Annotated in this window: 43 protein-coding genes and 5 pseudogenes; 24 read left to right on the top strand and 24 right to left on the bottom strand. The window is 68.8% G+C overall.

The features are described from left to right. Positions 1-90 precede the first annotated feature (90 nt). The 3 genes and pseudogenes from GA0070560_RS26025 to rocD form a co-directional block, all read right to left on the bottom strand. Positions 91-569 (bottom strand): annotated as a pseudogene (locus GA0070560_RS26025) (IS5 family transposase); the annotation flags it as partial. 314 nt (positions 570-883) lie between these two features. Next, positions 884-1,648 carry an SDR family NAD(P)-dependent oxidoreductase gene (locus GA0070560_RS26020; RefSeq protein ID WP_091302459.1) on the bottom strand — a complete coding sequence of 255 codons (765 nt, stop codon included), beginning with the start codon at positions 1,646-1,648 and terminating at the stop codon, positions 884-886. A gap of 69 nt (positions 1,649-1,717) precedes the next feature. Continuing rightward, a complete protein-coding gene (gene rocD, locus GA0070560_RS26015; RefSeq protein ID WP_091302457.1) occupies positions 1,718-2,920 on the bottom strand; it encodes an ornithine--oxo-acid transaminase in 1,203 nt (400 codons plus the stop codon). Between the two features lie 476 nt (positions 2,921-3,396). Between rocD and argC the strand changes: the two genes are divergently transcribed. From argC to GA0070560_RS28905, 4 genes and pseudogenes are all read left to right on the top strand, one after another. After that, a complete protein-coding gene (gene argC, locus GA0070560_RS26010; RefSeq protein ID WP_211566015.1) occupies positions 3,397-4,425 on the top strand; it encodes an N-acetyl-gamma-glutamyl-phosphate reductase in 1,029 nt (342 codons plus the stop codon). Between the two features lie 97 nt (positions 4,426-4,522). After that, on the top strand, positions 4,523-4,876 hold the full coding sequence (locus tag GA0070560_RS26005; RefSeq protein ID WP_211566013.1) for an adenylyl-sulfate kinase: 354 nt from the start codon (positions 4,523-4,525) through the stop codon (positions 4,874-4,876). Positions 4,877-4,925: 49 nt separating this feature from the next. Beyond that, positions 4,926-5,620 (top strand): annotated as a pseudogene (cysD, locus tag GA0070560_RS30170) (sulfate adenylyltransferase subunit CysD). A gap of 211 nt (positions 5,621-5,831) precedes the next feature. Continuing rightward, positions 5,832-5,987, top strand: coding sequence for a hypothetical protein (locus GA0070560_RS28905; RefSeq protein WP_170839590.1), 156 nt, complete (start codon positions 5,832-5,834; stop codon positions 5,985-5,987). An 83-nt stretch (positions 5,988-6,070) separates the two neighbouring features. On the opposite strand, the gene GA0070560_RS25995 is transcribed toward GA0070560_RS28905, so the two are convergent. The 8 genes from GA0070560_RS25995 to GA0070560_RS25960 all read right to left on the bottom strand — a co-directional run bounded on the left by GA0070560_RS25995 (position 6,071) and on the right by GA0070560_RS25960 (position 12,858). Further along, a complete protein-coding gene (locus GA0070560_RS25995) occupies positions 6,071-6,940 on the bottom strand; it encodes a [LysW]-aminoadipate kinase (protein ID WP_091302451.1) in 870 nt (289 codons plus the stop codon). A gap of 62 nt (positions 6,941-7,002) precedes the next feature. Further along, positions 7,003-7,176, bottom strand: a complete 174-nt coding sequence (locus GA0070560_RS25990; protein ID WP_091302449.1) for a lysine biosynthesis protein LysW — start codon at positions 7,174-7,176, stop codon at positions 7,003-7,005. Between the two features lie 158 nt (positions 7,177-7,334). After that, the gene (locus GA0070560_RS25985; RefSeq protein ID WP_091302447.1) at positions 7,335-8,270 is read right to left on the bottom strand and encodes a transketolase family protein; all 936 of its coding nucleotides are present in this window, start codon (positions 8,268-8,270) and stop codon (positions 7,335-7,337) included. Continuing rightward, positions 8,267-9,109, bottom strand: a complete 843-nt coding sequence (locus GA0070560_RS25980) for a transketolase (protein ID WP_091302445.1) — start codon at positions 9,107-9,109, stop codon at positions 8,267-8,269. Before GA0070560_RS25980 ends, GA0070560_RS25985 begins: the two co-directional genes overlap by 4 nt. Continuing rightward, positions 9,106-10,416: a DegT/DnrJ/EryC1/StrS family aminotransferase gene (locus GA0070560_RS25975; protein ID WP_211566011.1), complete on the bottom strand. Its 1,311-nt coding sequence runs from the start codon at positions 10,414-10,416 to the stop codon at positions 9,106-9,108. Before GA0070560_RS25975 ends, GA0070560_RS25980 begins: the two co-directional genes overlap by 4 nt. Before the next feature lie 28 nt (positions 10,417-10,444). Beyond that, entirely contained in the window at positions 10,445-11,482 is a 1,038-nt protein-coding gene (locus GA0070560_RS25970; protein WP_091302443.1) for a BtrH N-terminal domain-containing protein, read from the bottom strand. A gap of 1 nt (position 11,483) precedes the next feature. Further along, complete coding sequence (locus GA0070560_RS25965) at positions 11,484-12,071, bottom strand: hypothetical protein (protein WP_091302470.1); 588 nt, start codon at positions 12,069-12,071, stop codon at positions 11,484-11,486. A gap of 55 nt (positions 12,072-12,126) precedes the next feature. Continuing rightward, positions 12,127-12,858: a sulfotransferase-like domain-containing protein gene (locus GA0070560_RS25960; RefSeq protein ID WP_091302441.1), complete on the bottom strand. Its 732-nt coding sequence runs from the start codon at positions 12,856-12,858 to the stop codon at positions 12,127-12,129. Between the two features lie 290 nt (positions 12,859-13,148). Between GA0070560_RS25960 and GA0070560_RS25955 the strand changes: the two genes are divergently transcribed. From GA0070560_RS25955 to GA0070560_RS29190, 4 genes are read left to right on the top strand one after another with little or no spacing between them, the layout of a single operon-like run. Next, on the top strand, positions 13,149-14,111 hold the full coding sequence (locus tag GA0070560_RS25955; RefSeq protein WP_245675725.1) for a RimK family alpha-L-glutamate ligase: 963 nt from the start codon (positions 13,149-13,151) through the stop codon (positions 14,109-14,111). Continuing rightward, the gene (locus GA0070560_RS25950) at positions 14,008-15,132 is read left to right on the top strand and encodes a M20/M25/M40 family metallo-hydrolase (protein WP_091302438.1); all 1,125 of its coding nucleotides are present in this window, start codon (positions 14,008-14,010) and stop codon (positions 15,130-15,132) included. Before GA0070560_RS25955 ends, GA0070560_RS25950 begins: the two co-directional genes overlap by 104 nt. Next, positions 15,129-19,232: a non-ribosomal peptide synthetase gene (locus tag GA0070560_RS25945; protein ID WP_091302436.1), complete on the top strand. Its 4,104-nt coding sequence runs from the start codon at positions 15,129-15,131 to the stop codon at positions 19,230-19,232. The genes GA0070560_RS25950 and GA0070560_RS25945 overlap by 4 nt, the downstream gene beginning before the upstream one ends. Before the next feature lie 10 nt (positions 19,233-19,242). Then, positions 19,243-21,468 (top strand): acyl-CoA dehydrogenase family protein, encoded by a 2,226-nt coding sequence (locus GA0070560_RS29190; protein ID WP_211566009.1) that lies wholly within the window; start codon positions 19,243-19,245, stop codon positions 21,466-21,468. A gap of 11 nt (positions 21,469-21,479) precedes the next feature. Here GA0070560_RS29190 and GA0070560_RS25935 read toward each other — a convergent pair whose 3' ends face one another. The 4 genes from GA0070560_RS25935 to GA0070560_RS25925 all read right to left on the bottom strand — a co-directional run bounded on the left by GA0070560_RS25935 (position 21,480) and on the right by GA0070560_RS25925 (position 24,084). After that, positions 21,480-22,187 (bottom strand): response regulator, encoded by a 708-nt coding sequence (locus GA0070560_RS25935; protein ID WP_091302433.1) that lies wholly within the window; start codon positions 22,185-22,187, stop codon positions 21,480-21,482. A gap of 166 nt (positions 22,188-22,353) precedes the next feature. Beyond that, on the bottom strand, positions 22,354-22,515 hold the full coding sequence (locus GA0070560_RS28900) for a hypothetical protein (RefSeq protein ID WP_170839589.1): 162 nt from the start codon (positions 22,513-22,515) through the stop codon (positions 22,354-22,356). A gap of 142 nt (positions 22,516-22,657) precedes the next feature. Then, the gene (locus GA0070560_RS25930) at positions 22,658-23,419 is read right to left on the bottom strand and encodes a YqcI/YcgG family protein (protein WP_091302431.1); all 762 of its coding nucleotides are present in this window, start codon (positions 23,417-23,419) and stop codon (positions 22,658-22,660) included. Between the two features lie 293 nt (positions 23,420-23,712). Next, on the bottom strand, positions 23,713-24,084 hold the full coding sequence (locus GA0070560_RS25925) for a VOC family protein (protein ID WP_091302429.1): 372 nt from the start codon (positions 24,082-24,084) through the stop codon (positions 23,713-23,715). 102 nt (positions 24,085-24,186) lie between these two features. Between GA0070560_RS25925 and GA0070560_RS25920 the strand changes: the two genes are divergently transcribed. The 4 genes from GA0070560_RS25920 (at position 24,187) to GA0070560_RS25905 (ending at position 28,675) form a co-directional block, all read left to right on the top strand. Beyond that, entirely contained in the window at positions 24,187-24,789 is a 603-nt protein-coding gene (locus tag GA0070560_RS25920; RefSeq protein WP_091302427.1) for a CGNR zinc finger domain-containing protein, read from the top strand. A gap of 400 nt (positions 24,790-25,189) precedes the next feature. Then, positions 25,190-26,386 carry an ATP-grasp domain-containing protein gene (locus GA0070560_RS25915; RefSeq protein ID WP_281185184.1) on the top strand — a complete coding sequence of 399 codons (1,197 nt, stop codon included), beginning with the start codon at positions 25,190-25,192 and terminating at the stop codon, positions 26,384-26,386. Continuing rightward, on the top strand, positions 26,383-27,663 hold the full coding sequence (locus GA0070560_RS25910) for an MFS transporter (protein ID WP_091302424.1): 1,281 nt from the start codon (positions 26,383-26,385) through the stop codon (positions 27,661-27,663). The genes GA0070560_RS25915 and GA0070560_RS25910 overlap by 4 nt, the downstream gene beginning before the upstream one ends. A gap of 226 nt (positions 27,664-27,889) precedes the next feature. Beyond that, the gene (locus tag GA0070560_RS25905) at positions 27,890-28,675 is read left to right on the top strand and encodes a class I SAM-dependent methyltransferase (RefSeq protein WP_170839588.1); all 786 of its coding nucleotides are present in this window, start codon (positions 27,890-27,892) and stop codon (positions 28,673-28,675) included. Between the two features lie 668 nt (positions 28,676-29,343). Here the strand turns inward: GA0070560_RS25905 and GA0070560_RS25900 are convergent. After that, positions 29,344-30,137 (bottom strand): IS5 family transposase gene (locus GA0070560_RS25900; RefSeq protein WP_139131606.1). Its coding sequence is split into 2 segments (ribosomal slippage): positions 29,344-29,801 and positions 29,801-30,137, totalling 795 coding nucleotides; the frame shifts between segments, so codons are not numbered across the junction. 498 nt (positions 30,138-30,635) lie between these two features. Here GA0070560_RS25900 and GA0070560_RS28435 point away from each other — a divergent pair. From GA0070560_RS28435 to GA0070560_RS25865, 7 genes are all read left to right on the top strand, one after another. Then, on the top strand, positions 30,636-30,818 hold the full coding sequence (locus tag GA0070560_RS28435) for a hypothetical protein (protein WP_139131604.1): 183 nt from the start codon (positions 30,636-30,638) through the stop codon (positions 30,816-30,818). Positions 30,819-31,136: 318 nt separating this feature from the next. Then, complete coding sequence (locus GA0070560_RS25890) at positions 31,137-32,405, top strand: ATP-grasp domain-containing protein (protein WP_211566005.1); 1,269 nt, start codon at positions 31,137-31,139, stop codon at positions 32,403-32,405. Between the two features lie 201 nt (positions 32,406-32,606). Then, a complete protein-coding gene (locus tag GA0070560_RS25885; RefSeq protein ID WP_091302419.1) occupies positions 32,607-33,854 on the top strand; it encodes an ATP-grasp domain-containing protein in 1,248 nt (415 codons plus the stop codon). A 190-nt stretch (positions 33,855-34,044) separates the two neighbouring features. Next, positions 34,045-35,256 (top strand): tetratricopeptide repeat protein, encoded by a 1,212-nt coding sequence (locus GA0070560_RS25880; RefSeq protein ID WP_091302418.1) that lies wholly within the window; start codon positions 34,045-34,047, stop codon positions 35,254-35,256. A 38-nt stretch (positions 35,257-35,294) separates the two neighbouring features. Continuing rightward, positions 35,295-36,317, top strand: a complete 1,023-nt coding sequence (locus GA0070560_RS25875) for a class I SAM-dependent methyltransferase (protein WP_211566003.1) — start codon at positions 35,295-35,297, stop codon at positions 36,315-36,317. Continuing rightward, positions 36,318-37,541: an acyl-CoA dehydrogenase family protein gene (locus GA0070560_RS25870; RefSeq protein ID WP_091302416.1), complete on the top strand. Its 1,224-nt coding sequence runs from the start codon at positions 36,318-36,320 to the stop codon at positions 37,539-37,541. A gap of 143 nt (positions 37,542-37,684) precedes the next feature. Continuing rightward, the gene (locus GA0070560_RS25865) at positions 37,685-38,236 is read left to right on the top strand and encodes a flavin reductase family protein (protein WP_091302414.1); all 552 of its coding nucleotides are present in this window, start codon (positions 37,685-37,687) and stop codon (positions 38,234-38,236) included. A gap of 89 nt (positions 38,237-38,325) precedes the next feature. Here GA0070560_RS25865 and GA0070560_RS30165 read toward each other — a convergent pair whose 3' ends face one another. The 3 genes from GA0070560_RS30165 to GA0070560_RS25850 all read right to left on the bottom strand — a co-directional run bounded on the left by GA0070560_RS30165 (position 38,326) and on the right by GA0070560_RS25850 (position 41,135). Next, positions 38,326-38,562 (bottom strand): barstar family protein, encoded by a 237-nt coding sequence (locus GA0070560_RS30165; protein WP_425412718.1) that lies wholly within the window; start codon positions 38,560-38,562, stop codon positions 38,326-38,328. 769 nt (positions 38,563-39,331) lie between these two features. Further along, a complete protein-coding gene (locus tag GA0070560_RS25855; protein ID WP_091302410.1) occupies positions 39,332-39,712 on the bottom strand; it encodes a hypothetical protein in 381 nt (126 codons plus the stop codon). Between the two features lie 382 nt (positions 39,713-40,094). Next, entirely contained in the window at positions 40,095-41,135 is a 1,041-nt protein-coding gene (locus GA0070560_RS25850) for an inosamine-phosphate amidinotransferase 1 (protein ID WP_091302408.1), read from the bottom strand. A gap of 502 nt (positions 41,136-41,637) precedes the next feature. Between GA0070560_RS25850 and GA0070560_RS29650 the strand changes: the two genes are divergently transcribed. From GA0070560_RS29650 to GA0070560_RS25830, 4 genes are all read left to right on the top strand, one after another. Next, positions 41,638-42,114: an AbrB/MazE/SpoVT family DNA-binding domain-containing protein gene (locus tag GA0070560_RS29650; protein ID WP_245675722.1), complete on the top strand. Its 477-nt coding sequence runs from the start codon at positions 41,638-41,640 to the stop codon at positions 42,112-42,114. Then, a complete protein-coding gene (locus tag GA0070560_RS25840; RefSeq protein ID WP_245675721.1) occupies positions 42,111-42,695 on the top strand; it encodes a hypothetical protein in 585 nt (194 codons plus the stop codon). Before GA0070560_RS29650 ends, GA0070560_RS25840 begins: the two co-directional genes overlap by 4 nt. After that, a complete protein-coding gene (locus GA0070560_RS25835; RefSeq protein WP_091302406.1) occupies positions 42,607-43,299 on the top strand; it encodes a DUF7710 domain-containing protein in 693 nt (230 codons plus the stop codon). Before GA0070560_RS25840 ends, GA0070560_RS25835 begins: the two co-directional genes overlap by 89 nt. Before the next feature lie 181 nt (positions 43,300-43,480). Then, positions 43,481-44,581: a hypothetical protein gene (locus tag GA0070560_RS25830; RefSeq protein ID WP_091302404.1), complete on the top strand. Its 1,101-nt coding sequence runs from the start codon at positions 43,481-43,483 to the stop codon at positions 44,579-44,581. A 104-nt stretch (positions 44,582-44,685) separates the two neighbouring features. Here GA0070560_RS25830 and GA0070560_RS25825 read toward each other — a convergent pair. After that, positions 44,686-45,507: pseudogene (locus GA0070560_RS25825) on the bottom strand (IS5 family transposase); the annotation flags it as partial. Between the two features lie 453 nt (positions 45,508-45,960). Here GA0070560_RS25825 and GA0070560_RS25820 point away from each other — a divergent pair. Next, on the top strand, positions 45,961-49,473 hold the full coding sequence (locus GA0070560_RS25820; protein WP_139131603.1) for a LamG-like jellyroll fold domain-containing protein: 3,513 nt from the start codon (positions 45,961-45,963) through the stop codon (positions 49,471-49,473). On the opposite strand, the gene GA0070560_RS25815 is transcribed toward GA0070560_RS25820, so the two are convergent. The 4 genes and pseudogenes from GA0070560_RS25815 to GA0070560_RS25800 all read right to left on the bottom strand — a co-directional run. Further along, entirely contained in the window at positions 49,455-50,528 is a 1,074-nt protein-coding gene (locus tag GA0070560_RS25815; protein WP_245675720.1) for an ISAs1 family transposase, read from the bottom strand. The two genes, GA0070560_RS25820 and GA0070560_RS25815, sit on opposite strands and share 19 nt — an antisense overlap. Positions 50,529-50,808: 280 nt before the next feature. Continuing rightward, positions 50,809-51,707: pseudogene (locus GA0070560_RS25810) on the bottom strand (IS256 family transposase); the annotation flags it as partial. A gap of 264 nt (positions 51,708-51,971) precedes the next feature. Continuing rightward, positions 51,972-52,445: a hypothetical protein gene (locus tag GA0070560_RS25805; RefSeq protein ID WP_245675719.1), complete on the bottom strand. Its 474-nt coding sequence runs from the start codon at positions 52,443-52,445 to the stop codon at positions 51,972-51,974. A 69-nt stretch (positions 52,446-52,514) separates the two neighbouring features. Continuing rightward, positions 52,515-52,822: pseudogene (locus GA0070560_RS25800) on the bottom strand (IS982 family transposase); the annotation flags it as partial.

The following is a 52,822-nucleotide window of genomic DNA, read 5'->3' as shown; positions in this document are numbered from 1 at the left end:
CTTCCGCAACCCCGAGAACCAGCGCCTACGCACCCGCACCGCCACCACCCGACGCCACCGCGGACAACTCAACCCCGCTTAACTTCGATGAGCCGCCATGACGACGATGGCCAGCAGTACTCCGAGAGTGTCAGTGACTACGCTGCGTTTACGTCCGACGATCTTTTTGGCCGCGTCGGTTCCTTGCGTGGCGGTCGGCGGGTTCGTGGATGTCTTCACGCTCTGTGTGTCGATGACCGCAGCGGTGGGCTGCGCGTCAGGGCCGGCCTTCACTCGGGCCAGGGCGGTCAGATCGACGTTGAGCTGGGCGAAGATGCCTTCGTCGCGCCAGGCGGCATAGTAGTAGTACACCGTGGTGTGTGGCGGAAAGTCATGAGGCAGGTATTTCCAGGCGATCCCGGTGCGGTTGACGTACAGGATGGCGTTGAACACTTCCCGGACGTCGGTACGGGCCGGCTCGCCGGTGGGCCGCCGGTCGATGCGGGCCTCTGCCAGGCGAGCAGTGTCGGTGCGATCAGTGCCCAACGGGCGTCGGAGATGTCGCTGGGGTAGGCGCGGCGAGCGGTCACGTCACAGATCTACTCTGGACGGTACCGCTCGAGTCGCAGCCCGACAGAAGCGGCGATTCCCGTTCGGGTCTACGTCAGACGGAACCCGAGGAGCATTCCGCCTTGAAACGGAACTGTGCCCGCTTCCCCGTCGGTGGATGCATCGCCCCGGATCGGGCAAATAACGCCAATAGTACGGCAGGCGAAACCGAAAAAGCGGGCAGGACGTCATCGAATGCCCTCTGAAAGAGCGCACTCAACGCCTTCGACATCACCTTCGACGGCCGCCTCTCCACCGGCCGCAAGTAGAAGATCAACCAACTCCAGTTGCACCGTCAACTCGACAAACCCGGCCCGGGACGCAGGCGCAGGCCGTGCATGCCGTTGTCCACGGCCAGTACGGTGCCCACCGACGCGCTGGACAGCGGGCTCGCCAGGTAGGTGATGGCGCTCGCAACCTCGTCCGCCGTCACCAGGCGGCCCGTGGGCTGGAACGCTTCGAGCGCGGCCCGGGCGGCCGCCGGGTCCGGTGCCTGCTCCAGCGACCTGCCGATCCACGGCGTGTCCGCGGAGCCGGGAGCCACGCAGTTGACCCGGATGCCCTCGCGGACGTGGTCCGCCGCCATGGCCAGCGTCAGCGCGTAGACCGCGCCCTTGCTGGCCGAGTACAGGACCCGCTGCTGGACACCCGCCCACGCCACGATCGAGCAGGTGTTGACGATCGATGCGGCGGTTGAGCGCCGCAGGTGCGGGACGGCGTGTCGGGCGACCCTGACCATCCCGACCACGTTCACGTCCAGAACGCGCAGCCATTCGTCGTCGCTGTTCACGGTGACGTCCCCGATGGCGCCGATGCCGGCGTTGTTCACCACGACGTCCAGCCCGCCGAAGCGGTCGACCACGGCCTCCACTGCGGACTTGACCTGGAGATCGTCGGTGACATCGGCCTGCACGCCCAGGATGCCGTCCGGCAGCCCTTCTGGTTTCAGGTCGAGGGCGGCGACCCGGGCTCCTCTGCTGCTGAGCAGCCTGGCCGTGGCCAGGCCGATGCCCGACGCGCCGCCGGTGACGATCGCGACCCGTCCTTCGAAGTCGTTCATCCATGCACTCCCGTTCACTCGGTGGTCGCGTACAGCCCGGTACGGGGACCGGTGTGCCGCGGCTTCAGCTCAGGCCAGCACGTCGGCGATCATGTTGACGCCGAGGTCGATCTCCTCGCGAGTGACGACCAGCGGGGGCGCGACCCGCAGATGCCCCTTGGCCTCCTTGCACAGCAGGCCGCGCTCGGCCAGCCTCTCGGTCACCCGGCGCCCGGCCACCTGCTCCTCGGCGATCTGTACACCGGCCCATAGACCGCGTCCGCGGACCTCGGTCACCCCGTCCAACTCGTTGAGCCGCGCGTGCAGATGCGCGCCGAGCTCGCGTGAGCGGGCCTGGAACTCCCCGGTGGCCAGCAGCCGGACCACCGCGCGGCCGACCGCGCAGGCCAGCGGGTTGCCGCCGAAGGTCGAGCCGTGGCCGCCGGGCGTGATGACGCCGAGCACGTCGGCGCGGCCGATCACCGCGGACACCGGCATCAGTCCGCCGCTAAGGCTCTTGCCCAGGGTGTACAGGTCCGCACGGACACCCTCGTGGTCCAGCGCCAGGGTCGTACCGGCCCGAGCCAGTCCGCACTGGACCTCGTCGGCGACGAGCAACGTGTCGGTCTCGTTGCACAGATCACGTACCTCGGCGAGATAGCCCTTTGGCGGAACGACTATGCCGGCCTCGCCCTGGATCGGCTCCAGCAGGATCGCCGCCGTGTTCGCGGTGACCGCTGAGCGCATGGCGTCGATGTCGCCGAACGGCACCACCCTGAAGCCGGGCGTGAACGGGCCGAAGCCGGCGCGGTGGTTGGGGTGCGTGGAGAACGAGACGATGGTCGTGGTGCGGCCGTGGAAGTTCGCGCCCGCGACTATGATCTCGGCGGCCCCGTCCGGCACGCCCTTCACCTGGTACGCCCACTTCCTGGCGATCTTCACTGCCGTGTCGATGGCCTCGCCGCCGGAGTTGGAGGGCAGCACCATCTCGGTACCCGTGAGCTCGGCCAGTTCGCGACAGAACGGCCCGTACTGGTCGTTGTGGAATGCCCGGGTGCTCAGCGTCAGCCGGTCGAGCTGCGCCTTGGCGGCGGCGATGAGGTCGGGGTGCTGGTGGCCGAAGTTGACCGCGGAGTACCCGCCGTGGAAATCCAGATAGCGGCGACCTTCCAGATCGCTCACCCACGCGCCTTCCCCGTGACTGAGCACCACGGGGAAGGGCACGGAGTCGTGGGCCCCCCAGCGCTCGGCGAGGGCCATGTGGTCCTGAGAGGTGAGGACGTCCGCATGCATGGCGAAGCTCCTTTTGCCGGTTTCCAGTGGCGCCGTCGTCGTGGGGAAGGGCGCGCACGTCGGAGGCGCGGAGCATGAACCGTACTGACCCGCCCGCCCGGCACGCGTCCGCGGGAAACGCATGCCGGGGGAAGCGTCCTGCTGACTTTCCCCCGTGCGGCTACGCGGTGAGTGGAGAGCCGTCGCTCCGACGGCCCGTACAGGCCGGCCGCTGCTCCCGGTGCCCGACATGAACGCGAACGCCGCTGTCGTACCGGCTCGGGGCGACGTTCGGGCGGGCTGGGTCCACGGTGGGTAATCGGAGCGCTTAGCCACGCGGTGCGAAAGCAGTTCTGGTGCCTCCCCGGGAATGTGTGTACCGCGGACGCGGACACGGCGGGTGGGTTCGTAGGTTCCAAGCGCAGGAGTGGCTGGTTCGGGCGGGAAGGAGTCGTGATCGTGGACCGGAATGCAACGGTGCGGAGGGTGCTGCCGTGATGCGGGTGGCGGTGGCCGGTGCGGCCGGCTACATCGGTGGGGAGTTGCTGCGACTGCTGCTGGGACATCCCGAGGTCGAGGTAGTGGGCGCGGTCTCGTCCCGCTTCCCGGGGAAACGCGTCGACGGCGTGCACCCGAACCTGCGGGCCGTCACCGATCTGAAGTTCTGTTCGGTGGACAACGTCGGAGAGTGCGACGCGGTCTTCCTGGCACTGCCGCACCGGGTGGCGATGACCCAGATCGGCGACTGGGTCCAGCGGTCCAAGCTCGTCGTCGACCTGACCGGGGACTTCCGGCTCGACGAAGCCGAGGTCTTCCGGCGCTACTACGGCGAGGAGCACCAGGCCCCGCGACTGCTGGGTGATTTCGTGCCCGGCCTGCCGGAGCTGCACCGCGAGAGGCTGCGCACCGCGGACCTGATCAGCGTGCCTGGCTGCATGGCCACGGCCGGCGTACTCGCCCTGTACCCGCTGGTGGCCCGTGACCTGATCGATCTGGAGAGCGGGGCCCAGTTCGACGCCCGCACCGGCTCCAGCGGCTCGGGTGCCACGGCCGGCCCGGCCAACCTGCACGCCGAACGCAGCGGCGCCATGCGCGTGTTCGCGCCGACCGGGCACCGGCACGAAGCCGAGATCTCCCGGCATCTGGGCCTGTCGGCCGCGATGACCGCCACCGGCGTCGAGGCGGTCCGCGGGGTGCAGACCATCTGCCATGCCACTCTGCGTCCCGGCGTGGACAGGCAGACCGTGCGCCGGGCCTTTCGCGAGCAGTACACCGACGAGCCCTTCGTCCGCGTCGTCGCACATCAACGGGGCATCTTCCGCTACCCCGAGCCGAAGATCCTCCTGGGGTCAAACTACTGCGACGTGGGGTTCGCCGTCGACGAGGGCACCGGCCGCCTGACCACGATCGCCGCCCTGGACAACCTCGTCAAAGGCGGCGCCGGCAACGCCGTGCAGTGCTTCAACATCCGCATGGGCCGGCCCGAGACCCTCGGCCTGACCTTTCCCGGTCTCCACCCCCTGTGAGCCCGCACCTCGCGCGAAAGGCAGATGCGCACATGAGCGAGCCGAACAGCACCCCGGGCGAGTGGCAGGGCGGGCGGCACGGAGGACCGGGACCAACGTGCGGCGCATCGGCTACGTGGCCGGACTGCTCGCCGAGCACGGCGTCACGGTGCTGGTGCCGGTCATCGCTCCGTACGCGAAGACCCGCACGCTGGTCCGGGACCTGCACGCGGCGGGTGGCGTCCGCTACGTCGAGGTGCATGTGGCGACTCCGGTGGAGGTCTGCGCCGACCGGAACGTCAAGCGCCTGTACGCCCGGCAGGCGGCGGGTGAACTTACCGGCCTCACCGGCGCGGTCGACCCGTACGAGGTGCCCGTCAACCCCGATCTCCGGGTCGACACCCAGCACCAGACGGTGAACCATTGCGTCCGGCAGGTATGGGCGCTACTCACGGCCCGAGGTCTGTCATGAGCGTCGTCGCACGGCCGGGCGCCGCTGTTGCCGCCCAGGCGGGGGACGATTGCCCGCAGGGCGCCCCGGCCCGCAGGAGGATCCGCTGCCGCACCTCGACCTGCTGGAGGCCGGGGCGGCGCACAACTTCCGCGAGGTCATCGCCTACCGGGACCGGATCGTCGAGAACCACGGCCTCCGGCTCGACGTGGCATCGGTGCAGTCGTACATCGACGACGGCACACTGACCGAGCGGGCGGACGACACCCGCAACCCGCTGCAGACCCTCCCGCTGCTGGACGCGATCCGCGAGGGCCGCTTCGGCGCGGTGTTCGGCGGCGGGCGGCGCGACGAGGAGAAGGCCCGCGCCAAGGAACGGAGGTTCAGCCTGCGCGACGCGTTCGGCACCTGGGAGCAGCTCCGGCAGCGGCCCGAGCTGTGGCAGCTCTACAACGGCCGCCACCTGCCCGACGAGCACTTCCGCGTCTTCCCCTGTCCAACTGGACCGAGTTGGACGTCTGGCAGTACATCGAACACGATGGCATCGAGCTGCCGGAGATCTACTTCGTGCACTGGCGGAAGGTGTTGCAGCGCGACGGCGTGCGGCTGGCGCCCGGCGTGTGGGGCGGCCCCCCGGGACGAGGAGTCCGTGCGCGAGCGCCGGGTCCGGTACCGCACGGTCGGCGACATGTCCTGCACGGGTGCCGTCGACATTTCGCGAGTTGGGCCTCACGGACGTCACTGCCATCCCGATGTCGGCGCTGACTGATGACAACGTGGTGGAGCCGTCGACCAGGATGGACTGGTACGGGTCCGGCGCGCTGCTGGCGCACCTCGAGAGCGTGCCGGTCGGAGCGGACCCGGTCGGCAAGCCGCTGCGCCTGCCGGTGCCGTACGTGATCCGGCACCGGTCGGAGCGCCGGCAGGTGGTGGAGCGCTGGCTGGCCGGACAACTCGCCTCCGATCGCCTCACCGTGTGCGGATCCGCATCGCCGAACCGCTCGCCGTCGACGATGACGCCGACAACCGGCGAATCGGTCCGTTCCTGCTCATCGACCCGCAGGACGGGGCGACGCTCGCGGCGGGAATGGCCGACGCGCGAGCGGGGGACCGGGGAACTGGTGCCCTGTAACCGAGCGGAACCGACGACGCGGCCCTGCTCAGTCGGAGTGCTGAGCAGGGCCGCGTCGTCGGCGACGTTCCCCGGGGAGGGCGTCAGTTCCCGGGCACGGAGCTCCGGTCGGCCGTGGGAACGGGGAGCGGACTCATCGTCACCGCCGTGCCCGAGCCGGCCAGTGCCCGGCTCACAGGCCCTGGTACCCGCCCGTCCGCGATGCGCACCGACGCCACGCCGCCGGCCAGCGCCTCACGTGCCGCAATGAGCTTCAGCGCCATGCCGCCGCGGGCGAACCGGCCGGGCGCCCCGGTCGTGGGTACCTCGTAGGTGTCCAGCACGCTGGTGTCGTCACCTGGATCGGTGAGCACCCCCGGCGCGCCCGTCAGCAGCACGAGCCGGTCGGCGCCGAGCGCCGCCGCGAGCGCGGCCGCCGCGCGGTCGGCGTCGACGTTCACCGGATGACCGTGCTCGTCGGCCGCGGGCGGCGAGACCACCGGCACGAAGCCGGACTGCAGCAGGGTCTCGGCGAGTCGGGGACGCACCTCGTCGAGGCGGCCGCTGAGGTTGTCCCGGATCAGGATCGTCTTGCCGTCCACGACGGACCGCACGACCGACTTACGGCGGGCCCGCAGCATGCCACCGTCCAGGCCGGTGAGGCCGACCGAGGGCACCCCGAGCCGGGACAGCTCCGCGACCAGCTTCGGTTTGACCCCGCCGGCCAGCGCGAGGACCACCACTTCCAGCGTCGCCGGGTCGGTGTAGCGGGTGGCTACGTTGTCGGGGGAGACGAGGGTGCGCTGCGGGATACCCAGCTTCCCCGCCAGCCGTGTGATCTCCCCGGAGCCGCCGTGCACCACGAGGACCGACTGCCCCGCAGCGACGAGCCCGGCGACGTCGGCGCAGATGCCGGCGGAATCGACGGACGGGTTGCCGCCGCACTTGACGACCGTCAGCGGTCCGGTGGTCACGGTGTCTCCAGTTCGCCGGGAATCAGGTGGGAGTCAGCGGGGGTACGGGCCGCGCGCTACCCTCACTCACCCCAGTCCTCTTCGACCTCGGGTGCGCAGGCGAGCACCGCCGGGCACAGCGACAGGATCTCCAGTTCGGTGCTGCAGCCCGCGCAGTCGATGATCTCGTTGAGGCGCGCCGAGGGACTGATCTCCACGTCGTCCTCGCACTCGGGACAGGCCAGTATGGTGGACATGTGACCGTTCTCCTTCCCTTGCGTGTTCCGGAGCGGACACCGGTCTGCTCCGCCGAGTAGGGACGGTACGACCGTTCCGAAGCCTCGGGCATCCGCGACAACTGCAGGCACGAGGACACCTCGTGCGGATCCGTGTTACCGGCGGCTACTCATCGCGCCTACCTGGCGGCCGGACTGAGGGCGCTGTGCACCGTCCGGACGAGGCGTTCCGCCGTGAGGTCGTAGTGTGCGACCAGGTGTTCATGGTTGCCGACCTCGGTGACGAACTGGTCGGGCACGCCCAGCCGCAGCACCCGGGTGGGCGCCGCCTCCGCCAGGGTCTCGGCTACGGCGCCGCCGAGACCGCCGTGGCACCAGTGCTCTTCGATGGTCACCACGAGCGAGGCCGGCCGTGCCGCAGCCACCAGCGTCTCCGTGTCGAACGGCCGCAGCGTGTGCATGTTCAGCACGGTGGCCTCGATGCCCTCGCCGGCCAGGGCGTCCGCTGCCGCGAGGCAGGCGAGCACCGGGTACGGGCCGCAGCCCGCCAGCACCACGTCACCGCCCTGCCGCAGCGTCTGCGCCCGTCCGATGACCGGGGCCGGGGCCAGCGGCAGCGGTGGTGTCGGCTTTCGGCCGAGCCGGACGTAGAGCGGCCCGCCCAGTCCCAGGCTCTGCTCGACGAAGGCCTCCGTGGCCGCGGCGTCGGCAGGCACCACCACGGTCATCCCCGGCAGGACGCGCATCACCGCGAGGTCCTCCAGCGCCTGGTGGGTGGGGCCGAGATGGCCCGCGGCGAGACCACCGTGCGTGGCCATGATGCGGACGGGCAGTCGGTTGTAGGCGATGTCGATCTTGATCGCCTCCAGCGCCCGGGACGCGGCGAACGCGGCCATCGTGTTGACGAACGGCACCCGCCCGCACGCGGCCAGGCCGGCGGCGATCCCCATCAGGTTGTGCTCGGCGATACCGAGGTTGAGGTACTGCTCGCCGGCCTCTTCCGCGTACGCGGCGTTGAACAGGCCGGTGTCGGAATCCAGGCAGATCAACTCGGGGTGGCGGTGCAGCAGCGGGAGCAGGCTGTCCCGGTACGCCTCCCGGGTTGCGCGGCTCATCCGGCGTCCTCCGTGGTGCGCAGGGCGCGGACCGCCCGCGCGTGGTTGCGCGGCGAGAGCGTCACGTAATGGCTGGAACTGCGGCCCTCCAGGAAGGGCAGGCCGCGTCCCTTGACCGTGCGGGCGATCAGGACGCTGGGCCGGCCCGGCTCCCACGGCCCGGCATCGAGGTGCCGGGCCAGCTCGTCAGGGTCGTGCCCGGCGACGTCGCGGACCGCCCAGCCGAAGCTGCGCCAACGGTCGGCCAGCGGTTCCAGCGGGGCGATGCCGTCCGTGGCGCCGGTCAGCTGCAGCCCGTTGCGGTCGACGATCACGGTCAGGCGCTCCAGGCGCAGCGACGCGGCCGCGATGGCCGCCTCCCACACCGAGCCCTCCTGGAGCTCGCCGTCGCCGAGCAGGACGAAGGTGCGCGCGTCCCGCCCGGCGTACCGGTGGGCGAGCGCAAACCCGCAGCCGAGCGCGAGTCCGTGGCCGAGCGAGCCGGTGGGCAGCTCCACCCCGGGCACCGCGCGCACCGGATGCCCCATCAGCCGGCTGCCGGGCCGCCCGTACGTGGTGAGCTCCTCGACCGGGAAGTAGCCCCGTTCGGCCAGCGCCGCGTACAGGCCGACGGCGGCATGGCCCTTGCTGAGGACGAAGCGGTCGCGGTCCGGGTCGTCCGTCCGCTGCGGATCCACGTTCAGCACCGAGAAGTACAGCGCGGCGAGGATGTCGGCGCTGGATAACGCGCCGCCGAGATGGCCGCCTTCGGGTCCCGCGCACATGTCGACGACGTGCGCGCGGATGCGTGCGGCGACCAGCTCCAGGGTGCTCTGCCGGCGCGCTCGTGTCGACGTCACGAGGCCGCCTTCGCGAGCGTGGCGACCATGTCCCTGTTCGCCCAGACCTTCTCGAAGGCGTCCCCGTACAGGCCGAGCAGTGCGCCCGCGCCCGGATGCAGGTGGCGCTTCTGGAGGGTCAGCGAGTCCGCGATGACCGCGCGGGTCACCGGGTAGCCCTCGTTCGCCGTCGTGCCGGGTGCACCGGTCACCGACCACGGGTAGCCGGAGCCGAAGCCGATACGGTCGGTGAACACCTTCTGGTCGGGCAGCGGCATCAGCTGGTACTGCGACATCGGCACGCCTTCGGCGCGCAGCAGACGGCGCAGCGTCGAGCGCAGCGCCTCGGGCCGCACCCCGTGCAGGCCGAACGCGGCCGGGTCGAACCGGAAGCGCAGGATGTGCCAGGCGTGGGTGGTGTCCGGCAGCGGGGCCGGCACCCGCAGCCCAGGCAGCTCGGCGAGCCGGGCGAGGAAGCCGGTGACGTTCTCCTGCCGGGCCCGCTCGTAGTCGTCGTAGCGGTCGAGCTGGGCGAGGGTGAACGCGGCCTGCAGAGCGCTCATCTTGTAGTTCCAGCCCAGGCCGTACGAGATGTAGTCGCGGTCGCGGCCGGCCTCGATCACCTCACCGAACTGCCGTCCTCTGCGCATCGCCCCGGCCAGTTCGGCGTCCTGGGTGACCAGCAGGCCGCCCTCGCCGCAGGTCGGTATGTTCTTGCTGACCTGGAGGCTGAAGGCGCCCGCATCGCCGATCGAGCCGAGCGGTCGCCCGCGGTGGGTCGCGCCGGGAGCCTGGGCGGAGTCCTCGACGACCGCGATGCCGTGCCTGCGGGCGATCGCGGTGAGCCGGTCCATGTCGGCGGGTGCGCCGTGCAGGTGGACCGGGATGATCGCCTTGGTACGAGCCGTGATCCGACGCTCCACATCGTCCGGGTCGAGAGTGAAGGCGACCGGGTCGATGTCGGCGAAGACCGGCACCGCCATCTGGTGCACCGGCGCCAGCCCGGTGGCGATGAAGCTGAGCGCGGGCACGATCACCTCGTCGCCGGGGCCGACGCCGAGCGCGGCGAGGGCGAGAGCGAGGGCCGTCGTGCCGTTGGACACCGCGACGCAGTGCTCGTGGCCGAAGCGGCAGGCCCAGGCCTCCTCGAGTCGGGACACCGCGTTCGCGCCGTCGGTGTCGGACACCAGACGCGGTCCGTCGAGCGCGTCGAGGACGGCCTTGCGGTCCTCGTCCGTGATCAACGGCCACGGCACATGGCGCCGGTCCCTGGGCACGGCCGCCGTGCCGCCGAACGCTGCCAGCTTGCTCATCATTCTCCAGTCCACTCGGTCACGATGGTCGCTCAGGTTGCGGTCACCGCCGTGCCGCCACGGCACCGACGGCGTCGACCGCGCGCGCGTAGGCGCCGCGCAGACGCGTGGCGTGGTGCGCGATGCCGGACGCGGCCGACCGCGGGTCGGCGAGGCCGTGTGCGCCGGTGAACCGCAGCCCGGTCCACGCGTGGGCCACAGACTCGACCCTGCGGCCCGCCCCGGCCAGCGCCGGGTCGCCCCAGTCGCGGCCGGAGCGGCGCAGCAGTTCGCCGTGGAGCGAAGCCTGCGCCTGCATGGCCCAGCCGAACGGGTACAGCTCGCGCAGCGCGCCGGCGTCGCCGGCCCGGCACCGCTCCACCAGTTCTGCGGCGAACACGTCGTAGCCGGCGAGGCCGGTACGCGCCGGGGTCTTCGTGGTGAAGCCCTCGGTGTTCGTACGCAGGAAGCCACCGAGCAGCTCCGGGGTGAGGTCCGCGGGCTGAGCGTTCAGGCGGACGTCGAGGCAGCGCCGGCCGATCCTGGAGTCGCTGAAGAAGGCGTCCTGCACATCGATCGGGTTCGCCGACCCCCAACTGCTCAGGAAGTCCCGGATCGGGACGGCGCCGCGGAAGGCGGGTGGCATGGCGTCCGAGACGTGGACCACGCCCCGCCGCTCGTCCAGGCCCCAGACCAGCACGAGATGCGCGGCGTGCACGTCCCCGTAAGCGGGCCGGAACGGCAGGTGGAAGTTGTCCACGGCGGCGATGACGAGCCGGTCGTCGGCCAGTGCCTCGCGCACCTCGCGCCAGACGTCGCCCTCGTCGGCGGGCTGCCACCAGCGGGCGCTCAGGTCGTGGTGGGGTGCCAGGGCGGCTCCCTGCTCCCCCTCGGCGCACGGGTAGTAGAACTCCTCGGAGCGGACGTCACCCGGCAGGTGCAGGAACTGCCAGCCGGCGCCGAGCACGGCCAGCGGGTCGGCGCCCGCGCGGGCGAGCACGGAACCGACCGTGGCGTGAAGGCAGCTAACCAGATCGCGGTACCACCACTCCGGTTCCGGCCCGGTGATCATGTACGTCCGTGCGGTCGCGTCGACGGTCATCTCAAGACTCCGTCCGCTGGAGGGTGACCGCGAAGACGTGCACCGCGACGTTGCGGGGCAGCAGGATGCCGGTCAGGTCGGCGCGCCGGGTGACCGGGACCCGCTGCGCCCACATGACTGCGGGAACGCCCCGCTGTACGTGGTGCGGGTAGTGCATGACCAGGCTCTGGAACGCCTTGACCTCGCCGAACCACGCGGGCGCCGCCCAGAAGTCGGAGACCCGCAGCGCTTCGGCGTCGACCGAGCCGTCGGCGAAGTTCAGGTCGACGGTGTCCTCGCAGCGCCGTTCAGACGCCGCCAGGACGTGGACCCAGTCGTAGCGGCCCTCAGGCACCTCAATGAACTGCCCGGCGCAGCGGATGTTGTCCGGCCCTTCGCAGACCGGAGGAAAAAGAAAGGGGACACCGTCCACATGGACGGTACTCCTGCCCTTCGGCAGGTATTCCGCCGCGAACGAGTTTCCCCACACATTGAATTCCCCCGCCTTCGTCTCCGTCGCCGCGGAGACAGCCGTGTTGTTGCGATGGCCGGAGATGTCGACCGGATCGCACAGCCTGGTGATGGCGGAGGTCACTGGAGTAGCCGTCAATTGACCCACCTCTCTAACAGGGCGCTGCGGTTCCCCACGTGATCCGGCCGGCACCTCATGGCCGGAGCGCGACGGCCCGCAGCCTCTCGTAGTACGGCTGGTGGTAGTCGCGGTAGGCGCGCAGCACCGGGTCCGCCGCGACCGTCTCGGCACCGCCGGTCCTGCCGGGCGTGAAGCCGGCGGTCTCGCTCGTCGACTGGTGCCACCTGCTGGTCGACCGCCATTCCGGCCGCATGCCCGGCTCCCAGCTCAGCGCGTCCGGGAGGAAGGTGATCCCCACCGCCTCGCAGTACGCCCGCACGGTCTCGGCCGGACGGGCGAGGAGGTCGTCGGAGTCGACCACGACCGGCGTGGTGCCGGTGGCGTCCTGCACCGCGGTGAAGATTTCGTAGAGCCACGCGAAGCCGATCTCATCGCGGCCGAGACGTGGGTTGAGCGCATGGTGCGACGCGATGGCCTCGGCCGGGTCGCGGATGATGAAGGTATGCGTCGCGGCCGAGAGGAAGTCCTCGTCGGCGAGCAGCGCCGGGTAGTGGAAATCGGTGGTGTCCTTGAAGAACACCGGCTGCGTGCACGCGAGGGCGCGCAGCGCCGCCAGCACGTCCTGCTCGTCGTTCGCGGTGCGGTCGCCGACCTCCACCGCGCCGAAGTCGACCACGCGGGAGAACGGTTCGTGTACGACGGCGCGGTCCCCCCGCTCCGTCATCATCCGGGCGAACGCGGTGGAGCGGCAGCGCGGCGCGCTCCACAGGGCGAGCACCTGGATCCGCTCCGGATTGTGTCCCACAATTCCCTCATCTTCATCTGACGGTAGTGAACTGCTGCGACAAGCAGGAATGCGGTCAAGAGTGGCACAGCGGGTGCCGGAGACGGGTAATCAGAAATCGCAGCCGCAGGCGGCAGAAGTCAACGCACCGCGCGCCCGCGCATGAACTTGCTGCGGACGCCCGCACTGCCGGCCGGCCCGTAGTCTCCGTGCCACACGACGGATTTCCTTTCCGTTCGGCCAACAAGTGGTCCCAATACGGAGGTCACGTGTCAGCGACACCAGAGGGACCGGGTGACCGCAGGATCGCGGTGCTCGCCAGCAGGATCGGCGCGGACGAGAAGCGGCTGTTCGACACGCTCGACCGGCGCGGCATCCCCTTCGACCATGTCGACACACGCCGGCAGTGGTTCGCGGCCGGTCAGCCGGGCCGGCCCTGGGCGGTCGCGCTGAATCGAGAGATCGGCCAGGTCCGGGCCGCGTACGGGGCCCACTGCCTCACCGCGGCGGGAGTGGACGTGGTCAACAGCGCGGAGTCGACCGAGGTGTGCGGCGACAAGTGGCGCACCACTCTGGCCCTGGAGGCGGCAGGGATACCGACGCCCCGCACTGCACTCGGCCTCACTCCGCAGGCCACGCTGGACGCCCTGGAGTCGATCGGCTACCCGGCACTGATCAAACCGCTGGTCGGCTCCTGGGGCCGGCTGGTGGTGCAACTGCCCGACCGCGCCGGTGCGGAGGGCCTCCTCGAGTACGTCGCCGCGCTGCCTAACCCGCAGTCGCACCTCGGCTACGTGCAGGAGCTGATCGACAAGCCTGGACGCGACATCAGGGTGGTCGTGGTCGGCGGCCAGGTGCTGGGCGCCGTCTACCGGACCGGCGTGTCCCTGCGGACGAATGTGGCACTCGGCGGGCAGACCCGGCCGTGCGAGGTGACGCCTGAGATCGCCAGGCTCTCCCTTGAGGCGGCCTGTGCTGTCGGCACCGACATCGCGGGTGTCGATCTGATCGAGGACCGCGACGGCCGGTTGCTGGTCCTGGAGGTCAACCACCGGGTCGAATTCACCGGCTTCCAGTCCGCGCTCGTCGGCCGGGTCGATGTCGCGGACCGCATCGTCGACCTTTTACTGCAGCGGGCAGACCGTCACCTTCTACTTGAGCGGGTACACGATGAACTGGGCGTTCACCACGTCGGGCCGCGTCACCGAGACGTACGCCGCCGGGCTGCTGCGGGTGATGCTGGAGATCCCCTCCCCGTCCTACCAGGAGCGTGACCTGGCCGGCTTCCTGGCCGACACGATGGCGCAGCTGGGTTTCCAGACGCACATCGACTCGGTGGGCAACGTCATCGGCGTCATCGACCGCGGCGCCGGTCCCACGCTGATGCTGCTGGGCCACCTGGACACCGTCGCGGGCGGGCCGCCGGTCCTCTCCGAGGACGGCCGGCTCTACGGCCGGGGCGCGGTGGACGCGAAGGGACCGCTCGCGGCCATGATCTGCGCCGCGGCCGGCGCGGTCGGCTTCCCCGGCCGGATCGTGGTGGTCGGCGTCGTCGAGGAGGAGACCCCGCGCTCGCGCGGCGCGATGGCGATCCGGGCCACCCTGACCCGGCCCGACGCGCTGATCATCGGCGAACCCAGCGGCTGGTCGAGCGTGGTGCTCGGCTACAAGGGCAAGCTCGACCTGCGCTACAGCGTCACCTGTCCAGCCACCCACCCCACCAATCCGGTGCCGAAGGCGTCCGAACTGGCCGCGGTTTGCTGGGAGTCGCTGCTCGACCTGCTCGGGCCGGACGCGAGTCATGTCGTGTTCGAGCAGCCCGGCGCGACTCTGGTCCAGGTGAACGGCGACCTGACCAGGGCGACGGCGGACCTCAGCGTCCGCACGCCACCGGGATTCGACGTCGACGCGCTGCTGAGCGGTCTTCGGGACCGGCTGCCGGCAGGCCGGATCGAGGTACTCAACTCGGTGGCGGCGTGCCGGGTGGGACGGGCCGATCCGGTGGTGCGTGCGCTGGTGTCGGGCATCCGGCTGCAGCACGCCAAGCCGCGCCTCGTGGTGAAGACGGCGACCTCGGACATGAACACCCTCGCCGAGGCTTGGGACATCCCGATGGCGGTCTATGGTCCGGGCGACAGCAGCCTCGACCATGCCGACGACGAGTACATCGTGCTCTCGGAGTACCTGCGTGGCATCGACGTACTGACCACCGCCCTCTCGGCGTTGGCCCTCCTGCCCGCACGCTCGGACGACCGGGCGGACGCTGCTCCGCGGCCCCTCAGGAGTCTCAGGTGACCGACCTGACCCGGCGGCTCGCCGCGCTGCCCGCACCGCGCCGCGCGCAGTTCCTGGCCCGGCTGCGGGAGTTCGCAGAAGCCGTGGCCGGGCGGGGTCCGACACCGCGCGGTGACACGGGTCCGACACCGCTGTCGTATGCGCAGCAGAACCTGTGGTTCTTCGACCACCCGGTGCCGAACGGTCCGGCCTCCGGCACGCCGCTGTGCCTTCGACTGCGGGGCGCACTGGACCTGGACGCGCTGCGCTCGGCGCTGGCCGCGGTCGTGGCCAGGCATGACACCCTGCGCAGCCAGATCGTGGAGCGCGAGGGCGGCCTGATGCAGGTCGTCGCCACCGAGGTTCCGGTCTCGCTGCCGGTGGTCGAAGCGGAAGGCGACGACCACGGGCAGCCGCTGGCCGCTGCCCGGGCCCTGGTCGTGGAACGGGCCGGCGAACCGTTCGACCTGAGCCGGATGCCGGCGTGGCGCGCCGTGCTGGTCAGGGTGGCGGTCGACGACCACCTGTTCCTGTTCGACGTCCCCACCGTGCTCTGCGACGCCCCGTCCCGCATCCTCCTGCTGCGTGAACTCGCCGTGTTCTACCGGGCCTCGGAGTCCGGTGACGCAGCGCAACCGCCCGGCCTTCCCGTGCAGTACGGGGATTACGCGATATGGCAGCGCGGCCGGCTCGACAGCGGCGAACTGGACCAGCGGGCCGCGTACTGGCGGGACAAGCTGGCGGGCGTCGAGGTGGTGGAGTTCCCGACCGACCGCCCGCGGGCGGAGGTACGGACCTTCGCAGTCGCCGGCGGCAGCTTCACGGTGGGGCACGAGGCAATGGAGCGGGCCGGGGAACTGGCCAGGGCGGTGGACGCGAGCCTGTCCGACGTCCTCGTCGCCGCGTTCTTCGCGCTGCTGCACCGCTACTGCGGCGTGGATGACCTGGTGATCGGCTCGCCGGACGCGCACCTGCGGCCCGCGGCCGTGGCATCGCTGATCGGCCTCTTCACCGACCTGCGGGTGCTGCGCGCGGACGTCTCCGGCGACCCGGCCTTCCGCGAGCTGGTCCAGCGGGTCGCGCGGGTGTCCGCCGAGGCGCACGAGCAGGGCGGTCTGCCCTTGCGGACCCTGACCGACGTGGCGGACCCGGTCGTCGACCCCTCCCGCGCACCGCTCTTCCAGATCGTTTTCGGCGTGGAGAGCACGGAGAGCACCGAGAGCACGCCCGGTCTGCCCGGCATCGCCACCTCGCAGGAGGCCGTCCCGGCCGGCACCTCCCCGTTCGACATGAGGTGGACCCTGACGGAACAGTCCGCGGCCGGCGTCGACGCGTCCCTCGCCATCACGTACAACACCGGCCTGTTCGACGCCGGGAGCGTCGCCCGGTTCGCCCGGCACTACGACGCACTGCTCCACGCCTTGACCGCCGCCCCGGACGCCCCGCTGTCCGCCGCGGGGATGCTGAGCCCGGCGGAGCGGGAGTTCCTGGCCCAGGCCGCCATGGGACCGGTGCGGCCGGTGCGCGAGTCCACGATCGTCGAAGAATTCGAGGCACGCGTCCAGGAGGCCCCGGAGAGCGTGGCGGTCGTCGTCGCCGGCCGGGAGACCAGCTACGCCGAACTCAACGCCCGGGCCAACCGGCTTGCCGCGCTGCTGCGCGAGCGGAGTGTCGGGCCGGGCGCGAGGGTCGGCCTGTGCCTTCGCAGGAGCCTGGACGTAGTGACCGCGATCCTCGCCGTGCTCAAGGCGGGCGCGGCCTACGTACCGCTCGATACGACGCACCCGTCCGGACGGGTGGCGGAGATCGCCGCCGACGCGGAAGTGCGGGTGGTGCTCGCCCATGCCGAGGCGGGCCGGGCCGTGAGCGAGGTCGCCGTGCCCGTCGTGGTGCTGGACGACGTCCGCGGGGAACTGGCAGCGCTACCCGAGGGCAATCCGCCCCTCGCGGCGCAGCCCGGCGACGTCGCCTACGTCATCTACACCTCCGGCAGCACCGGCAAGCCGAAGGGCGTGCTCCTCGAACACCGCGGAGTGGTCAACTTCACCGATTCGACACGCGACCTGTTCGATCTGACTTCGGCCGACCGGGTGCTCGGGTTCGCCTCGGTGACCTTCGACGTCTCCGTCTTCGAGATTTTCTCGGCGCTGCTGACCGGCGCTCGCCTGTGCCTGGCGACCGACGACGAGCGGCTGTCCGTCGACCGGCTGCAGTCCCTGATGGTGCAGGCCGGCATCACCGTCATCGACCTGCCCCCGACCGTGCTGCCGCTCCTGGCGCCGGAGAAGTTCACCGCCCTGCGGATCGCGTTCGTCGGCGGCGAGGCGTTCAGCGGCGAGCTGGTGAACCGGTGGAACCCGGGCAGGCGCCTGTTCAACGGTTACGGGCCGACCGAGTGCACAGTGACGATGATCGTGGAGGAGTGCCAGGGCACCTGGGACGCGTCGCCGCCGATCGGCCTGCCCATGGCCAACCACATAGCGCACGTGCTCGACGGCGACCTGCGCCAGGTGCCCGTCGGGGTGCCGGGGGAGCTGGTGATCGGCGGCGCCGGGCTGGCGCGCGGCTACCTCAACCGGGAGGAGTTGAACGCCGAGAAGTTCCTTGCCGACCCGTTCGGCACCGCCCCCGGCGGCCGGCTGTACCGGACCGGGGACCTGGTGAAGCGGCTGCCCGACGGACGGCTCGTCTTCCTCGGCCGCATCGACCAGCAGGTCAAGATCCGCGGGCTGCGCATCGAACTCGGCGACGTGGAGTCGGCGCTGACCGGCTTCGAGGGCATCGGCCCGGTCAGCGTCCAGGCATGGAGCGACGACAGCGGCGACAGGCACCTGGTCGGCTATCTGACCGGGGTCACCGCGGAGCATGTCCCCGCCGTCCGCGAGCACGTGCGCGCGCTTCTGCCCTCGTACATGATCCCGTCGTTCTTCGTGGTCCTCGACGAGCTCCCGCTCACCAGCAGCGGCAAGGTCGACCGGCGCAGGCTGCCCCCGCCTGACCTGAGCCGGGCGGGGACAGCAACAGGGACAGGCGGCACGCCGCTCACCGAGACCGAGCGCCGGCTGCTGCGCGACGTGCTCGTGCCGCTGCTGCACAACGAACGCATCGGCGTGCACGACGACTTCTTCCTGGCGGGCGGCAACAGCCTCAAGGCCGTGCAGCTGATGTCGACGATCCGCCGCAGGTTCGGCGTGGAGATCGCGCCGGGCGAATTCTTCGCCTCGCCGTCCGCCGCGCATCTGGCGGCCGCCGTCGACGCGGCGCAGGCCGCGCGCAGCATGCGCCGCGTCGACGACGGCGATCCGCTCGACGCGCCGGCGGACCCGCCGGGGCCGGAGGCCGTCCGGGCTCCGGTGGTGATACGAGCAGCAGGGCCCGCGCAGGTGGTGCTGCTGCACCCGTCAGGCGGCGAACTGTTCTGCTACGTCCCGCTGTCCAGGGCGCTGGGCGGCGAGATCGGCGTGACCGGCTTCGCCGCCGACCCGCGGGACGCCGACGCGGCTCCGGCGGAGGCGATGGCGGCGACCGCGGCACGGATCGCACGGTCGCTGGTCGAGGGCGGGCTGCTCGCGTCGTGCTGTCTGGCCGGCTGGTCCTACGGCGGGGTGCTCGCCTTCGAAGTCGCCCGCCAGATTGAGCAGAAGACCGGCGAACGGCCCTCGGTCGTCCTGCTGGACGCCGCCTACGACGAGGACGCCGAACCGCTGGACGAGGCGACCGTGCGCCGGCGCTTCGTCCACGACGTCGCCCGGCTGAACGGCCACGACGGCCCTGAGGTGACCGCGGTCCTCAACGACCCGGACGCGGGGACGGCCGACATCCGGGAGACGCTCACCGGTCTCGGCGTCGAACTGGAGCTGACCGGGCAGGAGCTGGCCCGCCGCTTCGCGACCTTCCGGTCCTCGGCCCTGTCTCAGCAGGAGTACCGCCCGCCGACCCCGTACGGCGGGCCGGTCACTCTGGTCACCGCCGGACCGAACCCCGCCATGGAGGAGCAGTGGAGGGCGGTGTGCACGGGGCCGTTCCGGGCTGAGAGCGTGCCCGGCGACCACTACACCCTGTTCACCGCACCGGCGCTGAGCCGGGTCGTCGCGGCGATCGAAGAGACGCTCAGGGCCTGAGGAGACGTACATGCGGTTCGGATTCACCGAGGACCAGCAACAGTTCCGGGCACAGGTGCGCACGGTGCTGCGCTCCGCTGAGGTACAGGCAGCGGCGGCCGCGGCCACCGGCTCCTGTGGCATCGAGCCGGACGCCCGCCCGCTCTACCGGCTGCTCGGTGAGCGGGGCCTGCTCGCCGTGCATTGGCCGGTCCGGTACGGCGGCGCGGGCCGCTCGCCGACCGACGCCGCGATAGTCGCCGAAGAGCTGGTGCGCGCGGGCGTGCCCGACACGCTCCACGTCAACACCGTCCAGATCGTGGGTCAGTTCCTGCTCATGGCGGGCAGCGACGAGCAGAAGCGGCGTCACCTGCCCGCCATCGCCTGCGGCGAGAGCTTCGCCTCCGTGCTCTACACCGAGCCGGACGCCGGCTCCGACCTCGGCGCACTGCGGGCGGTGGCCGAGCACGACGGCGACGGCTACCGGATCACCGGCACCAAGGTGTTCAGTCTCAAGACCCGCTTCGTGGACCTCGGCCTGTGCGCCGCCCGGACGACCCCGGGCGCGGGCAAGTATCAGGGCATCAGCCTCTTCCTGGTCGACATGTCCGCCCCTGGCGTGACCGTGTCGGTCATTCCCGGCATCGGCGACGAGCACTTCCACCGCGTGGACCTCGACGCGGTCGCGGTGCCGGCCGGCAACCTCCTCGGCACGCGCGACGAGGGCTGGCCCCTGCTCAACGAGGCGCTCGCCATCGAACGCACCGGCCTGGACTACTACTTGAAGGCCGAGCACTGGCTGGACGCCGCCCTCGACGTCCTCGCCCAGAGCGGCCCCGCTGCCCTGCCCGGCGACCGCTTGGAGCAGCTCGGGCGCTGGCACGGCGAGCTGGCCGCCGACCACGTCCTGGCCTGGGAGGTCCTCACCGGAATCGCGGCGGAGCAGGTGGACCAGATCGCGGCCGCCGTCGCCAAGTACCACAGCAGTGAACTCGCCCGGTCCGTCGCGGCCTGGGCCGCCGCCCTCCCGGACCCCGGGCAGCGGGCGGACCGCAGCAGGGCGGCCATGACCCTGGACTCCGCCTACCGGGAGGCGCCGGGGCTCACGCTGTCGGCGGGGACCTCCGAGGTGATGCTCCAGATCGTGGCCGCCTCGTTCGACTCCCTGCGAGAGAGCACTGAGGCGGACCTCACCCCCGATCCGCTCGCCGTCCAGCTGCGTACGGCGCTGCGTACGGGACTTGCCGGCGTTCCCGCCCGGATGGAGTTGCACGGCGCCCCGGTGACCGACGGCGCCGGCGGTCCGACCCGTCCGGTGCTCGACGCGCTGGAGGCGCTCGCCTTCGAACGCCCGGCCGCCGCCGACGGGCTGGACCTTGGTCTCACCACCGGGGCGCTGGTCAGCGAGGAGCTCGGCCGCGCGGCGCGCGGGAACCCCTACCGGGCGGACGCGTTCGCCGCCGACCTGGGGTGCCCGGCAGGCGCGGCGCTGGCCGGCCTGGAGGCACTGCCCGCCGGCGGCGCGGTCGTCGCGACCCCGCGCAGGGGGGGGTGGGAGCTGACCGGCGCGGCCGTGGTCGACGACGTGTCTGCCGCGATGTTCCTGGTGGCCGCCCGGAATGCCGGCGTGCCGGTGCTGGTCGCGGTCGCGCGCGGAACGGCGGGCGTCACCACGGAGGACGGGTGCTGGCCTCCGGTGGTCCGGTTCGCGGCCACGCCTGTCGCTGCGGCGGACGTCGTCGGCACCCTCGACGAGTCGCCCACCGGTCCGCTCGCGCGGGCGCGGGTGCGGCAGGCTGCGTATCTGCTGGGCATCGCCGGGGGCGCGCACGACGCAGCCGTCGCATACGCCGGCTTCCGGCGGCAGTTCGGCACCCGGCTGCGCGATCTGCCCGCGGTCTCCATCCCGCTGGCCCGCGCCCTGGTCGCGCTGCGTGCGACACGGGCCGCGGTGTACCGGGCGGCCTGGCTGGTCGACCACGAGCCGGCCGGCACCGGTACGGCGCCGCTCGCGGCGCTGGCGATGGCCGGCGAGACCGCGCGCGACGTCGTCCGGCTCAGCATGCAGAGCTGCGGGGTGCGTGCGCTGACGTCGGAGTTGGGCCTGCACCGCTACTTCCGGCTCACCGCGGCCGAGTCCACCCGGTACGGCGATCCCGCCGCGCTGTGGCGGGCGGTCGGCGCCGACTGCGTCCGGACAGCGCGGTGCGCCGCGGCGGGTGCAGAGCCCCCGGTCGCGGCGCCGGCCGTGCCGTGACGCGTCAGCCCTCAGTGGGCGCGCACGAGCGCCCGTCGGTCGCCGGGGGACCGGTCGGCGACGGCCGAGTGAGTCAGCCCGGTCCGATAGGCCAGTGACACGAGCTCGGCCCGGTCGCGGACGCCGAGCTTGGTACGCACGCGGTAGAGGTGCGTGCGCACCGTGGCCTCGCCGATGATCAGTTCGCGGGCCACGTCCTCGGTGGACATGCCCTCGGCCACCAGCCGGGTCACCTCCCGCTCCCTCGGGGTGAGTTTGGTGAGCTCCGGGCAGGTCTCGCTCGTCCTCGGCTCCGGCTGCGCACGGAACCAGGAGACCAGGCGCTCCGCGATGGTCGGCGCGAGGATGGTCTGCCCGGCCGCCGCCCCCTGAATGGCGGTGATCAGCTCCTGCGGACTCGCGTCTTTGCCGAACAGGCAGCTCGCGCCGGCGTGCAGCAGGTCGCTCACTGTCTGGTCGGTGTCCGCCGCGGTGAACACGACGATTTGCGGTGGCTCTTCCTCCTTGGCGAGGCGACGGATCATCTCCAGGCCGGAGATGGTCTGCAGGTTCAGGTCCGTGACCACGACATCAGGGTGCGTGGTACGGACGAGAATGATGGCTTCCATGCCGTTCTGGGTAGTGCCGATCACCTCGATGCCCGGCACGGCGTCGAGGAGGGTCTTGAGCCCGTCGGCGATGACGGGCAGCTGATCACAGATGAGGACTCGGATGGTCATGGTGTTGTCCCCCGGATTAGAAGTAAGTGAGCAAGGAGCCGGAGAACGCAGGATTCGCAGCGCGGGACGCTTCTCTGGCCTCAGCCATGACGGGCGTCAACGCGTGGGATTCGAGGAGTCTCCAGGCGCGGGGGTGGGCCGCTGCCTTCGACTGCGACCCACCTGTTCAGCCGTTGCCGTGGTCGTCCGCGTGCTGCACGGCGGAGGCGCGGCGGGCGATTATGGTGTCCTGGACCGTCTGCGACGCGTCGGAGGACGCCGTGAATCCGCCCAGCAGTGCCCCGAAGGCGGCGACCGCGGCACAGGCGGCGGCAGAGGCGACACGCATGGGGAAAATCCTTGAGAGAATCGCGACGTTGCGGCGCCGCTGAGTCTCGCAAATCTGCTTCCCGGCCGGTTCCCCTGAACACCCCTACGATTCCCCATGCCGTGCTCGCGAGGCGCTGTGGCCGAATCACCCGCCGCTGCGGTCAGGTCGAGTGCTCGACGCGATTCGAGAAAGGGCACTTCGCATCGCTCTGCGGCATGTCGTTGTGGTCCTCGAGGAAGTACTGGTGCCACTCGCGGATTCCCGGGGTTCCGAAATCGCCGAGAACCGGGGTCGGGGGAATCTTGTCGTAGAGGTGAAGGCGTTCCCTGATCAGATTCCGTCCATTCTTCCCTGCAGGCGTGTCCTCCGTGATGTCGTCGAACACGAACCGCGGCTGGAACGCAATGCTGAAGTACTCGAAGTGGCGACTGTCCCGGAAGTTGTAGGCAGGTGCGTTCGCGGCGATGAACAGCTTCATGCCGGCGAAGCAGAACTCCCACCATTCGCTGTCGGTGTCCGTCGGCACTTCCGAGGGCCAGGGTTCGTCGTCCAGGTCGTGAAGCGCCTGGAGTGTCTCCCAGAAGAGACTGCGGTAGTCCTCCAGCGTCGTCCGCCCTGACGCTGGAGCGAAGAAGGTGACCAGCGAGGTGCGCCGGCCCAGAGACGGCGCTTCCCGGACGTATTCGCGCAGTGCCATGGCAAGGTGCGCCACCGCGTCTTCCCCTTGGGGGATGAAGGCATAGCGCAGGCTCTCCGTCCGGAACGCGTCCACGCTGTAGACGCAGGGGAACGGACGCTCCTCGTCTCCCATCAGCCGGGAGAATTTCTCGGCGGCGTCACGTTCCCAGTGGATCTCTCTGGGGGTTGACGGTGCGCATGTCCATCCGTCTCCGGAAGGCGAGGCCAGCGGCGTGTTCGTCATCGATAGACGCCCTTCTCTGGGAGTGGTGTGCGCCTACGGTAAGAGCGTGCGACGGTCATGCGCGTCCACTGCAGGAGCAGGCCAGCTTACGAACTGCGTTTACGGTCGTTTCCCGTTGGCTACGTGTTCCACTTACGAGTCAAGGGGTACGACCGCGCCGATGACCTCGAAGACGTCGCCCGACAACTCAAGGGCCGGCCACGCAAAACGCTCAACTGAAACACCAGCCGAGCGGCTGCGGGATCTACTGACGACCATGCAGGCCATCAGGGTGGTGCGAGGCCCTCGCTCGGTCAGCTCCGCACGCCGCAGAGGCAGAACGGGTGGCCCGCCGGGTCCGCGAAGACCCGCCAGCTGCGGTCGCCGCCGCCGTCGTCCAGCAGCTTCGCACCCCAGCCGACAACCTGCTCGTGCGCGGCGTCCAGTTCCTCCCGCGGCAGTTCCAGGTCCAGGTGGAGCTGCTGCGAGCGGTCGGCCCGCGGCCACTCGGGCGCCACGTACCCGCGTGAGTGCTGGAAGGCCAGCAGCACCCTGTCGCCCTGCCTGAGGGCGGACCCGTCCTCGTCGCTGGTGACCTCACCGCCGAGCACGCGGGCGTAGAAACCGGCGAGCGCCTGCGGGTCGGGGCAGTCGAGGACCACCACTCCCATGGTGGCGATGGCCATGCGTGTGCTCCTTAATGTGGTGTACCAGTGCCGAGGTTGGTTACTACATAATGGAGGTTATGCAGTAACGCGGCAAGAGAGTGGGCGGGTAATCTGGGCGGTATGGAGGTCTCCCCGGGCGTGCGGCTGCTGCTCGACTTCGTTAACACCTATGACGTGGAGTCGGGCGTGTACGCGCTACCCAGCTTCCTGGCCAGCGAGCGGCTGGCCGGCCTCGGGCCGGCGGCGCCTGCGGTGGAGCTGTGGGAGGGCCTGCGCGCCGTGCTCACCCTGCATACGGAGCCGAGCGGCGAGCAGGACGCCGTGGCCGGGCTGAACGCCCTCCTCGGCGCGGCCCCGCTGACCGTGCGGCTCGACGCGCACGGCGGCGCGGAGCTGGTTCCGGTGCCGGGGCTGCGGGGCGCGGCCGGACTCACGGCGCTGGTGGCCGCGGCGGTGGCGGGGGCCTGCGCCGACGGAAGCTGGGCCCGGGTGAAGGCGTGCAGCATGGAGAACTGCCGCTGGGTCTATTTCGACCGCAGCCCGGCAGGGCGCAGACGGTGGTGCGACATGGCCGTGTGCGGGAGCCGCGCGAAGATGCGGGCGTACCGCGCGGCCAAGCGCGGACAGGCGGGGCCGCCGGGTGCCACACACGCCCCGGCCGGGGCGGAGGAGGCGGGAACGGGGGGCGTCCGGCAGTTGCCGCGACGGGGCGAGGCAAGGTGAGGCGAGGTAAGCGACATGCGTAGCCGCGGGTAGTCGGAGTTCACGCCAGGCACCTCGACGGATCACCTTGCCACTGATGCGTACGGAATCGATGCGCCGGTACCGTCTCTCAATGCCGAGTTCAGGTCGGGCGGCGGCGCAAGGTTTCAACCTTGCCTTCTTTTCCAACACCGATGGAACTATGCGCGGCAAGGCTGGAGGAGGGGCGCCGGATCGCGCTTTCACTCGCGACGAGACGCCTCGAACCTTGGCTCTTGGTGTTTTCCGGGCGCCAGGAATTCGCGACTGACATCAAGGAGGGGCCGCTTTGTCCAATCACGCTGTACCCAACGACCAGCCGTCCTCGACGGCCGCCACCGGACGACCTCGGGTCCTGCTCATCGGTGGTCCGCCCCGTCAGGTGTGCAAAGCCCGGGAGTTGGGTCTGGATGTGGTCTACGTCCAGCACCCGGGCAGGTATGACCAAGGCCACTGGCCCTACGTCGACCACGCGCTGCTGCTCGACTACGCCGACTCGGACGAACTCCTGCCGCTGGTCCGGACGTTGCACGAGATGTCCCCGTTCCAGGCAGTTCTGACACTGTCCGACTTCGGGCTGTTGCCGGCGGCACAGCTCAGTGAGACATTCGGCATCGGCGGCGAGTCCGTCACCACCGTGGAACTGCTGCTGGACAAGTCGCGGATGCGCGAGCGGCTTGCCGAGAGAGGCATCGGCCCGGTGGCTTCCGGGGTCGGCCGTACCAACCAGGACGTCAAGGAGTTCGTCCAGGTCACCGGATTGCCGATCATCGTCAAGCCGACCCGCGAGTCGGGTAGTCTGGCGATATTCCACGTCCGCCACCAGGAAGACGCGGATACGGTCGCCGACCGGTACCTCTCCCTCGCCGACAAGGAATGGAAACCCGGGGACCTGGGCTTCGCCGATTCCTTCGACGACTTCCTCATGGAGGAGTTCTTGGACGGCCCGGAGGTCAGTGTGGAGACACTGAGCTTCGATGGCCAGCATGTCGTCGTCGCGGTAACGGACAAGGAACTCGGCGGCACCGGTTTCGCCGAGGTCGGACTTTCGACCCCCAGCCGCCAGCCGGGTGAGACGCTGCGTGAGGCCACGCGGTTGGTGGCCGATCTCCTCGACGCGGTGGGGCTGCGCAACGGTCCGGCACATACCGAGGTCAAGCTGACCTCGCGCGGTCCGCGGATCGTCGAGTCGCACAATCGCATCGGGGGCGGCGGGATCAACGATATGACCGAGACCGTCTACGGCATCGACATGGAGCGCTACGCGCTGGCCGCCGGGCTCGGCGTGCTGGAGCCGCTGACGGAGTCGCCTGAGCCTCGGGGCGCGGCGGCGCACGCCGCGATCATGCCGGAGCCTGGGCGGGTCGTGGAGGTGACCGGTGTCGACGCCGTGCGCGCGGATCCGGCGTTCATCGATGTGAACGTGAGGGTGAAGCCGGACGATGTGGTTCAGCCGCTGACGTGGAACGAGGACATCGCGGGGTGGGTCTTGGCGCGCGGTGTCACCACCGCTGAAGCGGTCGCCAACAGCAAGCGGCTGGCGGCAGCGATTCGCGTGCGCACCGAGCCTGTCGCGTGAGCACTGCGCCTCCGGACTCGTCGGCCACCACCAGCCCGTCGTTCCGGGATACGCTGCGCGGGTTGCCGAGCCGTGTGTGGCTCATCAGTATCGGTGCTCTGATCAATCAGGTCGGCAACTTCCTGCCGATCTTCATCACGCTCTACCTGGTGCAGCGCGGCTACTCCGCTGGTCTTGCGGGGGTCGTACTCGGCGTGTCCGGTGTGGCCCGGGTGCTCGGTAACACGGTGGGCGGCCATCTCGCGGACAAGCTCGGCCGGCGGTGGACCATTGTGGGCTCCGCCGTGGCCAATGCCGGACTGGTGGCGAGTGTTCCGTTCCTCGAGTCCATGCCCGCCATCATCGTGGTGGTGGGACTTGGGGGCATGGCGTCGCAGATCTCCCGGCCCGCTGCGGCCTCCGTGCTGATCGACTCCGTGGAAACCCATCAGCAAAGGCTCGCCGCGTTCGGGGTGCTCCGGTTCGCGCAGAATCTCGGCTTCACGCTGGGCGGCGGCATCGGCGGTGTGCTGGCCAGCATCTCGTATGAGTGGCTCTTCCTCGCCAATGCCGCCACGGGTCTGCTGTTCGGTGTGTTCGTGGCGGTGTTGCTGCGCGGCACGCCCCGGTCGCGGTCCGATGATGAGGACGCAGACACGCAGACGGACCGGTCGGTGGGGTACCGGCGAGCGTTCAGCGATCGTGTCCTGGTGCGGTTCCTGCTGATGACCGTGTGCGCCGAGTTGGTCTACACGCAGGTCACCGTCGGTCTGCCCCTGCACATCAACGACGTGGGCCTGAGCGATCGCCACTTCGGATACCTCATGGGCTTGTCAGGGCTGCTGGTGCTGGTGCTGGAACTTCCCATCACCGCTCTGGCCTCCCGGTACCGGCCGGAGTACATGGTGGCCCTCGGCAACCTGGTCATCGGTGTCGGCCTCGCACTGACCGGGTTCGCCGTCACCATGGGACCGTTGCTGGCGACGATGGTTGTCTGGACCTTCGGCGAGATGCTGAGCACCTCCATCGGCCAGGCGCACGTGGCGAATCTGACGCCGCCCGGAATGGTCGGACGCTACCAAGGGTTGTACGGAGCCGCGTCCACGACCGGGATATGCGTCGGGCCGGTCATCGGTGGCGCCGTCTACGCGATTGAGCCGTCGGCGATGTGGGTCGGGGTCGCCGTGCTCGGACTGCTGTCCGCGCTGCTCGCTCTGCCGCGTCGCCGTGCGGCGTCCGAAGTGGTCGTGTCCGACTCCTTGCCCTCCGGGTCGGACCTGGCTTCTTCGCGCAAATGAACCACCCGAGGCCGTGGCCGACCAGGAGGTGGTGTGCCCGCTGATGCCGGTCATGGCCGCCGATCACGTCCGCGGGGACGCCCGGATCAGACGAGGCGGCGCGTGCGACCGCCCACCTGGAAGGCCGGTTGTGCATTGCTCCGGCGGACACGGTGCCCGCCGTGGACGACAGCGTGCTCGGTCGGCGACTACGCCAACGGCACCAGCAGGTAGAGGAAGGAGAGCTGTGATCAAGGCAGAGCGCAAGGCCGGAGGTCCGGTACTGGGTGACGGGTTCGGGGAGGCCTTGAAGGAGTGCTGGGCAGCGGGCGGAAAAGCTGGGCACTCCTATGCGACGGTCGAGCGTGATGACGGCTTCCTCTTCACCACCGATGTCGCTGAATACTTCGATGAGCTCGACGAGCATGAGCGACATGAGCAATGGGTGATCAAGCGCGCCGGCGGCCGGGTGCTCGATGTCGGCTGTGGTGCAGGAAGACATGCAATCGCTCTGGCTCAGCGGGGCGCGGATGTCGTAGGAGTCGATACGTCGCCTGGTGCTGTCTACGTTTCCCGGCAGCGTGGCGTGCGCGTGCTGAGGGGGACGGTCGAGGAGCAAGGAGATGATATCGGAAGATTTGATTGCATACTCCTCCTTGGCTACAACTTGGGCCTTCTGGAGTCGTGCCAGAAAGCGCCACAGCTCCTTTCCGGTCTCGCGCGCAAGGCCAACGTCGGCACCCGCCTTTTCGGCAACTCCCTGAATCCCGCCATGACCTCACACCCTGATCACCTTCGTTACCGGGAGGAGAACCGACGCCAAGGCCGCCTGCCCGGCACCTCTCGCATGCGCATACGGCACAAGAACCTGGCGACAGACTGGTTTGACTACTTGTATCTCACCCCCGAGGAGCTGGGGGAATTGGTCGTCGGCACCGGTTGGGAGATCACGGAGATCGAGACTGAAGGTCAGAGTTATGCGGTGGAGCTCACACTGACTCAAGCCGGTCGACGTTCTCCGACTTCAGTTTGAACACGTCAAGCGCAGGGACCTGCCGAGGCAATGCCACGCGGCGTGAGTTGATCAGGCCGCTTGGGTCGCCTTGCGTGACCGGCTGAGCAGGCGCGCGGTGGGTGGCCCTGATGGCGGTGTGGGGCCGGGATCCAGGTCGTCCGAGGTGGGGACTGCCCCCGGTTCGGTTGACTCCTGACCTGTGAAGGCGGTTCGAAGGGTTAGGTCCGTTTCGGAGTGAGGGTGAATACGCCGGGTTCGTTTCGGTCAGGACGTCGCGGTCGACCATGCGTTTCAGCTTCGCGCGGGTGCTCTCGACCCGACTTGGGTCACGTTGATGATCATCTTTCGATCTCAGCGCTGTGACCTGCTTTGTTGCTTGTGACCGCGCCGAGATGTGCGCACTAACCGGCACCACGGCCTCGTCGAAAAGTCCCTATTCGACGGCATTTCTCAGGCCTCCCGGGAGAAGCAGAACCATCCGATATGGATGGTCAACCGGACTGTAGGGTCCAGAATCCCCGACCGCGAGTCGTGCACCAGGGTCCACGCTAGCAGATGCCGAATATCCGTCAAGCCGACGCGCCGCTATCCAGCGCGAAGTTGTCCCTTCGGTCAGTTCGCTCAACGGGCGGCACCGCGACCACCAGCGGAAACACGGCGCCGATCGTCGTACGCACTTAGAGGTCCTAACAAAGTCGTAGGACGTGTCGGTACGTGATGATGCAGGTGGCGAGGCCGAGGAAGGCTTCGTGGATGTCGTCGCGGCGTTCCCAGCGGATGCGTAGTCGTCTCATGCCGTGGTACCAGGCGATCGTCCGCTCGATGACCCACCGGTGCATGCCGAGTCCCGAGCCGTGGGGCTGGCCACGGCGGGCGATGCGCGGACGAATGCCTTTGCCGCGTATGGCCCGGTGGTACTTGTCGTGGTCGTAGGCGCGGTCGCCGAAGAGCTGGTCAGGGCGCCGGCGGGGTCGGCCGCGCCGATTGCGTACGGGCGGGATCTTGTCGATCAGCGGGATCAGTTGGGTGACGTCGTGGCGGTTGCCGCCGGTCAGCGACACGGCCAGGGGGATGCCGGCGCCCTCGGTCAGGACGTGGTGCTTCGAGCCTGGGCGGGCGCGGTCGACCGGGCTCGGGCCGCTTTTGGGCCACGTCGGGCGGCCCGCACGTGCGAGGAGTCGATCACGGCGCGGGACCAGTCGAGCTTGCCGGCTGCCTGCAGCTCGGCCAGCGGCAGCTCGTGCAGCCGCTGCCACACCCCGACCCGGTTCCATTCCTCCAGCCGCCGCCAGCAGGTCATCCCGGACCCGAACCCCAGCTGCTGCGGTAGGAACTCCCACTGGATGCCGGTGTGCAGCACGAACAGGATCCCGCACAGCACCTGCCGGTCCGGGATCCTCTTACGTCCCGGATGCCGTGGATTGCGCTCAGGCCTGGGCAGCAACGGCTCGATGCGCTGCCACAGCCCGTCCGGCACGATCCGCGGCGGCTGCTCACCACGCCTCACGACCCCACATCGTAGATCATCCTTTACAAAGGACAACACCCAGAGATCATCTTGTTAGGACCTCTAAATGATCCAAGTCGGGTTTCAGCTTCGCGCGGGTGCTCTCGACGGGGTTCGGTGAGGGCTCGACGTCGAGTGCGATGCAGATGGCTTTGGCGCACATGCCGGCGGGCGCGGTGGTGAGCACGTCCAGGATCTGCTGGTAGGGGGCACCTCACGTAGCCTATCGGCGGTGTGACCGGCGGTGGCTCCGCGTGCGGTGATCAGGTCGAGGATCACGGTGAGGTTCACCGGTGCCGCCAGGACGGGGTGCTGGCTCGGTCAGCCGACGAACGATGGTCGCCATGGACGCCCACTCAGAACCCGCGAGTCAACCGAACCCGGGGCAGTCTCTTGGGGTGAACACGTTCCTGCGGGCGTGGGTTGGGGCGACACAAGGGGCCGCGAATCTATGACTGGGCCGTCGGCGAGTTGCCCTACGTTCCGGACTTTGCGGAGCCCGATGACGGCGGACCGGCCTTCGTCCGCTGGATCCTGGCCCGGCGCAGCCTCGCCACCGGTGAGATCGCGTACTACATGGGCTACGGCCCGGCCGGTCAGCGGCGGACCGTACTGCTCCGCCGAAGTAATCAGCAAGATGATTCGGCGAGTTGATACAGGAACCGGATCGAACGGGCGCGGTAATCGCTGGGCGGACGAACATAGCGAACCGGCGGTCTAAGTTTGCGCTGTCAGACGACGTCGGGAGCGAGAGGCAACTCGCCTGAATTGCCGGAACCCGTAACCATCACGCGGTTGTGCGACCGGGTCGGAACTTTCGGACGTTATCACAGCACTCTCGGCAGTTCGCTGTGCGGATGCCGGTTACCGACCACAGATTGCCCGCACCGCCGCCGACGCGCAACGGCGGGAACCCACCGGGCAGAAGGGAAGCAGCTGACCATGCCAACCAACTCCCGTACACCGAACCGAGTGGCGATCGTCGACGTGAACTCGGCCAAGAGCCAGGTGCTGGCTGCGCTCCAGCAGCACGGCACGGAGTGCGTGCACGTCCAGTCGCCGGACCCCGATGTCGTCCTGGGCCAGCCGTTCGACCCCGAGGGCTTCGTCGGTGGCATACAACACACGGGTGACGTCGGGGCCACGGCGTCCGCCCTTCGCGACTACGGGGTCAGCTGCGTGATCGCCATCGGAGAGTCGGGTGTGGAGCTGGTCGCACAGCTCAACGCCGAACTCGGCACTCCCGGCAACGGCTTGAGCCGGCCGAACTGCCGTCGCAACAAGTACGAAATGATTCTGGCCCTGCGCGATGCCGGCCTGGCGCATGCAGCCTCCATTCTCTCTCCCGATGCGGACGAAGTCATCGAGTGGGCCGAGACCACCGCGGGCTACCCGGTCGTGCTGAAGCCGGTCGCCAGTTGCGGCACGGACAACGTCGTGGCCTGTGCGTCGCGGGAGCAGGTGCGCGCCGCCCACAAGAAGATCATGGCCAGCACCGACCGTTTCGGAAAGGCGAACAAGACTGTTCTCGCGCAGGGGTTCCTCGAAGGCGATGAGTACTATGTCAACACGGTCAGTCGCAACGGCAGGCACCACGTCGTCGACATCTGGCGGTACTACAAGCGTCGGGACCTCGCCAGCGGCAGCTTCGTCTACGACTACGACGAGCCGCTCGCGCCGCAGGACCCGGACTCCGAGAAGCTGGTGGCCTACACGCGCCAGGTGCTCGACGCTCTGGAAATCCGCAACGGGGCAGCCCATGCCGAGGTCATGCTGACCGACAGTGGGCCGGTGCTCGTCGAGTGCGCCGCGCGCCCCGGCGGTGCACACGCGCCGGACGTCCTGAGGCGCTGTTTCGGCACCTACCAGATGGATCTGCTCGCCCTGTCCGTGGCGAAGCCGGATGAGTTCGACCGTCTGCCCACCGGCGCACTCCCGTTGCTGCGAGGCGTACGTTCGGTATCTCTCATCAACCCGAAGGACGACGGTGTCGTCCCCTCTCACGAGTTGATGGCGGAAATCCGCGCACTGCCGTCCCACGCCTATACCAGCATGTGGCATCCGGAAGCGCGCCGGCTTCCCCGCACGGTCGATGCCGCGACGGCGCCGGGACTCGTGTACCTCGTCTCTGATGATCCGGCAGAAATCCTCGCCGACTATCAGAAGCTGCGGCAGATCGAGGGCGACTACCTGTACGACGGCGGTTCCCGTGAAGTGCGCGCAGCAGGAGTGCCGGCATGACCGTGGCCGCCGCGCCCCCGCTGAGCAGACCGGGTCGTCAGGCAGTATCGGCGCGGGCCGGCGCTGCGGTCGTCTACCTGCCGAGGGCGGCCTGGGCCATGGTCGTTCGTCGGCGATCGTGCAGCGACACCCGAGCTATCGCCCGCTTCAATCACTGTGCGGCCTGACATCCCGAAACCGAACCTTCGGAGACTTGATCAGATGGATACGAATCGTTCGTATGTTCTTCTCTTGGGGCTCGGTACGAGCTATTTCCTGCGCGAGCGCGCCTTCTCGGGGGCCAAGGACGCGAGTGCCCTCCCTGTGTGGATGACCTCTCTCGACCCGCTGCGCAGCCCGCAGCGCTTCTTCGACCGGGTGATTGCGGCGGACGACGGCTACGCCGAATCCGTGCTCGCGGCGGTGGCGGAGTGGAAGCGGCGCGGCTGGCTTCCTGCGGCGGTCGTGCCTGTCAACGACTGGGGGGTTCCGACGGCGAGTGCTGTCGCCAAGGAATACGGGTTGCCCGGCCTCTCGGCCGATTCGGCGCACGTCACACGCGAGAAGTACGCGATGAAGGCGCGTTTCGAGGCGGCAGGGCTGCCCACACCGCGTTCCGCATCCGTCACCTCCGAGGCGGAGATGCTCGGGGCGGCCGGGGAGATCGGGTTCCCGGTCGTGATCAAGCCTGCCGACTTCAGCGGCAGCGGCGGGGTCCGCCTCGCCCGTACACAGGACGAGGCGATCGCCGCGTTCGCTGCCTCGGTGGAACACATCGAGCGCTACCGCGACGACTTCCCCATCGACGGCACCCGTTACCTGGTCGAGCAGTACGTGGACTCCCAGGAGGAGGTCTCCGTCGAGGTGCTGTGTCACGGCGACCGCCGCAAGACGCTCACGGTCACCGAGAAGTTCCTCTCCGCGCCTCCCGTCTTCGCCGAGGTGGGGCACCTCGTGCCCAGCCACCGCACGGGTGAAGCGAACCTGAGGACCCTGGCGGAAAGGGCGTGCGAAGCCCTCGGGATCGACCGCGGGATCGCGCACGTCGAGATCAAGTTCGACAGTACGGGCGCTCCGTGGCTCATCGAGGCGGCGGCCCGTCCTGGCGGTGACGGCATCATGGACCAGATGGAGCGTGCCTACGGGTACAACCCCTACGCCCTGCATGTGGCCTCCTACCTGGGGATCGACCCGTTCCCCCTGGTGCAGGACGAGCCCGTGTGTAGCAGTGCCGTGGCGTTCCTCAAGGCACGGCCGGGAGAGGTCACCTCGGTGCGGATCCCGGAGAAGCTCCCCGAGAGCGTGGTCTCCGTCGTCACGCTCAAGAAGCCCGGCGACGTCGCGAAGCCCCTCGCAGACTGGAGCACCCGGGACGGCGTGGTCGAGATGGTGTGGGACGAGATCTTCACCGAGCGCACCACAGAGCCCGTCGAGATCGCCGACGGCCTCTCCGAGGAGATCTTCGGCTGACCGCAAACCGGGCACGAGGAAGGTCTCATCAGGATGTCTATGGTCCGCTACGCCATTCTCCCCATGCCGGCACGGCTGACTGGGCCGGCGCCGGTGCCCCGGTCAAACCTGCGGCTCCGCTGCGGCGTCAGCCACGTTCGCGCTGTTCCTGCTCGTCATCGTTGTTTCCTACTCTCCAAGGAATACGGATATGGAAAGCATCGTTGAAGACCTGGTGGCCCTCCGGCTCGATCCCAGAACCGTGCGGGCCAACGACCCGTTCCACGGTCTCATCGTGGCCGCCGATGGCGTCACCAGCATGGAGGCAGCACGCTTCCGCGAGGCCGTCGAGATTCTCGAGGGCATTGCACCCGACACCCTCGGCCCCGAGTTCCGTACCACACGCGAGGCGGTGCTGAGCTGGGCGCGCGGGGATCTGCCGGGCGCCTGCGAAGTGCTGACGGAATGCCTGCAGAACTCCCGTGGCGAGCATGCGCTGCTCACCGGATACCTGGCCCATATGGCCAACTTCTTCCTGGGGGACAACGAAGGACTCCTCGAAACGGGCCGCGTCATCGTCGAGCTGAGCTCCACGATGTCCCGCCACGGCGCAGGTCTCAGCGACGGGCTGCTCGCCTTCGCACTGGAGGAGTGCGGGCACTACTCCGACGCGATCTCGGCCGCGGAGCGCGCGATGAGCGTCAATCACGACGACGTCTACGCGCTGCACGCCAAGGTGCACGTGCTGCAGAGAATGCGTGAGAACAAGGCGGCGCAGGAATCCATCTCCCGGTATCCCAGAGGATGGGGGACGGGGGAGCCGATGCGCATCCACATGTGGTGGCACTTCGCCGTCGCGCTGCTCGATGAGGGCGAACTGGACGAGGCGCTGCGCTGCTTCCAGCTGGAGGTGCGCCGCAAGTCCAGCGCGGGAGCACTCGAGGACCTCGACGCGGTCGCGCTGCTGTGGCGGCTGGAGATGCTGGGCGGGCAGGATTTCTCCCAGATGCTGGTGCCCCACTGGGCGGCGCTCGCGGAGGACTGGTCCGCCTATGCGGGGGATCCTGGCTACATCTTCAACGATCTGCACGCCGCGATGGCGTTCGCGAAGGTTGAGAACCACCACCTCTTCGAGAGCATCGTGACGTCCTGCCGCGACCGGGAGGCGCCGGAGTTCTTCCAGCAGGTGTGCCGGCCGCTCTTCGACGGCATTGCGGCCTTCGCAAAGCGTGACTACGCCACCTGTACATGGAAGATGCAGCGGGCCCTGGACCGGCAGCACCTGCGCATCGGCGGCAGCAAGCTGCAGCAGGGCATCTTCCACTGGACTCGAAATGCCGCCGATGCCTATCTCCGCGGCGGCAGCCCCCGCGACCTCCTTTCTTCTCACACTCACTCACGAACGAACGGAGGAATGAGCTGATGGCCCAAAACCTAACCGTCCTCAAGGACGGGAACGGGGTGGTGCAGCTCGACTGCCCGGAGCCGGCGTCGCTGACGGTCACCCGGGGCAGGGTTGGTTTCTACCGGCTGCCCGAGGGCGGATACTCCGAGGAAGAGTTCCGCGAGGGTGTGGCGGTCGTCGGCGTCGGCGAGCGGGTCGGCATCGTGGCAGGAGAGAAGCTCCTACTGGCAGCCGCACAGCCGGATACGGAGTTCACCTGCGACAGCGCGGTGGAGCCGCAGCAGTACACGGTTCCGGCGGACTACCCGATCGTCTCCACCATGCAGAAGTGCATTGCGGACAAGGGCTACTACTTCGGTTACGAGGACCGTTACGCAAAGGTCTACGAGCACGGCGCGCAGTCCTGGGAGGCACTCTCCGAGAATGCGAGCCTGCGTGAGGTCCTGGCCCGTCACCCGGAGGTGATCGAGGGCGACATCCTGGACCTGGGCACAGGTGAGGGGCGCGACAGCCTGTTTCTGCTGCGCAGCCGGATCGGTCGCAGCGTGACGTCCTTCGACGTATCGCACAGTGCCCTCGAGAACGCGCGCGGGCGGGCACGTGCGGAGGGTCTTCCCACCGACGGATTCATCGAGAAGGACATCATCTTCCTGCGCGACGTCGCGGCGGAGTCCTTCGACGTGGCCCTCAACATGGGTGCACTGCACATGCTCGACCGGCCGGAGGACCGCGAACGCCACATCGCCCGCGTCTTCGACGTGCTGCGTCCCGGCGGCTACTTTGTCGTCGACCACTGTGCCTCGGAGTGGGGCCGCGGCTTCCACACGATCAAGGACTACGACACCATCGCTGCCGACCTGGTGCCGGGTCGCACCATCACGCGCTACGTCGAGGTCGAGGGCGAGCGCAGGCCCATCGACCTTGAAGTGCTCCACTACTCCGAGCGTTCCCCGGAGTCCCTGCTCGCCGAGCTGACCGCCGCGGGCTTCGAGGAGTTCGCACGCCTCGACACCAACACCGAAGCGTTCGGCAACTCGACGCTGCAGGTCGTGCGGAAGCCCAGGAAGGATGCCGCGTAGATGACAGCCGAGAACACAGGCACCGCATCGGCGAGCGCAAGGGTGCTGGCGGTGGCGAAGAGTCTGGCCGAGGGCGCGGCCGCGCGTGACCTCGCCCGAGAGCTGCCGCGCGAGCAGGTACGCGCCGTGGCCGACGCCGGCTTCAGCCGGCTCCGCCTTCCGAAGGAGTGGGGTGGTGACGGACTCACGATCCCCGAGTGGGGAGACGTGCTCATCGAGCTCGCCGCCGCCGACTCCAACATTCCACAGATCCTCCGGGGCCACATCGCGTTCGTCGAGGACATGTTGCATCGGCCCGACGACAGCCACCGCAAGCTGTGGCTGGGTCGCCTTCTCGACGGGGAGTTGGTGGGCAACGCCTGGGCCGAGGCGGGTCCGATCACAATGGGGCAGAAGAACACGCTCTTCACCTGGAAGGACGACGAGCTGACGGTCTCCGGCCGGAAGTACTATACTACCGGCTCCATCTTCGCGGACTGGGCGGACGTGTCAGGAGTCCACCAGGGACAAAACGTGGCCGGATTCGTCTCGACGCGTCAGCCAGGGGTCACGGTTCACGACGATTGGGACGGATTCGGACAGCGCACCACGGGCACGGGTACGCTGATCCTCGACGCCGCGGCTGTCGACCCGTGCGACGTCGCCCCGCTCGACCAGCGCTTCCGCTATCAGACACCGCTCTACCAGTGGATCCTGCTCGTCGTGCAGACGGGCATCGCGGTCGCCGTCGAGCGGGACATCACCGAGGCGGTGCGGAACCGCACGCGCAATTACTCGCACAGCTCTGCCGAGCTCGCCAAGGACGACCCGAACATCCAGTCGGTCGTGGGAGAGATCTCGTCCATCGCCTTCACGGCCCGCGCCCTGACCCGAGCAGTGGCGGAGACCCTGCAGCGGGCCTCGGAGACGGGTGCTGCCGGGCGTGACTCGCAGGAGGACCGGGAGGCGAACCTCGTGGCGGAGATCCGCTCCGAGCAGGCCCAGGTGATGCTCTCTCAACTGGTCCCGCGTTCGGCAACCCTGCTGTTCGACGCGCTCGGTGCCTCGGCGACGAGTTCCGGACGCGCTCTCGACCGGCACTGGCGCAACTCAAGGACGGTCGCCAGCCACAACCCGGCGGTGTTCAAACAGCGGGCCGTGGGGGACTGGCTTCTCAACGGCACCCCGCCGCCTGTCGACTGGGCGGTGGGAACCCCGGCCACGACGAACACGGCAGCCGGATAGCGGGAGTCGACGCCGGCGACGTCCAACTGGCGTCACCGGTCGGCTCGTGCGCCGGACACTGTGCCCGTACGCCGGGAGATGCCGCTCCGAGCGGCTGTCCGCCGACCGTCCCTCCCCGGCTCTCCCGGAAAGCGAGATCACGGATGGCCATCCCACCTGCAGAATTCACCCGTGCCATGGCGCGTGTCCCAGGTCCGGTCACGGTGGTCACCACCATCGACGCTGCCGGACAGCGCTGGGGCTTCACCGCGAGCTCGTTCAGCTCACTGTCGCTGAGTCCGCCTCTGGTGCTGATCTGCCTGGACAAGGCAGCCAGCACCTATGAGGCGTTCGCCACCACCGACCGCTTCATGATCAACGTTCTGCGCAGGGAACAGTCCGCCATCGCCCTGCGCTTCGCCAGGTCAGGAGTGGACCGGTTCGCCGACGGCGACGTCGTGCCGCTGGAACGCGGACTGCCGGGCATACCTGAAGCCCTGGTCCGGGTGGCCTGTTCACTGCACCAGGTCCTCGACGGGGGCGATCATTCCATCCTCATCGGACGCGTCGAGGCGACGCACGTGGGTGACGGCGCACCACTCATCTACTGCGACCGCGGCTTCCAACGCCTGTCCGAGGACGCGCCGCAGCCCCTGCAAGGTGTCGGTTCCGGTTCCGAAGGGAGATCTTTGGCTCTGTTCCGCAGTCGACGGTGACGGCGGGCAGCCGGCCGCGATCATGATTGTCCGCCGCCTCGCTCACTGAAGCACGATGGTGACGCCTTCCCTGCGCAGGATGTTCACGGTCACCTCGAAGTAGGACAGACCGCCGAGGTGGTGCCGGATGTGTCCGGCGAGGGCGTGGCAAGCGATGGCAGCGTGGTGCTACACGACGGTGAACGGGGGGCGCGAGGGGAGAGCCCGCCACACAGGTAGTCCTCCACCGAGTCCAGGTTCTTGCCGTAATTGGCACCAGGGCCGAGCAGGGCTTTCCCCAGTGCCAGGAGCAAGCCCGTCCTGTCAGTGACGTGCTGTCCGTCCAGGTGGTACGTTCCGCCGGACAGGCCAGGCTGCCCCCATGGGTCGGCACGGGTGAGGTTGAGCCAATCGGACTGGCCGCCGGCGTCGGACTGTGCCTACTGGTTGGGCCGCGTGGGAACACCGATGGACCAGAACTCCCACACCGCCCGGGCGGCCGGGTTGGGGGGTCGTCACCGCGCTCGGCCATGGTGACATCGATCAGGACTTCGCCGAGGACGGATGGGCGTTCGACGGTGTTCAGGTCGAGGTGGTCCCCGGTCATCGTGCGGCCGTGGCGATCGAGGCGCCAGAGCGTGATCGGGTCGCCCTCGTGCGGGCCGGGGTGACGCCGCAGGGACAGCAGCGGTGAGGCGGGTTCGCAGCCGTTCAGGTGCACGGGTTGGGTGGGCCGCGACGGGCGCGGGATGAAAAGGCCGTCAATGGAACAGCAGCCGCCCGATGGGTTGTCTTCCCGGATCGAGGGGAACCACAGGGCGAACCGCCGAGGCTCTCGCGTGGGCAGCCGCGCAGCGTCAGAACCTCTCGCGGCAGCGGAGGCGTGTACACGAACATTGGCCGCCCACCGGGTATCGGTGTCGTACGGGCTGGTGATCCTTGTTCTGGCCGGCGGCAGGCCCTCGTCGTCGGCCTGCCGCTGCTTGATCACCTCCCGTCCTCGGGCGTCGACGCTGATGTGGTAGTTCTGCACCAGCACCTGGCGCAGCGTCTCGATCGCGGGCAGCTGCGCCAGCCACGTCGGCGCGGTCGGCGACCAGACCGAACGCAGCAGGCTCACCGCATCGGTGCCGTAGACCTGCTCCAGCCGATCCCGTCGGCTTGCGAGGACGGAAGCCGCCAGGAGTCGACGCGGGTGCCGTAACGCTGCGCCCACTCACCGATGTCGACCACCGTGGCTAGCCAGTCGGCAGCAGTCACGGCCAGGACTTCGAGGGCGGCGCGGACTGCTTCCCGGCCAACTCCAAGCGGTTTTGGGTCACGCACCGCCGAGATCACATGGCTGGCGTCGGTACGCGCCCTGCCACCGGCGCCGACCAGACCCCTGTCCGTAAACGCCGTCAGCAGCAGGTCGAACGCGGCCCGTTCCAGGCCATGCTCGACCAGGCGGGTCCGGAACTTGCTCAACACCGTGAAGTCGAACCCGGTATCGGTCATTCGAGGCCCAGGCAGTACTTCCAGTCAATGGCCCGGACCACCATTTGCGTGGCCTGCCGGTCGGTCATCCCTTCGGCGTACTGCAACGCCGTGACCAGCGAGAGGACTGCCGGCGAGGAGACCCGGCTACGTGATCACTTAGCCGGGGGTAACAGGTCACCTCAACCCGCTGCCACTGGGCAGAGCAGCTTGGGTGCAGTGGTTCTGGTTGATCGGAGGGAATCCGGCTCGGCCGGCGGGAGCAGCAGACCGGCGACCCCGCCGACGGGCTCGCCGGTCTGCTGCTCCCGCCTGGAGGATGTCCACCGCTGCTCCCGATCGCCCGGGGTCGGTGAGGGGTGCCTCCGGCGCCGCAGGGTGCCGGGCCGACCGCCCGCAGGCGTCAGCGATAGGTGGCGAGTTCGCCCCTGCGGCGCACGTCGAGGGTCACGCAGTGGAACCCGCCGCCGAGCGACCTGGCGTGGGTGAGCTGCGAGGGGATGACCTCGACCTTGTGGCTCTCCAGCACCCGGATGAGGTCCGTCTGCCGCCTGTCGACGATGGCTTGGCCGGGGGCGGTCACCAGGAAGTTCATCCCGATCCACACCGACCCCCGGGGGTGCTTGCCGACGAAGCCCGTATCGACCAGTTCCGGGCATTCGATCCGGTCCCAGCCGCGCAGGAACTCCGGCATGTTGGCGTCGTTGACCCGAGCCGGGTTGACCATCACGAGTCCCGGCCGCAGCGGCGTAATCGTCGAATCGATGTGCGTGGACGGGTACAGTCCCTCGCACGCGTGGACGGTGTACTGCTCCCCCAGCACCGCCTGCAGCCAGCGCGCACCGAGCTTGTTGCCGCTGTCAGAGACCTGGTAGAGCACGTCCGTACCGAACCGGAGCACGTTCGCCGCGTCGAAGACCGGCTCCAGATCCCGCAGCCGCTGCCCCAGCGGCGCAGTCGGGTCGTACAGGTCGTCGGTCAGCTGGGGCTTGGGCGCCGACAGCCACCGCGCACCGCTGTTGAGGTACTCCACGAACAGGTCCTTGTAGGCGAAACCCTCAAGGAACCGGGAGCGCAGCACCATCGGCGATTCGATGAGCATGTTGCCGACCGCGAGGAACCCGTCACGCGGGCAGTAGTCGTGGAAGCCGTCCGAGCTCCAGTCCGGTGTGGACACCATGGATTTGTGGTCGCGGCCGCCCGGCCGTCGCACCTTCACGCCGAGCCCGGTGAGCAGACCCACCAGCTCCTCGAGTTCAGCCTCCGTCTGCTCCAGCACATGCTGGGGGTACGGGCCGGTCTGGATTTCCCCCGGGTCGTCGATGTCCCCGTACTCGGCCGCCACCAGACTGCGGTCCGTCACCGGCACCTGCGCGCCCGAGACGGTCCCGACGACGATCTCCTCCAGCGCATCCCATTCCGTGTGCACATCGACCAGGCTCATCAGACTGCCCCTCCTGCTGGTGGGTACGACAGGTCGACCGCGACGCCAACACCGCGGAGTCCAGCGCGAATTGCGTCGGCCGTCCCAAGTGAATACGGCTGACACTACGAACGGGCGGCACGCTAGGCGTCCGCGACACATGCAACCGCCGGTACGCGGTGAGCTGACTGCCCACTGCCGTCACTGCGCGTCCCGCCTACTACGGCAGCCGCCATTGGCGGTCTGACCTGGTGGGACGCGTGAGGTGGTGCAACGTGGACGCAGCCGCCTGTAGATCATTTGTTTGTGAGGACAACAAGATCGAAGGCGGTGGCTATCCGCGTGTCAGTTGTAGTTCGCCCCGGACGACGATCATGGCGTCACGGTCACGCTCGCCCCTCGGACACTCCCGCGTAGCATCCGTGCGACGTTGGACGTACAGGTGGTCAAGCATGCTTGACCACCTGTTTTCACTCTCTGTTACCACCGTTGGTGGCAGCCTCGTCGTTGGGCGAGGTGGGTCATGACAGACCGGCTGATCGATTCGGTGATCCCGGCGGTGGTTCCGTCAGGCGGGCTCAAGATCCGCGGTGACTCGGGTGCCGCGATGAAGCGACCGCCTCTGCCGCTGGCGCGACTGGCTCCTACTCGTGACGGCAGCACGGTGTATGGGCTGGCGACTCTTGATGTGCACGGCCGCGTCGCTGATCGGGCGGTGATGATCGCTCTCGGCTGGGCTCCTGGCCTCAGGTTGGGCATCAGGGAAAGCGGCGGTCTGATCATCGTCGACCCTGACCCGGGTGGGGTGTTCCGGGTGACGAAGGAGGGCCATGTGCGGTTGCCCGCGGTGGTCCGCCAGTGGTGCGGGTTGACGGCTGGCGATCGGGTGCTGCTGGCGGCCGATCCGAAGGCCGGACGTCTCGTGCTTCACCCGCCGGCCTCGCTGGACGCGGTGGTGGCCCGAGTGCACGACGAGGCGTTCGCGGGTGGTGAGTCGTGAGCGGTGTGGCGGGAAAGGCCGAGCTGGAGGCCGCTCGGTTGTTGCTGTCGCGGATGGGTATCTCTCCAGCGGATCTGGTGGCGGCGGCGTCCGATCGTCCGCCGGCTCCGACGTTCGCGGAGTACGTGCCGGTGGTGGCAGCTGCGGTCAGTGCTGGCACGCGGCGGGCGTACGGGTCGTACTGGAAGCGCGTGGTCGAGCAGTGGGGCCAGCGGCGTATCGATGAGCCGACACCATCGGAGATCGAGCGGCTTGCGGAGTACGTCAAGACGCATGTGGTGGCCCGCCGCAACGCGCGGGGTGGGCGCAGTGCGGCGGAGCATCTGATCGCGGCGCTGCGATGCCTGTATCGGCGGGCGGTCGCCGACGGGCACCTGTCAGAGGCAGACAACCCTGCGCTGAAGGTCGCGAAGCCACGGCGGCTGCCGAGCACCCGGCGGGCATTGGCGGACAACCGGTTGGCAGAGATCAACGAGGTAGCGGCGTCCACGGGTGACGACCACGGCCTCCGTCTACGCCGAGATCGCTCATCATCTCGGCTGGCTGAAGCTGGATCGGGCGCTGTCGGAGGCGGAGTTTGAGCAGTTGAGCGGCGACACTGACGGGTGGGTGACGCAGGACCGCACGCTGCCCGAGGTCATCGAGACGTTCGGGCCCCCGTCGCTGTGGATCGGCGGGACCAGCCGGTTCCACCCCAAGACCCTCGCCTACACCACCGCCGATAGCGGCAACGACCTGATCTGCTTCCACCTGTGGAATGCCTTCGCGAACACCACAGCCGAGACCGGCGCGCGGGGCGTCCATCCCGAACCGGTGGTGCTCGCCGTACGTCACCGGCCAGAAAACTTTCCCGGCTCGTTCTCGTTCACGCCCGAGGGCCTGCACCGCAAGCCCACTGCCGACCAGCGCAGCCAGCTCAGGTCAACCGTTTGGATCTTCCATGGCGACCGCGCCCGACACGCCTCCGGTGTGCTCGACACGCTGGGCGCCGGACTCGCCTGGGCAGCCGAGCACCACGTGACCGGGATCCTTACCGAGTACCCCCACGGCGGCGCCTACGACGTCGCAGTCAACGAAGGCCGCTTCACACCGTCGAAAGCCCACCACGGCACCGCCGACCACATTGCCGCCTTCGGTCCGGGGCTACGTCATATCCACCTGGTCGGCGGACGTTCAGACCAATAGGCTGAAGATCACGATTGGACCCCGATCGGGAGTCGGGTCCGACCGGGCCGTTGACGGTCCGGTGCATCTCCCGTGTGCTGTGCGCAGGCAGGACGCCTGGATCGGGGGCAGGACGATGGAATCCACGGCACCGGGACCGGCACCCGTGACGCCGCCGGGACCGCACCGACTTCGGGGATGGTTGGCGGTCGCGCTGGCCGGGGTGCTGGTCGGCGGGGCCGCCGGGGTGACGGTCTGGCGGACGAACGCCACCCCGTCACCGGCACCCGCCGAGGTCGCCGCCTCGGTCACGGCCAGGGAACTCCTCGCCGGGCTGCCCGGCCGGCTGCTGCCGCCGGCCACCCCGACCGCCCTGCCCACCGACCGGGCCGTGGGACGGGGAGCCCTGCTCTACCAGATCAACGACCCCGATGGTTTCAACGTGGCGACCGGCGCCTTGCCTCGACGGCCGATGTACCTGGTGACGGCCTCCGGTGAACAATTCGGCGTCGGGCTGGCGACCACCATGGGCGAGATCACTCAGACGCTATCCCCGGACGGGCGGTGGTTCGCCCAGCGCCGAGACGGGCAGTGGTGGATCCGCGACCTCACCGGGATCACCGAGCGGACCGTCCCGCCCGGGTACGAGTTGCGCCAGTGGTCGACCGACGGACGGGCGTTGCTGCTCGGGCAACCCTCCGGCGCCGGCGAGGCGTACGCAGCGTTCACCCTGCCCTTCGGGGAGCTGCGCCCGCTGGCGTTACGCGGGACGCCGGGTCGCCGGATGCTGGCATTTCTAGACGGGCGTGAACTGGCCACCGCGGAGTTCAACGTCGGCCCGAACGCCCGGCCGCGCAGGCAGCTCACCATCGCAATTCAGGACGTCGACGGCCGCGCCGCCCGCTCGGTGTCTCTCGCCACCACCCAACAGGTCGGCCCCGGCGATATCCGCAACGCGCTCGTTCCGCTCGTTCGGGGCGGCGGTGATCCGCCGGCGGTGTGGGCTCTGGTCACTCGGCGGGAGGAGATCCCGGCCGGCCAGCCGGAGGGGGCACGGGCGGTGCCCCCCATGACGTTGGTCGGAGTCGATCTGCGGTCCGGCAAACCGGCCGGCCGGATCGACCTCGTCGTGCCCCGGGGTGGCGAAGGTGAGAACTTCCTCGGTCTCGCCGGCACCGAGGTCCTCCTGCAACGCTGGACCGCGAACGGCGGCGAGCTCGTCGCCGCCGACCCGGCCACCGGCCGGCGTCGGGTGCTGACCTCGCTGCCCGACCACGCTCGGGTGATCGTCCCTGGCGACTAAGAGACCGTCGGGTAACCAGGTGACTACGTGGCGAGAAGTCGCTCAACGTTGATGCGTTGGGCGGCTTCGCGTTCGGTGGCGTTGGCCCAGCGGATCGCTTGACCGGCCAGACGTATCGTCATGAGTCGAATCATCGCTACCTTGATCATGGCCTCGGAGTTGGCGGTCAGCCGCTCGTAGTCCCGGGCCAGGCGTCGGTTACGCACCAGCCATCCCAGGGTCCTCTCCACCACCCACCTGCGTGGGAGGACCTGGAAGCCCTTGACGTCGTCGGTGCGCTTGACGATCTCCAGCAGGATGCCGAGCTTGTCTTTCGCCCAGCTCACCAAGGTGGAGTCGATGCTGTTGGCGTATCCGCCGTCGGCCCAGACAAGGGTGATGGTGGTGAATGTCTCGGCCAGCCGTTGCAGGATCCGCCGGCCGCCGGGACGGTCGTTGACGGAGGCGGAGGTGACCATGACCACCAGGATCGGCCCCATCGTGTCCACGACCAGGTGCCGTTTGCGGCCGGTGGTCTTCTTGCCTATGTCGAACCCACGGCATTCGCCGCCCTCACTGGATTTGATCGACTGGGCGTCCAGGACCGCCGCGGTCGGCTCCGGCTCACGACCGGCCGCCACCCGCACCTGCCGGCGAAGCTCGTCGTGGATCACGTCCCACGTTCCGTTCTTCCGCCACGTCGTGAACCAGCGATGCGCCGCGTCCGGTGGCGCCAGATCCCGCGGCATCATCCGCCACGGACAGCCCGACCGCAGCACATAGAAGATCGAATCCAGGATCAACCGATCTCCCCACTTACGAGGCCGACCGCCTTTACGCAGGTCACGCACCGGCATCAAGGGCGCGAGGATCGCCCACATCGCATCGGTCAAGTTCGACGGATAGCATGAACGGGCGTCATCCCCGCCACAGTTGCAGTTGCGCACACAACGCGATCATGGCGGGGATGATCTATTTGTCGAGCACTCAACATCGACGTGTCTCACCGTAACGCAACGCACCGAACTGGTTACCCGACGGTCTCTCAGAGGGCGGTCCGCAGTAACTTGATCTGATCTATGCGTTACGTCCGGTTGAGAGCCTTCCGGCGGGTTCGCCATGGATAGCGACTGGTCGATGTAGGGAGTGCACGATCTGCACCGCCCGCGCTCCGGACACCGTCTTCACCGTCCGCACGTACGCCACAGCCGACACGGTAGAAACCCGACCAATTAGTGCGTGCCTCCCGACACAACACCCCAGGTCACAGCCCCGCCGACCCCAGAATCAACCAGCCGTGAGCCAAGTCGGGTCTCATGTGCAACCAATCCTCCATAGGGGATCAGGATGACGGTGTGTGTTCGCCGGGGGCGTACTGGCTCCAGGTTCCGCTGGCGTTGGTGACCTGGCGGGCGGGCGGTGGTTTGGTGGAAGCCGAGGGCCTCGGCGATGTGCGCTATCCCTCCGGACAAGAGGTGGCGTTTGGTCGCAGCAACGACGGCACCTTCGCGGCGCCGTCGGGCCGGTTCTCGGTCTTCAAGAGCATCACCGGTGGCTATTCGCTGACCGACAAGGACGCCACCGCCTACGAGTTCACACAAGCTGCGGGCACCGGTATCTACCGGATCACGAAGATCATCGACGCGTCGGGCCGGGCGGTGACGTTCCGCTACGACGCCAGCGGTCGAGTAGACCAGATGAAATCGCTGTCCTCAAACCGCACGTTGACCATCTCCTGGTCAACACCGCCGAACTCCACCTACCCACACGTCGCGTCCGTCAGCACCGACCCCGTCGCACCAGGCGACCCGAGCACGGCGTTGACCTGGAACTACACGTACGGCAACGACCTGCTGGTCGAGGTCTGCCCGCCGGGTGAGACCACCGCCTGTACCTCGTACGACTACACGTGGGCGTCGCAGCACGCCAACACCGTGCTGAACACCGGCCCCTACTCGTTCTGGCGGATGAACGAGGCCGAAGGAGCAACCGCCGCGGTGAGCGCGGTGTTGTCCAACGACGGCACGGACAACGCGACGTACACCAACGTCACGCTCGGCGGCCCGACGCCGCTGGTCAACTCGACCTCCACGTCCGCCGCGTTCGACGGCACGTCCTCGCTTGTCACGCTGCCGTCGAAGCCGGTGGCGGAGAGTTCGTACCAGTCGATCAGCATGTGGTTCAAGACCAGCACGCCCACCGGTGTGCTGTTCAGCTACCAGAAGGATGCGGTCACCCCGGGGGCAACGACGACCGGCAGCTACGTTCCGGCCCTGTATGTCGGCTCGGACGGCAAGCTGCACGGCGAGTTGTGGATGGGCAGCCAGACGGCGGCGATGGCGTCGCCCGGTACGGTGACTGACGGCCAATGGCACCATGTCGCGCTGGTCGGCAACGGCGGCAGCCAGCAGCTCTACCTGGACGGAACGCAGGTCGCGACGCTGCCCGGTGCGATCACCCTCAACACGCTCGACGCCACCAACAGCTATATCGGGGCCGGCTTCCTCGGCGGCTCGTGGCCGAACCAGCCCCACACCACCGCCACCGCAACGTTCTTCAACGGGTCGATCGCGGACGTCGCCTTCTACAACAAGCCGCTGACCGGCACGGCCGTTTCGGCGATGTACGACTCGGGTGCGGCGGGTACCGCGCAGCTGTCCACGGTGACGAGCGAAGCGGGCCGGGTCCAGGCGCAGGTCGCCTATGACACGGTCACCGGTCGGGTCAGCCAGGTCACGGACGAGAACGGCGGCGTTTGGCAGATCGGCACACCGGCCGCCTACGGCTCCAGCCAGGTCTACGTCTCCTCGGTGCTCGGGTCGCAGCCGACCGACTACTGGCGCCTCGGTGACATTGAGGCGCCGGTCGACGCGGTCAACGTCGTGCACAGCCACCAGGCCCGCTACAACAACGTCACGTTCGACACGACCCAGCCGAACAGCACCAGCCCGTTCTCGGACACCTACGGGGCCGTCTTCAACGGCACCTCCTCGTTCGTGCAGCCCTACAACCCCAGGAATCAGGCGTTGCCGGGCGTCGACTACCCGGTGGCCGACCCGACGACGGTCGAGATCTGGTTCAAGACCCCGGCCAACCACGCGGCCAGCGGAGTGCTCTACTCCTACCAGAGCGCCTTGCTGACGAGCCCCGTCGCCGGGGAGTGGATTCCCGCGCTCTACGTGGGTGCGGACGGATATCTGCGCGGCAAGTTCTGGACCAGCGGCACGCCGATCAGGTCCAGCACGAAGGTCAACGACGGTCAGTGGCACCACGTCGTGCTGTCGGCGTCCACCACCCGCCAGACGCTCTACCTGGACAACAAGATCGTCGGCACGCTCGGCGCGATTGCGGGCACGAGCGCCCAGTACTCCTATATCGGCGCCGGCTTCACCAAGGGATGGCCCAGCTCATCCGGGGACGTGAGCTACTTCAAGGGCAACATCGCGGAGTTCGCCTACTACAACCGGGAACTGCCGCCGACAGAGGTCGACGCGCACTTCAAAGCGTCGAAGAGCGCCCTGCAATCCGGGCCCACCGCGACCTTGACTCCGGTGTCGAGCGTGACGGTCACCGACCCGACAGGCAAGGCTTCGAAGCAGGTCTTCGACCTGGTCAACGGCGGCCGCATGATCGCCTCAACTGATGCGTTGGGTCGCACCACATCCTTCGGCTACGACGTCGGTGGTTTCGAGTCGGTCGTGTTCGACCCGCTGGGGATGAAGACGGTGTCGGGCCGTGACGTACGGGGCAACACGATCCGCTCCACCGTCTGCCGGGACCAGGAATGGTGTGACAGCACCTACTACAAGTACTGGCCTGACGCGACGACGGCGAACCTCACCCCGGACGCCCGCAACGACCAGCTGATTGAGATCCGGGACGCTCGGTCGCAAAGCGAGACCGACAACCAATACCTGACCAAGTTCGCCTACGACACGTCCGGCAACCGGCTGAGCATGACCTCACCGCCGATCCCCGGCTACCCGAGCGGACGCAGCACCACCATGACGTACACGACCGCGACCACCCCGGCGGTCGGCGGCGGGATGACACCCGCCGGCCTGCCACTGACCACGAGATCCCCCGGCGGAGCCCAGCAGAGCACCGAATACAACTCCGCCGGCGACGTGATGCGGATAACCGACGCCGCCGGCCTCGTCACCGAATTCACCTACGACGGTCCTGGCCGGACGTTGACCAAGACGGTCAAAGCTGGGCCACCGACGGGTGACCTGACCACCACGTTCGTCTACGACGCCGATGGGCAGGTCGTCGAGCAGACCGACCCGCCGGTACTCAACCAGGTGACCGGCGCTATCCACACCCGGAAGACGAGCACCGTCCATGACGCCGACGGCAACGTGACCTCCCGCAAGGTCGAGGACACCACCGGCGGCGACGCCTACCGCGACGCGACCAGCTCCTACAACAGCTTCGGTCAGGAAGTGAAGACGGTCGACGCCGCCGGGACGGTCACCCTGTTCGAATACGACGTCTATGGCAACACGACCAAGGCGGTGGTGTGCGACAGCAGTCCCGCCCCGTCCACCCCATGCCCGGCCGGTGATCGGCTGCGCACCCTAGAGAACACCTACGACGCCGCTGGTCAGGAACTCACCGCGACGGTGACCGGGCACGATGGCGTCGTCACGCAGGTGTCGTCGAAGGCGTACTACGCCAACGGCAACCTCGCTTCCGAGACCGACGCGATGAACTGGGTGACCAGCTACGAGTACGACCTGAACGACAACGTCACCAAGGTCACCCGCACCGACGGCGTCAAAACCTACGTCCAGGAAGTGAACAGCTACGACGCTATCGGCAATCTCATCTCCCGCCGGACCAACAACGGGGCGAGTTGGACCACGTACGCATACGACCCCGCCAACCAGGGCTATTGCGTTGTCGGGTAACTGCTGGTCACGGCGGTGATCAGGTCGTGTGAGCGGCGGTTGGCGTGGCGGGTGGCGCGGGCGATGTTGGTCGCGCCGGTGGTGCGGTGCCAGCCGATCGCGGTGTTACGCAGGGTTGCGATGACGGCGGGTCCGGTGCCTGTCCGGGCCTGGTGGAGGTCTTCACGGAACGTCACGTCGCGTACGTGGTGGATCTTGTTTTCGATGTGCCAGTGCCGGCGGATCCAGGTCTGCAGGTCCCGGGGCAGGGCCTGGCCGGCGGGTAGTGACGCGGTCAGGTAGGCGGTCTCGCGGCTGGTTTTGCCAGCGACGATGCGGGTGCGGGTGATCCGCACGGCTTGCTGGGCGTGTGGGAAGGCGATGCCGCCGGGAGTGGCGACGGTGACGGCTTTGACGGTGCGGGTTTCGCGGCGGCCGTGGCCGCGGTCGCGGGTGCGGTCACCGACCGGGATCTGCGCCCAGGGCAGCTGTTTGAGCTGTTTGAACAGGGTCGGCTGGTTGGCCTTCACCTGGACGAGCAGGTGCGCTCGGCGGGCGGTGACCTCGTCGGCGTGCCCGGTCTGGGTGTGTAGGGCGTCGGCGATGAACAGCACCCCGGCCAGGGTGCCGAGCACCTGTTCGACGGCGTCGAGCAGCGGGGCGAACGCCGGGATCTCATTGCTCTTGGCGTCCACGGTGACCTGGGCGAGCACGATCCCGGTGGTGGTGTCCAGGGCGGACAGCAGATGCACCTGGCGGCCGCCGCCCGTTCGGGCGCCGCGCAGTGTCTTGCCATCGATGGCGATCACCGTGCGGTACCGCCTCGGCCTGGTCACCTCGACGGGAGCGCGGGTGCGCAGCCAGCCGGCCAGGACGGTGCCGAGCAGCGTGTCGTCGAGGCGCGTCAGGATCCGCCAGACAGTGCTGCCGACCGGCACTCCTGCGGTGAACCCGAGCCGCTCCTGGGCGCGTTCGTCCAGGTCGTGTAGCCAATCCGTGATCGCGGCGAACGACGACGCCCCGGCCATGACGGCGCAGACCGCCACCGCCAGCAGCGCGGTCAGCGGGTAACGCACGCCTCGTGGGTCGCGTGGATCAGGAACAGCGGCGAGCGCGTGCAGCAGACCACCGTGTTCACCGTCAGTGACTGGCACGGCCTCGGCGATGGAGGTGGGTGCTGCTACGGCCAGCGCAGGGATGAGAGACGATGCCATCGGCGGGTGGGGTCTTCCTCGGAGTCGTGAAGCGTCGCAACTCCATGATCACCGATGCGACCTCACCCGTTCTTACACCTCCACAGAGGCCGAACTCGTCTCGAAACTCCTGGTCAACGGCCCGCCGGCCGACTATGCAATCGCCCTGCTTGCGGCCCCACGCCTCGGCGAACTCGAGGAACCGCTCGGTCGCGGCATCCTCCGTCGGCGCGGTGTACACCGGCCTGAGTGCTTTGGCGATCTTGTCCCAGTCCTGGCGGGCGGCATAGCGGAACGAGTTGCGCAGCAGGTGCACCACGCACGTCTGGACGATCGTGCGCGGCCACACCGTCTCCACCGCCTCCGGCAGGCCCTTCAGGCCGTCGCAGACGAGCATGAGCACGTCGGCCACGCCGCGGTTCTTCAGCTCGGTGAGCACGTGCAGCCAGTGCTTGGCGCCTTCGCCGCCGTCACCGGCCCAGATGCCGAGGATGTCGCGGTGACCGTCCACGGTGACCGCCATCACCAGGTCGATCGGCCGGTTCGCGACCTGACCATCCCGGATCTTGACGTTGATAGCGTCGATGAACACGACCGGGTACACCGGGTCCAGGGGCCGGTTCTGCCACTCGGCCATCCCGTCGATGACCTTGTCGGTGATGGTGGAGATGGTCTGCTTGGACACCTCCGCGCCGTAGACCTCGGCCAAGTGGGCGGCGATCTCGCCGTGCGTCAAGCCTTTGGCCGACAGCGACAGGACCATGTCGTCGACACCGGTCAGGCGCCGTTGTCGTTTGCGCACGATCTGCGGCTCGAACGTGCCCGCCGCGTCCCGGGGACCCGCACCTCGACCGGGCCGACGTCGGTGAGCACGGTCTTGGTCCGGCTGCCGTTGCGGGTGTTCCCGCTGCCCCGACCGGCCGGGTCGTGCTTGTCATAGCCGACGTGGTCGGTGATCTCTCCCTCGAGGGCGGACTCGAGGACCCGCTTGGTCAGCTACTGCAGCAGCCCGCCCTCACCAGTCAGCCTCAGCCCGTCACCACGAACCCGATCGACCAGCATCGCAATCAACTGCTCATCCGTGACCGCACCCACCGGCTCCACGGCCGGCTGTCCCACGGAGGTCTCGGTCGCCATCTGGCGTCTCTCCCTTGATCGGTCGATCAGCCGTTATTTGTACAGTCCCCGGCTGCGCCGACCGGTCAGCGCCGGTGACGGTGCCCGGCATCCCGATGCGACAGCTGTACTCGGGCTGCAGCTGTGGCGTCCCGGGTGTGAGAGCGGTTGCCGTTACCAGTGGTTGGGGCGGGTGATCGTCCTGGCGTGTTAGCCGAGGAGGTCGGTATAGGTGTCGATGTCGATGGTGTCGTGGTGGCAGCGTTCGATGAGCCGTGTCAATCGATGGCCGACCTCCTCTGCGTCGAGGTCGAGGCGTTCGCACAGGTCATGGTGGGCGTTGACCAGCGGCTCGGTGATTTCCTCGGGTTCGGTGCGGGTGATGTGATAGGCGTCGCGGAGGTGTCCGGAGAGGTCGTCCCAGACGAGGATGGCTTCTTCGACGAGATCGAGCATGGCGGTGGTGGCGGGCCGGGCGCAGAGAATCTCAATTTCGGCGGCCAGCTGATGGCCGGCGGCTTCGACGTCGGAGATCTGCCACCTGCTGCCGGTGGTGGCATTGGAGGCGTCGCGGATGGCGGCGCGGGCATCGTGCAACCCGGTGTGGTCGGTGGTGGTGTCGAGGAGGCCGGCTTCGGCGAGTAGCTGGGTGGCGAAGAGGCGGTCCCGCAGGGCGTGTTCCACGACGAGGTTTGCCAGTTGTCGAGGGGAGAGCCGCCGCACGGCTTCTAGACGAGTTGTTCCGAAGTCTGGTCAGTGGTCGTAGGCGATCAGTGATCGGGTGACGGGTGCGTTGGTCTTGTTGTTGTGCCAGATCGCGGCGGCCATGGCCAGGAGACGTTGAGCCACCCGCACGGCAACGCCGGCGAAGGTACGGCCGCCGTGTTCCTCCAGGTCAAGCTGGCCCTTGAGGGTGTCGTTGACTGACTCGATGAGCTGGCGGACCTTCTTGAGCGTCGCCTCGCCGTAACGGGTTTTCTCCTTCTTGCGTGACGGCCGTAGCAGTTCGATGCCCTGCTCGGCCAGGTTCCGCTCGAATGCCTTGGACGCGAAGCCCTTGT

Source organism: Micromonospora halophytica, from assembly GCF_900090245.1.
Classification (GTDB): domain Bacteria; phylum Actinomycetota; class Actinomycetes; order Mycobacteriales; family Micromonosporaceae; genus Micromonospora; species Micromonospora halophytica.
The sequence above is the reverse complement of the archived record's forward strand: the minus strand, read 5'-3'. Positions and strand labels throughout refer to the sequence as shown.

Coding starts and splice junctions, on each gene's coding strand:
- GA0070560_RS26020 (WP_091302459.1), bottom strand. CDS start 1,648: ATGAACGACTTCGAAGGACGGGTCGCGATCGTCACCGGCGGCGCGTCG.
- rocD (WP_091302457.1), bottom strand. CDS start 2,920: ATGCATGCGGACGTCCTCACCTCTCAGGACCACATGGCCCTCGCCGAG.
- argC (WP_211566015.1), top strand. CDS start 3,397: ATGCGGGTGGCGGTGGCCGGTGCGGCCGGCTACATCGGTGGGGAGTTG.
- GA0070560_RS25990 (WP_091302449.1), bottom strand. CDS start 7,176: ATGTCCACCATACTGGCCTGTCCCGAGTGCGAGGACGACGTGGAGATC.
- GA0070560_RS25985 (WP_091302447.1), bottom strand. CDS start 8,270: ATGAGCCGCGCAACCCGGGAGGCGTACCGGGACAGCCTGCTCCCGCTG.
- GA0070560_RS25970 (WP_091302443.1), bottom strand. CDS start 11,482: ATGACCGTCGACGCGACCGCACGGACGTACATGATCACCGGGCCGGAA.
- GA0070560_RS25950 (WP_091302438.1), top strand. CDS start 14,008: ATGAACTGGGCGTTCACCACGTCGGGCCGCGTCACCGAGACGTACGCC.
- GA0070560_RS29190 (WP_211566009.1), top strand. CDS start 19,243: ATGCGGTTCGGATTCACCGAGGACCAGCAACAGTTCCGGGCACAGGTG.
- GA0070560_RS25935 (WP_091302433.1), bottom strand. CDS start 22,187: ATGACCATCCGAGTCCTCATCTGTGATCAGCTGCCCGTCATCGCCGAC.
- GA0070560_RS28900 (WP_170839589.1), bottom strand. CDS start 22,515: ATGCGTGTCGCCTCTGCCGCCGCCTGTGCCGCGGTCGCCGCCTTCGGG.
- GA0070560_RS25930 (WP_091302431.1), bottom strand. CDS start 23,419: ATGACGAACACGCCGCTGGCCTCGCCTTCCGGAGACGGATGGACATGC.
- GA0070560_RS25925 (WP_091302429.1), bottom strand. CDS start 24,084: ATGGCCATCGCCACCATGGGAGTGGTGGTCCTCGACTGCCCCGACCCG.
- GA0070560_RS25920 (WP_091302427.1), top strand. CDS start 24,187: ATGGAGGTCTCCCCGGGCGTGCGGCTGCTGCTCGACTTCGTTAACACC.
- GA0070560_RS25885 (WP_091302419.1), top strand. CDS start 32,607: ATGGATACGAATCGTTCGTATGTTCTTCTCTTGGGGCTCGGTACGAGC.
- GA0070560_RS25880 (WP_091302418.1), top strand. CDS start 34,045: ATGGAAAGCATCGTTGAAGACCTGGTGGCCCTCCGGCTCGATCCCAGA.
- GA0070560_RS25870 (WP_091302416.1), top strand. CDS start 36,318: ATGACAGCCGAGAACACAGGCACCGCATCGGCGAGCGCAAGGGTGCTG.
- GA0070560_RS25865 (WP_091302414.1), top strand. CDS start 37,685: ATGGCCATCCCACCTGCAGAATTCACCCGTGCCATGGCGCGTGTCCCA.
- GA0070560_RS25855 (WP_091302410.1), bottom strand. CDS start 39,712: ATGACCGATACCGGGTTCGACTTCACGGTGTTGAGCAAGTTCCGGACC.
- GA0070560_RS25850 (WP_091302408.1), bottom strand. CDS start 41,135: ATGAGCCTGGTCGATGTGCACACGGAATGGGATGCGCTGGAGGAGATC.
- GA0070560_RS29650 (WP_245675722.1), top strand. CDS start 41,638: ATGACAGACCGGCTGATCGATTCGGTGATCCCGGCGGTGGTTCCGTCA.